The organism is Amycolatopsis sp. NPDC051106 (genome assembly GCF_040682775.1).
Lineage (GTDB): Bacteria > Actinomycetota > Actinomycetes > Mycobacteriales > Pseudonocardiaceae > Amycolatopsis.
The window spans coordinates 168719-213630 of the sequence record NZ_JBFBBQ010000007.1 but is presented as its reverse complement, the minus strand read 5'-3'; the positions used below and the strand labels follow the sequence as shown (position 1 = coordinate 213630).

52 protein-coding genes (1 of these 52 cut by a window edge) are annotated in these 44912 nt (G+C 70.2%); 8 read left to right on the top strand and 44 right to left on the bottom strand.

Annotated elements, in window-relative coordinates:
• Positions 1 to 491 precede the first annotated feature (491 nt).
• A complete protein-coding gene (locus AB0M83_RS08880) occupies positions 492 to 1316 on the top strand; it encodes an alpha/beta hydrolase (RefSeq protein ID WP_364514561.1) in 825 nt (274 codons plus the stop codon).
• 42 nt (positions 1317 to 1358) lie between these two features.
• Here the strand turns inward: AB0M83_RS08880 and AB0M83_RS08875 are convergent, their stop codons facing one another.
• From AB0M83_RS08875 to AB0M83_RS08855, 5 genes are all read right to left on the bottom strand, one after another.
• Entirely contained in the window at positions 1359 to 1823 is a 465-nt protein-coding gene (locus AB0M83_RS08875) for a hypothetical protein (protein WP_364514558.1), read from the bottom strand.
• Between the two features lie 19 nt (positions 1824 to 1842).
• Complete coding sequence (locus tag AB0M83_RS08870) at positions 1843 to 4377, bottom strand: WXG100 family type VII secretion target (protein ID WP_364514555.1); 2535 nt, start codon at positions 4375 to 4377, stop codon at positions 1843 to 1845.
• Positions 4377 to 4655, bottom strand: a complete 279-nt coding sequence (locus tag AB0M83_RS08865) for a hypothetical protein (RefSeq protein ID WP_364514552.1) — start codon at positions 4653 to 4655, stop codon at positions 4377 to 4379. Before AB0M83_RS08865 ends, AB0M83_RS08870 begins: the two co-directional genes overlap by 1 nt.
• 177 nt (positions 4656 to 4832) lie before the next feature.
• On the bottom strand, positions 4833 to 5096 hold the full coding sequence (locus AB0M83_RS08860) for an acyl carrier protein (RefSeq protein ID WP_364514549.1): 264 nt from the start codon (positions 5094 to 5096) through the stop codon (positions 4833 to 4835).
• On the bottom strand, positions 5089 to 6636 hold the full coding sequence (locus tag AB0M83_RS08855) for a fatty acyl-AMP ligase (RefSeq protein WP_364514546.1): 1548 nt from the start codon (positions 6634 to 6636) through the stop codon (positions 5089 to 5091). Before AB0M83_RS08855 ends, AB0M83_RS08860 begins: the two co-directional genes overlap by 8 nt.
• A gap of 30 nt (positions 6637 to 6666) precedes the next feature.
• On the opposite strand from AB0M83_RS08855, the gene AB0M83_RS08850 reads away from it, so the two are divergent.
• Positions 6667 to 7554 carry a cytochrome P450 gene (locus tag AB0M83_RS08850; RefSeq protein WP_364514543.1) on the top strand — a complete coding sequence of 296 codons (888 nt, stop codon included), beginning with the start codon at positions 6667 to 6669 and terminating at the stop codon, positions 7552 to 7554.
• On the opposite strand, the gene glmM is transcribed toward AB0M83_RS08850, so the two are convergent.
• The 3 genes from glmM to rplM form a co-directional block, all read right to left on the bottom strand.
• Positions 7540 to 8874: a phosphoglucosamine mutase gene (gene glmM, locus AB0M83_RS08845; protein WP_364514540.1), complete on the bottom strand. Its 1335-nt coding sequence runs from the start codon at positions 8872 to 8874 to the stop codon at positions 7540 to 7542. The two genes, AB0M83_RS08850 and glmM, sit on opposite strands and share 15 nt — an antisense overlap.
• A gap of 177 nt (positions 8875 to 9051) precedes the next feature.
• Complete coding sequence (rpsI, locus tag AB0M83_RS08840; RefSeq protein WP_364514586.1) at positions 9052 to 9486, bottom strand: 30S ribosomal protein S9; 435 nt, start codon at positions 9484 to 9486, stop codon at positions 9052 to 9054.
• Between the two features lie 146 nt (positions 9487 to 9632).
• Positions 9633 to 10085, bottom strand: coding sequence for a 50S ribosomal protein L13 (gene rplM, locus AB0M83_RS08835; protein ID WP_284745421.1), 453 nt, complete (start codon positions 10083 to 10085; stop codon positions 9633 to 9635).
• 263 nt (positions 10086 to 10348) lie between these two features.
• Here rplM and AB0M83_RS08830 point away from each other — a divergent pair, with 263 nt between their 5' ends.
• Positions 10349 to 11242, top strand: a complete 894-nt coding sequence (locus AB0M83_RS08830; RefSeq protein ID WP_364514537.1) for a hypothetical protein — start codon at positions 10349 to 10351, stop codon at positions 11240 to 11242.
• 29 nt (positions 11243 to 11271) lie between these two features.
• A complete protein-coding gene (locus AB0M83_RS08825; RefSeq protein WP_364514534.1) occupies positions 11272 to 12021 on the top strand; it encodes a DUF4333 domain-containing protein in 750 nt (249 codons plus the stop codon).
• Between the two features lie 85 nt (positions 12022 to 12106).
• On the opposite strand, the gene AB0M83_RS08820 is transcribed toward AB0M83_RS08825, so the two are convergent.
• From AB0M83_RS08820 to eccCa, 5 genes are all read right to left on the bottom strand, one after another.
• Positions 12107 to 12400 carry a WXG100 family type VII secretion target gene (locus tag AB0M83_RS08820; protein WP_364514531.1) on the bottom strand — a complete coding sequence of 98 codons (294 nt, stop codon included), beginning with the start codon at positions 12398 to 12400 and terminating at the stop codon, positions 12107 to 12109.
• Positions 12401 to 12462: 62 nt separating this feature from the next.
• Positions 12463 to 12780 carry a WXG100 family type VII secretion target gene (locus AB0M83_RS08815; protein ID WP_364514528.1) on the bottom strand — a complete coding sequence of 106 codons (318 nt, stop codon included), beginning with the start codon at positions 12778 to 12780 and terminating at the stop codon, positions 12463 to 12465.
• A gap of 251 nt (positions 12781 to 13031) precedes the next feature.
• Positions 13032 to 13388 (bottom strand): hypothetical protein, encoded by a 357-nt coding sequence (locus AB0M83_RS08810; RefSeq protein ID WP_364514526.1) that lies wholly within the window; start codon positions 13386 to 13388, stop codon positions 13032 to 13034.
• Between the two features lie 16 nt (positions 13389 to 13404).
• The gene (locus AB0M83_RS08805; RefSeq protein WP_364514523.1) at positions 13405 to 15468 is read right to left on the bottom strand and encodes a type VII secretion-associated protein; all 2064 of its coding nucleotides are present in this window, start codon (positions 15466 to 15468) and stop codon (positions 13405 to 13407) included.
• Positions 15469 to 15571: 103 nt separating this feature from the next.
• Positions 15572 to 19588: a type VII secretion protein EccCa gene (gene eccCa / locus AB0M83_RS08800; RefSeq protein ID WP_364514520.1), complete on the bottom strand. Its 4017-nt coding sequence runs from the start codon at positions 19586 to 19588 to the stop codon at positions 15572 to 15574.
• Between the two features lie 304 nt (positions 19589 to 19892).
• Between eccCa and eccD the strand changes: the two genes are divergently transcribed.
• Complete coding sequence (gene eccD, locus AB0M83_RS08795; RefSeq protein WP_364514517.1) at positions 19893 to 21257, top strand: type VII secretion integral membrane protein EccD; 1365 nt, start codon at positions 19893 to 19895, stop codon at positions 21255 to 21257.
• Positions 21258 to 21277: 20 nt separating this feature from the next.
• Entirely contained in the window at positions 21278 to 22903 is a 1626-nt protein-coding gene (locus tag AB0M83_RS08790) for a S8 family serine peptidase (protein WP_364514514.1), read from the top strand.
• A 272-nt stretch (positions 22904 to 23175) separates the two neighbouring features.
• On the opposite strand, the gene AB0M83_RS08785 is transcribed toward AB0M83_RS08790, so the two are convergent.
• The 3 genes from AB0M83_RS08785 to eccB form a co-directional block, all read right to left on the bottom strand.
• Positions 23176 to 24309, bottom strand: coding sequence for a WXG100 family type VII secretion target (locus AB0M83_RS08785; RefSeq protein WP_364514583.1), 1134 nt, complete (start codon positions 24307 to 24309; stop codon positions 23176 to 23178).
• On the bottom strand, positions 24309 to 24626 hold the full coding sequence (locus AB0M83_RS08780) for a hypothetical protein (RefSeq protein ID WP_364514511.1): 318 nt from the start codon (positions 24624 to 24626) through the stop codon (positions 24309 to 24311). The genes AB0M83_RS08785 and AB0M83_RS08780 overlap by 1 nt, the downstream gene beginning before the upstream one ends.
• 67 nt (positions 24627 to 24693) lie before the next feature.
• Positions 24694 to 26334 carry a type VII secretion protein EccB gene (eccB, locus tag AB0M83_RS08775; protein ID WP_364514508.1) on the bottom strand — a complete coding sequence of 547 codons (1641 nt, stop codon included), beginning with the start codon at positions 26332 to 26334 and terminating at the stop codon, positions 24694 to 24696.
• 612 nt (positions 26335 to 26946) lie between these two features.
• Between eccB and eccE the strand changes: the two genes are divergently transcribed.
• The gene (eccE, locus tag AB0M83_RS08770) at positions 26947 to 28182 is read left to right on the top strand and encodes a type VII secretion protein EccE (RefSeq protein WP_364514505.1); all 1236 of its coding nucleotides are present in this window, start codon (positions 26947 to 26949) and stop codon (positions 28180 to 28182) included.
• Entirely contained in the window at positions 28179 to 28898 is a 720-nt protein-coding gene (locus AB0M83_RS08765; protein ID WP_284745407.1) for a hypothetical protein, read from the top strand. Before eccE ends, AB0M83_RS08765 begins: the two co-directional genes overlap by 4 nt.
• A gap of 86 nt (positions 28899 to 28984) precedes the next feature.
• Here the strand turns inward: AB0M83_RS08765 and truA are convergent, their stop codons facing one another.
• From truA to rplP, 28 genes are all read right to left on the bottom strand, one after another.
• Positions 28985 to 29812, bottom strand: coding sequence for a tRNA pseudouridine(38-40) synthase TruA (truA, locus tag AB0M83_RS08760; protein ID WP_364514580.1), 828 nt, complete (start codon positions 29810 to 29812; stop codon positions 28985 to 28987).
• Positions 29813 to 29885: 73 nt separating this feature from the next.
• Positions 29886 to 30446: a 50S ribosomal protein L17 gene (gene rplQ, locus AB0M83_RS08755; protein ID WP_364514502.1), complete on the bottom strand. Its 561-nt coding sequence runs from the start codon at positions 30444 to 30446 to the stop codon at positions 29886 to 29888.
• A 44-nt stretch (positions 30447 to 30490) separates the two neighbouring features.
• On the bottom strand, positions 30491 to 31561 hold the full coding sequence (locus AB0M83_RS08750; RefSeq protein ID WP_004558887.1) for a DNA-directed RNA polymerase subunit alpha: 1071 nt from the start codon (positions 31559 to 31561) through the stop codon (positions 30491 to 30493).
• A gap of 102 nt (positions 31562 to 31663) precedes the next feature.
• Positions 31664 to 32269: a 30S ribosomal protein S4 gene (rpsD, locus tag AB0M83_RS08745; RefSeq protein WP_364514499.1), complete on the bottom strand. Its 606-nt coding sequence runs from the start codon at positions 32267 to 32269 to the stop codon at positions 31664 to 31666.
• A 23-nt stretch (positions 32270 to 32292) separates the two neighbouring features.
• Positions 32293 to 32700: a 30S ribosomal protein S11 gene (gene rpsK, locus AB0M83_RS08740; protein ID WP_004558885.1), complete on the bottom strand. Its 408-nt coding sequence runs from the start codon at positions 32698 to 32700 to the stop codon at positions 32293 to 32295.
• Positions 32701 to 32718: 18 nt separating this feature from the next.
• On the bottom strand, positions 32719 to 32904 hold the full coding sequence (locus AB0M83_RS08735; protein WP_364514497.1) for a hypothetical protein: 186 nt from the start codon (positions 32902 to 32904) through the stop codon (positions 32719 to 32721).
• Positions 32901 to 33281, bottom strand: coding sequence for a 30S ribosomal protein S13 (gene rpsM / locus AB0M83_RS08730; RefSeq protein WP_034285908.1), 381 nt, complete (start codon positions 33279 to 33281; stop codon positions 32901 to 32903). The genes AB0M83_RS08735 and rpsM overlap by 4 nt, the downstream gene beginning before the upstream one ends.
• A 205-nt stretch (positions 33282 to 33486) precedes the next feature.
• On the bottom strand, positions 33487 to 33600 hold the full coding sequence (gene rpmJ, locus AB0M83_RS08725) for a 50S ribosomal protein L36 (protein WP_004558882.1): 114 nt from the start codon (positions 33598 to 33600) through the stop codon (positions 33487 to 33489).
• A 33-nt stretch (positions 33601 to 33633) separates the two neighbouring features.
• Complete coding sequence (gene infA / locus AB0M83_RS08720) at positions 33634 to 33855, bottom strand: translation initiation factor IF-1 (RefSeq protein ID WP_004558881.1); 222 nt, start codon at positions 33853 to 33855, stop codon at positions 33634 to 33636.
• 266 nt (positions 33856 to 34121) lie between these two features.
• Positions 34122 to 34898 carry a type I methionyl aminopeptidase gene (gene map, locus AB0M83_RS08715; protein ID WP_364514494.1) on the bottom strand — a complete coding sequence of 259 codons (777 nt, stop codon included), beginning with the start codon at positions 34896 to 34898 and terminating at the stop codon, positions 34122 to 34124.
• Between the two features lie 44 nt (positions 34899 to 34942).
• Entirely contained in the window at positions 34943 to 35497 is a 555-nt protein-coding gene (locus tag AB0M83_RS08710; protein WP_364514492.1) for an adenylate kinase, read from the bottom strand.
• A complete protein-coding gene (gene secY, locus AB0M83_RS08705; protein ID WP_285482337.1) occupies positions 35494 to 36801 on the bottom strand; it encodes a preprotein translocase subunit SecY in 1308 nt (435 codons plus the stop codon). The genes AB0M83_RS08710 and secY overlap by 4 nt, the downstream gene beginning before the upstream one ends.
• 265 nt (positions 36802 to 37066) lie before the next feature.
• Positions 37067 to 37699: a LysE family translocator gene (locus AB0M83_RS08700; protein WP_364514489.1), complete on the bottom strand. Its 633-nt coding sequence runs from the start codon at positions 37697 to 37699 to the stop codon at positions 37067 to 37069.
• A 31-nt stretch (positions 37700 to 37730) separates the two neighbouring features.
• Complete coding sequence (locus AB0M83_RS08695; RefSeq protein WP_364514486.1) at positions 37731 to 38612, bottom strand: hypothetical protein; 882 nt, start codon at positions 38610 to 38612, stop codon at positions 37731 to 37733.
• Between the two features lie 414 nt (positions 38613 to 39026).
• Positions 39027 to 39635 carry a hypothetical protein gene (locus AB0M83_RS08690; protein ID WP_364514483.1) on the bottom strand — a complete coding sequence of 203 codons (609 nt, stop codon included), beginning with the start codon at positions 39633 to 39635 and terminating at the stop codon, positions 39027 to 39029.
• A gap of 119 nt (positions 39636 to 39754) precedes the next feature.
• The gene (gene rplO / locus AB0M83_RS08685; RefSeq protein ID WP_364514480.1) at positions 39755 to 40201 is read right to left on the bottom strand and encodes a 50S ribosomal protein L15; all 447 of its coding nucleotides are present in this window, start codon (positions 40199 to 40201) and stop codon (positions 39755 to 39757) included.
• Positions 40198 to 40383, bottom strand: a complete 186-nt coding sequence (rpmD, locus tag AB0M83_RS08680; protein ID WP_364514477.1) for a 50S ribosomal protein L30 — start codon at positions 40381 to 40383, stop codon at positions 40198 to 40200. The genes rplO and rpmD overlap by 4 nt, the downstream gene beginning before the upstream one ends.
• A gap of 1 nt (position 40384) precedes the next feature.
• Positions 40385 to 41032, bottom strand: coding sequence for a 30S ribosomal protein S5 (gene rpsE / locus AB0M83_RS08675; RefSeq protein WP_103342416.1), 648 nt, complete (start codon positions 41030 to 41032; stop codon positions 40385 to 40387).
• A gap of 34 nt (positions 41033 to 41066) precedes the next feature.
• Complete coding sequence (gene rplR / locus AB0M83_RS08670) at positions 41067 to 41465, bottom strand: 50S ribosomal protein L18 (RefSeq protein ID WP_364514474.1); 399 nt, start codon at positions 41463 to 41465, stop codon at positions 41067 to 41069.
• 2 nt (positions 41466 to 41467) lie between these two features.
• Positions 41468 to 42007 (bottom strand): 50S ribosomal protein L6, encoded by a 540-nt coding sequence (gene rplF / locus AB0M83_RS08665; RefSeq protein ID WP_364514472.1) that lies wholly within the window; start codon positions 42005 to 42007, stop codon positions 41468 to 41470.
• Between the two features lie 16 nt (positions 42008 to 42023).
• On the bottom strand, positions 42024 to 42422 hold the full coding sequence (gene rpsH, locus AB0M83_RS08660) for a 30S ribosomal protein S8 (RefSeq protein ID WP_004558871.1): 399 nt from the start codon (positions 42420 to 42422) through the stop codon (positions 42024 to 42026).
• 85 nt (positions 42423 to 42507) lie between these two features.
• Positions 42508 to 42693 carry a type Z 30S ribosomal protein S14 gene (locus AB0M83_RS08655; RefSeq protein WP_284745392.1) on the bottom strand — a complete coding sequence of 62 codons (186 nt, stop codon included), beginning with the start codon at positions 42691 to 42693 and terminating at the stop codon, positions 42508 to 42510.
• Between the two features lie 4 nt (positions 42694 to 42697).
• Positions 42698 to 43261 (bottom strand): 50S ribosomal protein L5, encoded by a 564-nt coding sequence (gene rplE, locus AB0M83_RS08650; protein WP_247015084.1) that lies wholly within the window; start codon positions 43259 to 43261, stop codon positions 42698 to 42700.
• Positions 43261 to 43575 carry a 50S ribosomal protein L24 gene (gene rplX / locus AB0M83_RS08645; RefSeq protein WP_364514468.1) on the bottom strand — a complete coding sequence of 105 codons (315 nt, stop codon included), beginning with the start codon at positions 43573 to 43575 and terminating at the stop codon, positions 43261 to 43263. Before rplX ends, rplE begins: the two co-directional genes overlap by 1 nt.
• The gene (gene rplN, locus AB0M83_RS08640; RefSeq protein WP_004558867.1) at positions 43575 to 43943 is read right to left on the bottom strand and encodes a 50S ribosomal protein L14; all 369 of its coding nucleotides are present in this window, start codon (positions 43941 to 43943) and stop codon (positions 43575 to 43577) included. The genes rplX and rplN overlap by 1 nt, the downstream gene beginning before the upstream one ends.
• A gap of 90 nt (positions 43944 to 44033) precedes the next feature.
• A complete protein-coding gene (gene rpsQ, locus AB0M83_RS08635; protein WP_013222609.1) occupies positions 44034 to 44312 on the bottom strand; it encodes a 30S ribosomal protein S17 in 279 nt (92 codons plus the stop codon).
• Positions 44309 to 44554, bottom strand: a complete 246-nt coding sequence (gene rpmC, locus AB0M83_RS08630) for a 50S ribosomal protein L29 (RefSeq protein WP_086675500.1) — start codon at positions 44552 to 44554, stop codon at positions 44309 to 44311. Before rpmC ends, rpsQ begins: the two co-directional genes overlap by 4 nt.
• Positions 44554 to 44912 carry the 3' portion of a 50S ribosomal protein L16 gene (gene rplP / locus AB0M83_RS08625; protein ID WP_004558864.1) on the bottom strand. The gene runs 61 nt beyond the window's last position, so only the last 359 of its 420 coding nucleotides appear in the window; its start codon lies beyond the right edge, outside the window — the gene reads right to left on this strand; the stop codon is at positions 44554 to 44556. The genes rpmC and rplP overlap by 1 nt, the downstream gene beginning before the upstream one ends.

The window sequence follows — 44912 nt, the reverse complement described above, 5'->3', positions numbered from 1 at the left end:
GCACCCAAGGCGGCCTTCGGTGCGTCAGACGCACCGAAGGCCACATTGGGGCGCTCTGGCCGGCCCGGAAGACCGGCGGCCGAACACGAACCGACTGTCCAGGTACGCGAACCGACCGTCCGGGTACGCAAGCCGACCCTCCAGGCACGCGAACCGACTGTCTGGGTACGCGAACCGACTGTCCGGGTACGCAAGCCGACCCTCCAGGTACGCAAGCCGACTGGTCGGGTACGCAAGCCGACCGTCCAGGTACGCGAACCGACTGTCCAGGTACGCGAGTCGACCCTCCGGGCACGCGCCCAACGATCGTGCGCCGGTCGCCGGATGGCGTGAAAGCGTCGTTCACCTCGCCTGGCGTGGTGAACGACCCGTTCATGACCTCGGCGGTGACCTCGTCAGCAGGCCGAGCCGAAGCGGCCGGGGAGCGAAGCGGACGGCGCGCCGGAGCGGCGGGCGAGCCGGGGCGGGGCGCGCACAGTAGGGTTCCCGCCATGGCCAGCAAGCCCAAGCAGCTGCTCGCGGAGTTGACGCACCCGGGTCCGCACGAGGTCCTTCGCGGCAACCTCGCCCTGGTCGGGCTGCCCGGCGTGGTGTTCACGCCGCGCGCCGGGCTGGGGCTCCCCGCCGTGGCCTTCGGGCACGGGTGGCTGCAGCCGCCCGATCGGTACCGGCAGCTGCTGCACCACCTCGCCAGCTGGGGCATCGTCGCCGCCGCGCCCGCGACCCAGCGGGGTCCGCTGCCGTCGCACCGGCTGCTCGCCGCCGACCTGCTGACCACCCTCGACGTCGTCACGACCGTGCGGCTCGGGCCGGACGGCATCAGCGTCGACCCGGCCAAGCTCGGCCTCGCCGGGCATTCGACCGGCGGTGGCTCCGCCGTCCTCGCCGCGGCCCAGGACGCCCGGGCTGAGCACCCGCGGATCAAGGCCGTCGCGACCATCGCCGCCGCCCAGACGCTGCCGCCCGCCACCGAGTCGGCGAAGGTCATCACCGTCCCCGGCCTGCACCTCGCCGCCGAGGAGGACCTCGTCGCCCCGAAGGTCGGGCACGCCGAGGCCATCACGGACGCCTGGGGCGGCGAAGACGTCCAGCTGCGCACCCTCGGCAAGTCGACCCACCTGGGCGTCACCGAAGGCCGGCACTGGTCGCAGCTGATCATGCACGGCAAGCCGCACCGCAAGACGCAGCAGCTCACGCGCGCGCTGTTCACCGCCTTCTTCCTGACGCACCTGACCGGCACGGACAAGTACCGGCCCCTGCTGGAAGCCGACGTCAAGCGCGCCCCGATCGAGCGCGAAGAAGAACCCGCGCACTGACGCGAAAAGGGCCCGGCCGGAGCCGGGCCCTTCCGAAGGAACTCAGACCAGCCAGCTGGTGCTGGAGAAGTCGTCCTCGTCTTCCACCGGACGCGCGTGCCGGCCCCGCTTCGGCGACTCCGGCGCCGGCGGCGCGGGCGGTTCCGGCACCGGTTGGGGCGCCACGGCCGCGGGCATCGGGATCCCGTAGCTCGGCGTCGGGTACGGCGTGCGGCCGGTGTCCGCTTCCTCGTCCTCGACGCCGAACTCCATCAGCGACTCGCGGCCCTTGTCGGCCAGCGTCTTCTCCGTCGCCCAGCCGCCCGCGCTCTGCTTGCGCTTGTTGAGCTCGTCCATGTGCTCGGCGTACTTCTGCGCGGCGGCGAGCTCGTTCTTCAGCCCCTCACGGGCCTGCGTCTCGGCCTCCGCGACCCGGCGCTCGCGCAGGCCCCGCTGCTCGTCCTGCTCGCGAGCCGCGGCGTCCATCGTCGAGATCGCCGCGCGGTACCGGTCTTCGGCGCTGCTCATCGGCCCTCCTCAGCCCTCGTCACCGGTCGTACCGGATCGAACGGTCACCCTCGTCGTCCAGCGAACCGCTGATCCGGCCCTTGGCGCCGCTCGTTTCGAAGACGCCGCCCTCGATGCGGTACTGGCTGGGCCCGCGCTGCTGGTCGCCGCCACCACCGCCGCCCGGCGCGCCACCCATGCCCCCCATCATGCCCATGCCGCCCATGCCGCTCATCCCGCCGGACGAGCTCGCGGCGGCCTGGTGCATACCCGGGTCGACCGGGGTCGCGCCGAGCCCGCCGCCGTCGGACATCGGCATCGACGCGTCGCTGCCCGTCTGCGCGCCGGGGTCCAGCGACACGGCGCCGGCGAAGTCCGCCGACCCGCCGCCCGTGACGGCGGACCCGAAGTCGCTCGCCCCGGCCGTCGTCGTCGAGTCACCGCCGCCACCGCCGGCCACGCCGGAGTCACCGCCGCCGACTCCCGCGTCGGCCGTCGCCATCGCGGGTTCCGCGCCGACGCTGCCGCCGAAGTCACCGGAGAAGTCCTGGCCTCCGGGAGTGGTGAAGCCGCCCCCGGCCGAAGCCGCCGCGCCCTGCGTGAAGGCCGGGTCCGGGTTGGCCGGCGCCGGGTCCTTCGTCAGCGGCGATTCCGCGTCCGCGTCGTGCCGGATCGCGGAGCTGCTGCCGTCGGTCGACGCGGGATCGGTCTTGAGGTCGCTCGCCTTGGGGTCGTCCTTCTCGTCGAGCGTGTACGTCGTCGGCTCGCCCTTGCCGTCGTCGACGGTCACGATCGTCGGGCCGTCGGGCCCCTCCGGCCGCTCGGCCGTGATCTCGAGGTTGCCGTCCTTGATGTGGATCTTGCCGTCGGGACCCGGCTTGTAGCTGCCGTCGGCGGAGGGCTGCCCGTCCTTGACCGCCCCCTGCTGCGCGCCCTGCGGGCCGAAGCCGCTGCCGTCAGCCTTGGCGCCGTCCTTGCCGTCCTTGCCGGCTTCGGCCTTGTCGTCGTCACCCCAGTCGAGGTGGTAGTCCTTCTTGGTGCCGTGGCCGTCGTCCACGGAGATGTCCTGCTTGCCCTCCTTGTCGGGCTCGGACATCTCGATCGTGTTGTCGCCCTTCTTGACCGACACCGTGTCGGTGTCGTCGGTGTCCTTGATGGCTTCACCGGTCGTCGGGTCGATCGGGTACGGCTTGCCGGTGTCCGGGTCGACTTCGAGGGGCTTGCCGGTGATCGGGTTCTTGCCGTCCTCGGGCTTCGCCGGGTCCTCGGCCGTGGGCGGCTCGACCGCCGACGGTGTCGTGGTGCCCCCGCCGCCGGTACCCCCGCCCGTGCCGCCGCCGGTCCCGCCCCCGGTGCCGCCGCCCGTACCGCCGCCGTTGTCGTTCTTGCCGGGGCCGCCGGAGTTCTCCTTGCCACCGCCGTCGTCGGTGCCCTTGCCGTCGCTCTTGGCCTCGGTGAGCTGGTTGCGGTAGCCGTCCATGAACCGCGCGAGCGCGCCGAACTGCTGGTCGATCGTGTCCTTGGCGGACTTGCAGGAGCCGTTGAAGGCGTTGATCAGGCCCTGGTACTCGGTCGAGAACGCGCCGTCGCGCCAGTAGCGGCAGACGTTGCGGCCGTACTCCTTGTTCTCGTCGTTGAAGCCGCAGTCGTCGTTCTGCAGCCGCTCGGCGAGGTTCGTCTGGTTGCCGTTCTTCGCGTTGACGGCGTCGACCCAGCCGGCGACCTTCATGAAGTCGTCGAACTCCTCGGTCTCGCCGTTCGCGATCTTGAGGACGTCCCGGGCCATGGTGATGTCGGCCTGGGCGATCGTCGTGCGGTGCAGCTGCAGGACCTCGTCGACCTTCTTCTTGACGGCGTCGTAGACGTGCGTCACGGTCTGCGGGATCAGCTTCGCGGCGCCGTCGATCTGCTGCGAGAGCTCCTTGGCGTGCGGCTTGATCGTCTCGTCGTACTTGATCTCCGCCGCGTTCGCGCCCTTGCCCTTCCACTCCCCGAAGAGGGTCTGGAGCTCGGTGTCGCTCTTGCTCAGCGAGTCTTCGACGACCTTGTGCGCCTTGGCGAGGTCGTCGGCCTCGGTGAGGAACTTCTGGAACTGGATGCCGCGGTTCTCGTGGAACTTGTCCTTGAGGTCCTTCTGCGAATCGATGTGGCCGGACCCGCCCTTGATCTTGTTCCAGATCTCGTCGGTCCACTGCACCAGGAAGTCGACCGTGACGTTGCCCTGGTCGAGCATTTCGTCGGAAGTCTTCGCGCCGGCCCCCAGCGTGGGCGTCGCGATTCCGTCGAGGTTCTTCTTCGCCGTGTTCTTGCGGTCGGTCTGTGCCTGCTGTTCCTTGCCCTTGGCCTGCGACTCCTGCTTCGCCCGTGCGACGATCTCGTCGGTGTCGTTGGAATCGAAGACGTCGTAGCCACCGCCGCCGTCGGAGTAGCTTTCGATGTACTCCTTGGCGTACTTCTCTTCTTCTTCGTTGAAGTTGAAGGTGTTGCGGTCGTACTCCTCCATGAGTTCCGTCTTCGTCTCCATGGAGACGTTCGGGTCATCGAGGATCTTCTTGATTTCGGCCCAGTCCGCCATTACTTGCTCCCCGCCGCATTGGCCTGCGCACCGGCGTGCGACTCCTGCGCGGAGTACTTGGAGCCGGCCGTGCCGATCCCGCTGCCGAGGTTCATCAGCGCGTTCGACAGCCCGGTCATGCCCGCGCCGATCTCGTCGATCCCGGATTTGTACTTGCCGTAACCCTCACCGTGGACGCGGCCGAAGTCCACCTGGGCGATTTCGGTGGGCGCGACCTTCTTGGCCTCGGCGGCCGGGTCGTCCGCGACGTCGTTGAGGCGGATCTGCGCCCGCGTCATCGCCTCAGAACTCGCTTCGTAACCGTTTGGCATGGTCGGCTTGCCCCCTTCGCTCCACAGCCCCTTGTTCCGGGTGTCAAGACTGTGACGCACCCGGACGTCGTTCGGTGCCGTCGCAGATGCACACAGAGTCTAGCGTTCGGCCGACCGGCCGACCTGGGCTTTGCCCAAGTGCACTCACCCGGTGGGGTGCTGCGCGGCGAGCGCCTCGGAAATGACTTCGGCGACGCCGCGGACGTCGACGAGCCGGTCGAGCTCGTCCAGGTCGACGGAGACGCCGTAGCGCACCTCGACCCGCGCGAGCAGCTGGACGCGCTGGCGGGACGTCATGCCGATGTCGTCGAACGGCGTCGTGTCGGTCAGCCGCTCGGGCGGGAGCTGCAGCGCCGTGCAGACGATCTTCCGGATCTCGTCGGTGTGGGCGGCGGCCGGGTCAGTCATGGCGCCCATTCTCGCCCCACCAGCGGTCGCGGGCGGCGGCGCGGGACACCTTGCCGCTCGAAGTCCGCGGCACCGCGCCCGGCGGGACCAGCCAGAGGGCGCGCAGCGGCAGGTCGTGGCCCGCGGACACGGCCCGCCGGACGGCCGTCTCGACGCCGTCGTGGCCGGTGCAGCCGACGACCACGGCCACGCCTTCCCCGAGGCTGTCCCGCACCGCGAACGCGGCGACGCGCCCGGCCCGGACGTGCGGGTGCGCGGCTTCGACCGTGGCCTCGATGTCCTGCGGGTGGTGGTTGCGGCCGTCGACGATGATCAGGTCCTTGAGCCGCCCGGTGACGTACAGCAAGCCGTCGTGGACGAAGCCGAGGTCGCCGGTGCGGAGCCAGCCGTCTTCGGCGAAGGTGCCTTTCTGTCCCCAGTAGCCGTCCGCGACGTTGGGGCCGGACACCCAGATCTCTTTGTCGACAATTCGGACCCGCTGGCCGTACGGGCGGCCCACCGAGACCAGCTCCCGCCCGTCGAACGTCGTCACCGTCGGGCCTTCGTCGCCCGCACTCGCGACGAACACCGTCGCCTCGGCCAGGCCGTAGCACGGCTTGAGCGCGGTGTACGGCAGCCCGAACGGCGCGAAGGCGCGAGCGAAGGTGCCGAGGGTGGCCGCGCGGATCGGCTCGCTGCCGTTGAGCATGGAGTTGACGTGCGAGAGGTCGGCGTCAGCCAGCTCCCCCGCCGCCTCCGCGGCCAGGTCGAAGGCGAAGTTCGGCGCGGCGGTGATCGCCCCGGGGTGCTCGGCAAGCAGCCGGATCCAGCGCAGCGGGTCGCGCACGAACTCCATCGGCGTGAAGAACACCGAGTGCGCGCCGAGGAACACGGGCGTGCCGACGAGCAGCACGAGCCCCATGTCGTGGAAGAACGGCACCCAGCCGGCGAGGTGGGTCGACGCGTCGGCGTGGTAGCACTCGGTGGTCTGCCAGCAGGCGGCCACCAGCGCGCGGTGCGAGATCACCGCGCCGGCCGGGCGGCGCGTCGAGCCCGACGTGTACTGCAGGTACGCCGGATCGGTCATCGCCACCTCGGCGGGCGGCTCGGCGTCGTCGGGCTCGATGTCCTCGATGGCCAGCACGACGTCCGGGCACGACGCCAGCGAGGCCGTGCTCTCCAGCAGGTTCTTGGAGGTCAGGCACACCGTCGGCACCGCGTCCGCGAAGGCCGACTCGAGCCGGGCGCGGTGCGTGCGGCCGGTCGGGACGGACAGCGGCATCGCGACGAGCCCCGCGTAGAGCGTGCCGAGGAAGGCGACGACGTACCCGAGGTCCTGGCGGGCGACGATCGCCACGCGGTCACCCGGCCGGGTGAAGCGGCGCAGCTCGCGCGCGACGCCGCGGACGCGGTCGAGCACCTGGGGCCAGCTCAGGGTGTGGTCGACGGGACCCGGGAAGGTGCGGCACGTGAACGCGGGGCGGTCTTCGGCGGCGTTGCGGAGCAGGTGGTCCGTGAACGGGGTGGCCAGGACCTCTTCCGGGACGTCTGCGGGCGGCACGCGCTCATCCTGCCCTACCGTGGGCAGGCGATGGACGAGTTCGAGCGGCACGGGATCGGCCTGGTCTCCGGCCGCGACGCGTGCGTGCACGCCCTGCGGTCCCCCGATCTGACGTCCGATCCCGGTGGCGGCTCGCCGAGCGTGCTGCTGCGCGACGGCGCGGGTCACACCCGGGTGCGCGGGGTGCTGCGGGAGATCATCGCCGGACTGGAACCGCTGCCCGGCTCGGTGCTCGCGGCGATCGAAGCCGTGGTTGCCGAGCTGGGATCGTCGTTCGACCTCGTGCGCGACTTCGCGCGGCCGGTGGCGGGCGCGGTGACGTCGGCGGTGCTGGGGGTGCCGCTCGACGACGTCTTCCTGGACCACCTGGAGAAGACGACGGCGAACCTCGACGTCTTCGGCGGCGCCGACCGGGCGGGGCAGGCGTCGGCGTTCCGGCTCGCGGTGCAGCTGAGCCGGGCACCGGCCGGGCCGGGCGGCCTGACGGCGCTGCGGGAGGCCCACGCGGCCGGCCGGCTCGAGGAGGACGAGCTGATGCTCAACCCGGTGGTGCTGGCGCACGCCGCCTACGAGAACTCGCTGAACTTCCTGGCCTGCGCCGGGCTGGAGCTGGCTTCCTCGGCGTCTCCGGTGCGGGTCCGCGAGCTGGTGACGTCGATCTGCCCGGCCCGGTACGTCCTGCGCTTCGGAGCGGACGGCCCGGTGGCGGTGTCGCTGGCCGACGGGCTCCCGTTCGGCCTGGGCCGGCACGCCTGCCCGGGTTCGGGGGTCGCGCTGGCCGAGGGCGAAATCGCCCTCGGCGCGTTGGCGAAGCTCCTCGACGGCGGCTGCCGGGTGGGCGAAGTGACGTGGAAGACCCACCCGGTGTTCCACGGCCTGGCGAAGGCCGTGGTCACCCTCGAATCAGGAAACCGCTGAGACGACGCCCGCCAGGCGGTCGGCCGCGGCCTGCGCCGTGGCCTGCGCCGTGGCCTCCACCATCACGCGGACCAGCTGCTCGGTGCCGGACGGGCGCAGCAGCACCCGGCCCTCCTCGCCCAGCTCGGCCTCGACCTCGACGACGGCGTCGCGGACCTCGGACGAGACGGCCACCGCCGCCTTGTCCGCGACCGGGACGTTCACCAGGACCTGCGGCAGCCGGTTCATCACGGCCGCCAGGTCTTCGAGGGACTTGCCCGTCTCGGCCATGCGGCTCATCAGGCGCAGCGCCGTGAGCAGGCCGTCGCCGGTGGTGGCGTGCGCCGGCAGCACGACGTGGCCGGACTGCTCGCCGCCCAGGGCGAAGCCGCTCGCGCGCAGCTCCTCGAGGACGTACCGGTCGCCGACCGCCGTCGTGACGACCGCGATGCCGTGGGCCTTCATCGCCAGGTGCAGGCCGAGGTTGCTCATCACGGTCGCGACCAGCGTGTCCTTGACCAGCTCGCCGGACTCGGCGAACGCGAGCGCGAGCACCGCCATGATCTGGTCGCCGTCCACCAGCTCGCCGGCGGAGTCGACGGCCACGCAGCGGTCGGCGTCGCCGTCGTGGGCGATGCCGAGGTCGGCGCCGTGCTTGACGACCGCCTCGCGCAGCTTGTCGGGGTGGTTCGAGCCGCAGTGCTCGTTGATGTTGACGCCGTCCGGCTCCGCGTACAGCGCGACGACCTCGGCGCCGGCGCGGCGGTAGACCTCGGGCGCGGCGGCCGACGACGCGCCGTTCGCGCAGTCGACGACGACCTTCAGCCCGGCGAGCGAGTGCGGCGTGGCGCCGAGCAGGTGGGTGGCGTAGCGGTCGAGGGCGTCGTCGACGTCGTGGACGCGGCCCACGCCGGCGCCGGTCGGGCGGACCTTGCCGGCGGCGAGGCCGGCTTCGATCTCGTCCTCGATGCCGTCGGGGAGCTTGTGCCCGCCCGCGGCGAAGAGCTTGATGCCGTTGTCGGGCATCGGGTTGTGCGACGCGGAGATCATCACGCCGAGGTCGGCTTCGAGCGAGCCGACCAGGTAGGCGACGGCCGGCGTCGGCAGCACGCCGACGCGGAGCACGTCGGCCCCCGCGGAGGTGAGGCCCGCCACGACGGCGGCCTCGAGCATCTCGCCGCTGGCGCGCGGATCGCGGCCGACGACCGCGACCGGCCGGTGCGAGCGGTCGTGCGCGGCGAGCACGCGGGCGGCGCTGGCCGCCAGCGCCAGCGCCAGCTCGGGCGTCAGCTCGGCGTTCGCCAGGCCACGGACCCCGTCGGTACCGAACAGGCGTGCCATCGATCGACCTCCTCAGTGCGGCTGCGGCAGCGCAACCGACCACGACAACGTAGCGACCCTCCCGGGCCGCGCTACCCCTGGATGTGCTTTCGGCCGGACTGGTAACCCCGGGAAAAACGCCGGAGCGCCCATCCGATGGACGGATGGGCGCTCCGGTGGGTTGCGCCAGAGGCGCGATCAGCGCTTGCTGTACTGCGGGGCCTTGCGGGCCTTCTTGAGGCCGTACTTCTTCCGCTCCGTGGCGCGCGCGTCACGGGTCAGGAAGCCGGCCTTCTTGAGGGCCGGGCGGTCATCGGCGTCGACCTCGATGAGCGCACGGGCGATCGCGAGACGCAGCGCGCCCGCCTGGCCCGAAACGCCGCCACCGTGCAGGTTGGCGAAGATGTCGAACGAGTCCGGCTTCTCGACCAGGACCAGCGGGTCCTTGATGAGCTGCTGGTGCACCTTGTTCGGGAAGTACTCCTCGAGGGTGCGGCCGTTGAGCTTGAACTGCCCGGTGCCGGGAACGACACGCACGCGGACGACGGCTTCCTTGCGGCGGCCGACCGTCTGCGCGTTGCCGCCGGCGGCACGCGACGGACGCGGGGCGGCGGCGGACTCGCTGGTCGCCACCGGGGTCTCGCTCGTCGCGACCGGCGTCTCGCTGGTGGCGGCGGGGGTCTCGGGGGTCTCGCTGGTCTCGACGGCGCCGGTCTCGGTCGCCTCGGTCGTGACCTCGGCGGTCTCGGGCTCGGTGCTGGTCACAGACTGTTCCTCACTCACTGCGCGACCTGCGCGATCTTGGTGATCTCGCGCACCTGCGGCTGCTGCGCGGTGTGCGGGTGCTGCGGGCCGGCGTAGACCTTCAGCTTCTTCGCCTGGGCACGGCCGAGCTTGTTCTTCGGCAGCATGCCCTTGACGACCTTCTCGAGCAGGTGCTCGGGCTTGGTGTCGAGCAGCTCGCCGAACGAGCGCTTCCGCAGACCGCCCGGGTAACCGCTGTGCCGGTACGCGAACTTCTGTTCGCGCTTGTTTCCGGTGAGCGCGACCTTCTCGGCGTTGACGATGATGACGAAGTCACCGGTGTCCACGTGCGGGGCGTAGGTCGGCTTGTGCTTGCCGCGCAGCAGCGTGGCGACCTCGGTCGCGAGCCGGCCGAGCACGACATCCTCGGCGTCGATCACGTGCCAGGCACGAGTGACGTCGCCGGGCTTGGGGCTGTACGTGGGCAAGGGTCTACCTCGTCGTCAACATTGCGTGTGGGTTCTGTGCGGGCCTAGCGCGCTGATGCGCCGCAACGCACAACGACATATGAAGATACCCCCACGTCCACCGCGGCCACGCATCGGGGGTGGGTCCAGGGGCCGGAACAGTTCCGGCCCGGCGCGACTCTACCCGGTTTTCCCGCCGAAGTGCCTGCACGCGCCGCCCCGACACGCGAGGATGAGACGATCCGGGGCGCGGGAACACGGGCCCAGTCGAGCAGGGGACGGCGATGAGGAAACGACCGACGGCGATCTTCGTCCTGGCTGCCGTCCTGGCCCTGGTCAGCGCCTGCGGCACGGCCAAGGCCGGTACCGCCCTGCCGAAGGGCGACGACGCGGCGGACTACGTCGGCGGCAAGTTCGAGCAGGTCATCGGCAAGCTCGGGGACGCCATCACCGACACGCGCGACGTCACCAACTCGCTGGACGCCTACTTCAAGTTCGACGACAAGTGGATCCACAGCACCGTGACGTCGGCCCGCACCGGCAGCCCGGAGAGCCGCGCGGTGCGGCACCGGTCGCAGAAGAACCCCGACGAGATCATCGACACGTACACGCCGGCCGACGGCGCGGTCGAGTACACCTACCTCGGCCCGATGTACGTCCAGAAGGGCGTCTCGCCGACGGCGTGGGTGTCGATGCCGAAGCCCGAGGCCGGCCTGATCCTGCCGTGCGCCTGGGGCGGGGTGCTGACCCCGTGCCGGATGGCGGACTCGACCGTGGACGCCTACAAGGCCGACAAGCGCGCGGTCCGCGGCGCCAAGAGCCTCGGCGACGGGAAGACCGCGCTGACGGTCAACGTGCCGTTCGAGATCTTCGTCAAGAACAAGGTCGAGATCCTGCCGCAGAGCATCGTGAGCCAGGTCGGGTCGGAGCTGAAGAAGGCCATGGTGCCGACCACGATCACGCTGAACCCGGACGGCAGCCTGGTCTCGTTCGTGATGGACGCCAAGTTCTCCGGCGACGGCCACCAGCTGGAGCTCAAGTACGACTTCCGGTTCACCGGCAAGGCCAGCCTGCAGGACATGCCGAAGCTGCCGGACGCGGCGCAGATCACGGTGCTGCCCGACCGGGCCGCCATGGACGACTTCTACCGCCGGCTCGGCGAAGCGCAGGGCAGCTGAACCGTGGCCACGACGCGAGGTGACCTCCGATGACCCAGCCGCCCCAGCCGCCCCAGCCCCCCGGCCCGCAGCAGCCGCAGTGGTGGCAGCCGCCGGCGAACCCGCCTCGGCAGCCGGGCGCCTGGCAACCCGAACAGCAGGCGACCGGCCCGCACGCCGGGCAGTGGCAGCAGAACGCGGACCCGGGCGCGGCTTCGGGTTCCTACACCGGCCAGTGGAACCCGGCGCAGCAGCAGCCCGGCACGAGCGGGTCGTTTTCGGGGCCGTGGCAGCCGGGTCAGCCCGCCGGTGGGCCGTGGCAGCCGCCGTCCCAGCCGACGCCGTCGCAGCCGGGCACGCCCGGTGGCGGGTGGCCGGCACCCCAGCCTTCCGGACAGTCGTCCGGGCAACAGCCGTACGGCGGCGGGTTCCAGCCCACGCAGTACGGCGGTCTCGGTGCGTTCGCCGCGGAGCCGCCGAAGAAGCCGAAGTCGAAGAAGCCGCTGCTGATCGCCGGAGCCGTCGTGCTGGTGCTCGTCGTCGGTGGCGGGGCCGCGTGGCTGCTGGGCGCGTTCCGCGGGAACGTGCTCGAGCAACAGTCCCTTGAGGACGGTGTGGTCAAGGTCCTCAACGAGAACTACGGCGAGCCGGACGTGAAGGACGCGCAGTGCCCGGCGAACGAAGCCGCCGAAAACGGCACGACGTTCGACTGCACGGTGAAGATCGGCGGGCAGGACAAGAAGGTGACCGTGCGGGTCCTCAACGACCGGCCCGAGTACGAGGTCGGCGCACCGCACTGAGGTTTTCGTTTGACTGTAGGAGAAACCGAAAACGGCGGGCCCCGCACCGGAGTGCGGGCCCGCCGTGGTTTCCGGGACTACCGGCTCAGAACAGGCCTTCGACGGCGCTGTCGGTCTGCTGGTAACCGTCGGCGATCTGCGGCAGGGCGGCGGCGATCTGCGCCAGAACCTGCTTCAGGTCCTCGAACTTCTGGTCCCAGGTGCGCTGGGCCTGGTCGTACTGCTCCTTCGCGGAACCGGACCAGGTGGTGATCAGCGGCTTGAGGTCGTCCTTGAGGCGGTCGAACGCCTGCTGCAGCTCGCCACCCGTCTGCTGGCAGTCGTCCGCGGCGGCGCGGATGGTGGCGTAATTGACGACAATGCCGGCGTCACTGGGCATAGTGCGCTCCTTCTGTGCTGAGAAAGTTCAGGTGGATGAAAGGGAAAGTTCCGGTGCGACGCTCAGCCGAGCGCGTCGAAGCCGCGGTTGACGGCACCCAGGATCTCCTGCTGCTGCTGCTCGGAGCGCTCGTACTTCGAGCCCGCCTCGCGGAGCAGTTCCGCGATCTTCTGGAGGGCCTGGTTCATCTGACGAGCGTCGTCGTCGAAGCGCATCATCACGTGGTCGAACGCCTTCTGGGCCTCGCCCTTCCAGCCGGCGCGGGTGGCCTCGATGCGGTCGCGCAGCGTGGACAGGTTGGCGTCCATGCCCGCGCGAACCTCGGTCACACGACCCTCGGCCTCGGTGAACTGCTGAACTGTCCCGGTGAATCCAGCCATGCTGGAACCCCCTTCTGAAGAGTGGTTGTCCGTACCAAGCTCGTTCGTTTGTACGGCCCTACGACGCAGACATTGCCATGCCCGGTTCCCCCGTGTCGTGCTTTGCCCGCAAGTAGTTGCTTGCGGGAACGCTCGCGCCGGGAACCGATCGCCGCGCGTATTCCGCAACTGCCACGAACCAGCGAAGCGTCACCCGGAAAAGTGTTCTCCACCAGCGTGGTTAGCACACGCACAGCGATCGCCGGGCGTCTTCACCGATCGCGGCCCATGATTCGCATCTGGGAAAAGTCTTCGTCCTCATCACCCGTTCGAGGGGCACGAGCGGAGGATTGCGAACGCGAAGGAACCGAATCGGCGGGATCCGGGACCGCCGGGACCGCCAGCCCGCGGGCGCGGCGGAACCGTTCGGCGGCGGCGCGCAGCGTGCCGGGAGTCGGGTCGCCGGACTTCGTGCCGCGGCCGCTGCGCTTCAGCAGTTCGACGTTCTCGCTGTGGTGGCGCCGGCTGCGCGCCTTCGCGTTCCCGGTCACGCGCCGGGCGTGCGTCACCGCGTCTTCGCCGGCCCGCCGGAAGGCCGACGCGGCGCTTTCGAACTCTTCGGACGGCACGGCGTGCCCTCGTCTCTCAGTTGAGGATCTCGACCGTGCGCACGGCCTGCGTGCAAGCGGCGGAGACCCGGTCGCGCAGCTGCGCGGTGGCGTACTGGCAGCCGACGTGGACCCGGATCCGGCCCTTGGCCACGACGTACCAGTCGACCTGGAGGTCGGGCCGGTCCTTCTTGATCTCGTGGTAGCCGATCACGGTCTTGCCCGCGTACGACAGGGCCGGGTTGAACCCGCCGTAGTGGTCGGGATCGCGGTCCGCTTCCCCCTTGAGCTCGTCCACCAGCTTCTGCGGGTCCGCGGTCGCGTCGTAGTCCATCACGAATTCCTGGGCGACGAGGAGGTCGTTGCCCTCCCGGGACTCCTGCGGGTGGATGACGACCTGGCGCTGGGCGACCCGGTCGTCGGTCTGCACCCAGTCCTCGGGCGAGACGAACTTGAAGTCGTACTGCGAGAGCGTCCGGCCGGTCTCGGCCTGGCCGGCGGGGTCGCCGAACACGAAGATCCCGGTGACGACGAGCGCGGCCACGACGACCACGGCGCCGGCGACGATCCCCCAGAGCTTCCCGCGGCCGGGCTTCTTCTCCGGCGGCGCGCCGGGACGGTTGCCGGGCGGGCCTCCCGGGCCGCCTTGGCCACCCGGGCCGCCCGGGCCGCCCGGCGCGTTCTGGCCGGCGGGCGGGGTCCACGGCGGCCGGGCCACCGGCTGTCCGTGGGGTGGTGACGGCGGCGGGGCCGCGCGGTTCGGGAACCCGTTGGCGGGCGTGCCCGGCACGGGCGCCGGGGTGCGCGGCGGTGCCGGGCGCTGGCCCGCGTCACCGGGGCGCGGGGCGACGTCACCGGGCCGGACGACCTCGGTGCGCTGCGCCGCTGGGTTGAGGGCGCCGCCGGGCACCGCGCCCATCCGCGCCATCGCCTCGCCGGGCAGCGCGCCCGTGCGGTCCGGGTCCACCAGCACCGCCCGCAGCGCGCCGCGCGCGACCACGGTCTCGGGCTGGTCGAGGCTCGTCGGCACGACGCCGGTGCGTTCGTGCACCAGCCGCGAGATCATCGGGATCCGGCTCGACCCGCCGACCAGGAAGATCGCCGTGAGCTGCTTCGGCCGCAGGCCGGCGTCGCCGATGGCCGCGACCGTCAGCTCGACCGCGCGTCCCAGCGGCGCCGTGATGAGCCGCTCCAAGTCCTCACGCGTCACGTGCGCGTCCGCGAACGGCGGCGGCATCGGCACGTCGGTGTAGGCGTGCCGCGACAGCGTTTCCTTGGCTCCCCGCACGTCTTGACGCAACACGCGGCGGCGGCGCCGGTCGACCATCTCGCGGCCTTCGACGAGCTGGCGCCACGCGTCCTGGTCCGCGCCGGCCACGAGCGCGCCGACGTGCTCCAGCAGCGCCTGGTCGATGTCCGCGCCGCCGAAGGCGGGATCGCCCCGGGTGGCCAGCACCTGGAAGCCGCCGCGCTGCGGACGGCCGGCCCGGTCGCGCGCGGTGTCCGGCGGCAGCCGCCGCACCACGCTGACGTCGACCGTGCCGCCGCCGAGGTCCAGCACCGCCAGCGCGTCGCCGGGACGGCCGCTGAACTCGACGGTGCGGTCGTTCGTCACGTCCTGCGGCGCGAACGTCGCCGCGTGGTAGACCGCCGCCGCGACCGGCTCGGGCACCAGCGCGACCTCGCGCGCCAGCCCGCCGGCCGCCTGCCGCAGCAGCCGGGTGCGGATGGCGCCCCAGTCCGCGGGGTGGGTCAGGACCAGCAGGTCGATCTCGGCCTCGCCGGCGAGGCGGCGCGCCTCGGCGACCGCGCGGCCCAGCACCGCGTGCACGACGTCGGTGACGCGCAGGACGCTGTCGCCGAGCAGCAGCTCGCCTTCGTCGATCCGGCGCTTCGGGTTCGGCTCGTACCGCGACGGGTCGACGGCCGCCTGCCGCTCGGCCTCCTGGCCGACGAACAGCGTGCCGTCCGCGGCCGCGAACACCGCCGAGGACATCAGCGGCTGGCCGTCGATCACCACGACCTGCGGATCGCGCCCGTTCACCGAGGCGACGACACAGGTGCTCGACGTCCCGAAGTCCACCGCAACCCGGACCGTCACCAGCAGCTCCCGCAGTACTTGTCGCGTTCCCCCACGCCCGGCCGACGGGGCGCACCCTCGGGGAGGAACCTACCCTCCACCGCGATGCGCCCCGTCGCCGTGCTCAGTCCGGCTGGATCCACGACACCTGGATCAGCTGCTTACCGTTCTTACGAGTCAGCAGATTCCCTCGGCCCGGCGGCATCGCGCTGGCCTTGATGTTCCCGACCAGCGCACCCTCATCCCGCGACCCGTTCATCACCATGCCCGGCGCCGCGATCTCCTTCAACTTCCCGATGATCGGGTCATACATCGCCTTCGACGCACCACCCGTGCGCCGCACCACCACCAGATGCAAACCCACATCCTTGGCCTGCGGCAGGAAGTCCGAGATCTTCCGCAACGGGTTGTTCGACGAGGTGGCGACCAAGTCGTAGTCATCGACCAGGATGAACAACTCCGGGCCCTTCCACCACGACCGCGTCTTCAACTGCTCCTGCGTCACATCCGGACCCGGCAACCGCCGCGTCATCGAATTGAACACATCACCGACCATGCTCTCCAACTGCGCCGCCGACACCGCATACCCCAGCAACGAGTCGCCTTGCACGAAGCCGAGCATCGTGCGCCGGTAGTCCACCAGCAGGATCAACGCTTCCTTCGCGGTGAATCGCTCCGAAATCCCCCGCGCGATCTGCCGCAGCAGGTTCGTCTTCCCCGACTCACCGTCAGCGAAGGCGTAGAAGTGCGGCTCGGCGTTGAAGTCCAGATAAATCGGCTGCAGATCCTCCTCGTTGACCCCGATCGGGATCAGCTTGGAGTCGCGCTGCTGGTCGAGCTGCAGGACGTCCTCGTAGGTGATCATGTCCGGCAGCAGGCGGACCTGCGGCGCGGCCCGGCCCCGCCACGCACCCTTGATCTTGCCCACCGCATCCGCCACCCCGGCCGCGATCGTCTCCGGGTCACTGGAGCCGTCGATCCGCGGCAGGCCGCCGAGCATGTGCAGTTTTTCGCGGGTCAGGCCGCGCCCGGGGCGGCCGGACGGGATGTTCACCGCCACCCGGCGGTCGATGTCGGACTCGGTCGGGTCACCCAGGCGCAGCTCGAACCTCGTGCCGATCATGTCCTTGATCGCCGGGCGGATGTCCGCCCACCGGTTCGCCGCGATCACCACGTGCACCCCGTAGGACAGACCCTGGGTCGCCAGCCGGGTGATCGTGCCTTCCAGCTCCTCGAAGTCATCCCGCAACGCCCGCCAGTTGTCCACGATCAGGAACGCATCCCCGAACGGGTCCTGATCCGCCCGGATCTCACCGCGGCGTTTGCGGTTGCGGAACTCGGTCATCGAGTCGATCCCCATCGCCCCGAACCGGCCCTCCCGCTCCGTGAGCAGGGTGGTCAACTCGGCCACGATCCGCCGGGCCTTGTCCGGCTCCCGCCGCGCCACCGCCACCCCACCCACATGGGGCAGGTCGGCGAGGCCGGCCAGGGTGCCGCCACCGAGGTCCAGGCAGTAGAACTGCGCCTCCTCGGGGGTGTGGGTCAACGCCATCGACATGATCAGCGTCCGCAGCATCGTCGACTTCCCCGACTGCGGACCACCCACGATCACCCCGTGCCCGGCCGCACCGGAAAAATCCGCCCACAGCGGGTCACGGCGCTGCTCATACGGCCGGTCGATGATCCCGAGGGGCACCTGCAACCGCCCGTTGCCGAAAAACCCGACCGGGGACAGGCCCCGGTCGTCGGTCGGGTTCAGGTTCGGCAGCAACGTGTCCAGGGAGTTCGGGTCTTTCAGCGGGGGCAGCCACACCTCGTGCGCGGGCGGGCCCTGCCCGATCAACCGCGACACGATCACATCCAGCTCGGACGGTTCGACCGCCTCCTCCGGCTGCTGCGGCGCCGCCACCACCGGCGCTGCCTCGCTCGGCTCCGGCTCCGGCTCCTTCGGCAACTCCACGAAGTCCGGGACGAACAACTGCGGGCGTTTGTCCGCCCGCACCACCGTCGCGGCCGGGCCCGCGGCCTGGATCCCGGCGGGGCGGTAGGGGCCGGAGACGTAGGAGGCCTTGAACCGCACCAACGTCGAGGTGTCGTACTTCAAATACCCGCCACCGGGGACCGAGGGCAGCTCGAACGCGTCCGGCACTCCGATCGCCGCGCGGGACTCCGCCGCGGAGAAGGTTTTGAGGCCGATGCGGTAGGACAGGTGCGAGTCCAGGCCGCGTAGCTTGCCCTCCTCCAGGCGCTGGGAGGCCAGCAGCATGTGCATCTGCAGCGACCGGCCCAGCCGGCCGATCGCGACGAACAAATCGATGAAGTCCGGCTTCGCTGCCAGCAACTCCGAAAACTCGTCACACACGATGAACAACGCCGGCAGCGGGTCGAGGTCGGCGCCGTTCTCCCGGGCCTTCTCGTACTCCCAGACGTTTTTGAAGTTGCCGCCGTTTTTGAGCGCTTCCTGCCGGCGGTTCATCTCCCCCGCCAGCGCGTCCTTCATCCGGTCGACCAGCGTGACCTCATCGGCGAGGTTGGTGATCACCGCCGACACGTGCGGGGCCTTGTCCAGCCCCAGGAACGTCGCACCACCCTTGAAGTCCACCAACACGAAATTCAACGTGGACGAGGAGTGGGTGGCAAGCATGCCCAGCACCAGAGTGCGGAGAAACTCGGATTTGCCGGAACCGGTCGCGCCGATGCACAACCCGTGCGGGCCCATCCCTTCGGCGGCGGCTTCCTTGATGTCCAGTTCGACGGGCTGGCCGTATTCGCCCACACCGAACGGCACCCGGTAACGGTCCCGGATCGGACGCGGGCGCCATGCCTGCTGCACATCGAACGTCATCGGATCGCCCGGGATACCGAGCAGCTCCAGCAATGACGGGTTGGACAGCAGCGGCTCTTCGTCGCTGACGTCCTGCCCGGCCGCGCCGCCGACGCGGTACGGCGAGATCAGGCGGGCCAGCGACTCGGTCTCGACCAGGCTGAGGGTGTCGGGGCGGCCGAACCACTCGACGCCGCCGGCGCTGCGCGCGCCGAGGCGGTCGGCTTCCACGACCAGCCGCAGGCCACGGCGGGCGGCGAGGTTGCCGATCGAATCCGACAGGTCGACCAGCGTGACCCCGACCAGGCCTTCTTCGAGGATGATCTGCTCTTCGCGGGTGACTTCGGCGTCGTCGATGATGATCACGACGTGCGGCTGGTCCGGCGCCGGGGTGGCGTTGCGGGAGAACCGCTGCCGGTCACGCAGCTCTTCGTCGAGCCAGTTTTCGATCTGGGCCAGCGAACCGGCCATCATGCGCAGCTGGCCGATACCGTCGGCCAGGGTCGGGTGCTGGGCGTGGGGAAGCCACTTCGCCCACTCCCACTCCTCCTTCGCCCGGCCCGCGGTCGCGACCGCGACCAGCACGTCGTCGGGACTGTGGAAGGTCACCATCTGCGCGAGCATCGCGCGGGTCAGGCCGCGGGTCAGCGCGCGGTCGCCCTGCATGCTCACCGCGGCGAACCCGCGCAGGGTGATCTGCGTGGGCAGGTCCGGCACGATCGAGTGCGCGCGCACGAACCGGCGCAGCGCGAGGGTGGCGATCGGCTCCAGCTCGTCGACCGGGCCGGTCTGCGGCGGGACCAGCCGCGTCGCGAGACGGTGCGAGCTGCGCCCGACGCGCAGGTGCAGGAAGTCCTGGTCGTTCTGGCGGCGTTCCCACATCCGGCGGCTGGCGGCCAGCGACCACAGCGACTGCGGGTCGGGGTGCACCCACTCGAGCGCGGCACGCTGGTCGACCATCGCCTCGCGGGCCCGGTCGCGCATCTGGCCCAGGTAGCGGAGGTAGTCCTTGCGATCTTCGTCCATCTCGGCGCGCTTGGCGCCGCCGCCCTTGCCGCCACCGCCGGCCATCATCCCGAGCGTGCCGACGACCATCATGCCGCCCATGGCCATCATCATCGGGTTCCGGTTGCTGGCCTGGAACATGAAGACCATCATCCCGAGCGACGCGACGATCATGACGACCGGAAGCGCCTTCATGACGATGTTGCCGGGGATGACCCGGGGCACCTCGGGCGGCGGCTCGAGGTGCACCTCACCGCCCGGCGGGCGCGGTGCCGCCAGCCGCGGCGACTTCTTGAACTGCAGCGTGCTCATCGAAGGACCCCTCATTCAAACTCGACGATGGCGGCCACCGCTTGGTGCGCGAACAACCTATCGAACGCCGCGGGGGAATTCCGCCGGATGCCGGAACCCCCGTGAACGCTGCCCCATCCTCGCTCGGCGAGTGTACGGCCTGCCACCGACAGTAATGCCGCGTTCCGGGAGCTGACCTGCGGATGACGGTGAATTTCGGACGTTCGATGATGTCGGCACCGGGGTTCGGTATAAGTTCCCCCGGGAGCAGTCTCGACCGAGCGGGGGCAGTGCAGTGGCTACGGGCACGACAGTTTTCAGCAGGGTGACGGTCGTCGCACCCTCGACGCGGATCGACGTGGCGCTGCCCGCCGATGTCGCGGTGGCCGATCTGCTGCCGATGCTGCTGGACATGGCCAAGGAGTCGTCGCCCGACGGCGGGGCCCGCCACGGCGGCTGGGCGCTCGCCAAGCTCGGGGACGCCCCGCTCGATCCGAGCCGGACCCTGGCCTCGCTCGGCGTGGTCGACGGCGAGCTGCTCCAGCTGCGCAAGCGCAACGAGAACCCGCCGCCGCCGCTGTACGACGACGTCGTCGACGCCATCGCGGAGTCCTCCCCCGACAGCTTCCGCCCCTGGACCAAGGAGACGGCGAACCGCTTCGGGCACGTCGCGGGCGGGCTGGCGCTGGTCGCCGCCGCGTTCGCGCTGTTCATGAGCGGCTCGCTCTACGGCGGCAACGCGCTCGGCGCCGCCATCGCCGGCGGCATCGGCGCGATCGCGTGCGTCGCGGTCGGCGCGACGCTCGCCAAGGCCTACAGCGCGGAAGCGACCGGGGTGCTGATCGCCGCGGCCGGCGGCCTGCCCCTGGCGTTCGTCAGCGGCTTCTACATCGTGCCCGGGCTGTCGATCCGGGCGAACCTGCTGCTCGGCGCGGTCCTCGTGATCATCGTCGCGTCGGTCTGCATCATGGTCATCGGCGCGGGCATCACGACCTTCATCGCCGCGGCCACCGCGGGCACGTTCGGCGGCCTGGCCTTCCTGTTCGGCACGCTCGTCGCGCACCCGGCGGCCGGCATCGCGGCCGGCACGGTCGCCGTCGCCCTCGCCTGCATCTCGATCCTGCCGCGCGCCACGATCTGGCTCGCGAAGCTGCCGCTGCCGCACGTCCCGGGCAGCGCGGAGGAGCTCAAGGAAGACTCGGGCTTCCCGGACTACCGGGCGATCGAGCGCCGCACGGCGATCGCGCACAACTACATGACCGGCCTGATGGTCGGCTGCGGCGTCACGGTCGCGGTGTCGGCGATCATCGCCGCGAGCGCGCCCGGCGCGTTCGGCATCATCCTGGGTGTCGTCGCGACGCTCGTGCTGCTCCTGCGCGCCCGCGCCTACGCGAACGGCAGCCAGGCGGTCGCCCTGCTCACCACGGGGCTCGTCTCGGCGACCGGGATCGCGGTCGGCTGGCTGTTCGCGGCGAGCGCGCAGAACCGCCTGCTCTACGTCTTCGGCATCCTGATCCTGCTGGCCGCGGGCGCGCTCGTGGTCGGCGTGATCTTCCCGAACCAGCGCTTCTCGCCGCCGCTGCGGCGCACGGTGGAGATCATCGAGGCGCTCTGCATCGCGTCGGTGCTCCCGCTCGCCCTGGGTGTGATGGACCTGTACACGACCCTGCGGCACCTGAACTTCAAGTGACCGGATCGGGTGAATCTCGGATGGCAGTAGGACGGCGTTTCGGCGCCACCCGGCGGACCACGACCGCGTTGCTGACCGGCACGATCGGCTTCCTGTCCTCGGTGGCCGTCGCGGTGCCGGTGTGGGCGCAGCAGGCGCCCGCCGACGGCTACTTCGCGACGCCGCCCCCGGTGGACATGAGCAAGCTGCTCCCGGATTCGCGCCAGCCGGACAAGAAGTACAAGCAGTCGAAGGGCTGCGTCCAGCGCAGCACCCTCGGCCAGAACATCGTGCTCAAGTACCGGCCCTGGGGTCAGGACTACCTGCAGATCGCGAAGGCGCAGGAGATCGTCCGGGCCGCCACGAACGGCGGCGTCGGCCGGGGCGTCAAGGTCGCCGTCGTCGACACGGGCGTGACGAAGCACCCCTGGCTGCAGAACCTCCAGTCCGGCGGGGAGTACGTCCTGACGCCGAAGAACGCGCAGCCGGGACTCGAGGACTGCGACGGCCACGGCACCGAGGTCGCCGGCATCATCGCGGCCAAGCCGGACAACCCGGAGGTCGGGTTCGTCGGCGTCGCCCCGGACGCGACGATCGTGTCCTACCGCCAGCTGAGCGAGAACTACGAGCCCGACACCTCGACGTCGACCCCGCCGCCACCGAGCAGCAGTGGCACCCCGTCGTCGAGCACCAACCCGCCGACGGGATCGGAGTCTTCGCTGCCGCCGAGCGGCGAGGGCGGTGGCGGCAGCGGGTCCGGTGACGGCGACCGGACGTCTCCCGGGCAGTCGAACGGCGGACGTCAGCTGGAGAAGGCCGGCACCGCGGGGACGCTGAAGACGCTGGCCGAGATCATCCGCGGCATCGCCGACCGCAAGGACGCCGACATCATCAACATGTCGGTCGACAACTGCCGCACGGCGACGGGGTCGATCACCGAAGGCGAGCAGCAGGTCCAGGCGGCGGTGCGCTACGCGGCGCAGGCCGGCATCGTGATCATCGCCGCCGCGGGCAACGCGACGGACACCTGCCCGCAGAACGACCAGCCGGACGCGAAGAAGCCCCAGACGATCGTGACGCCGCCGTGGTTCGCCGACGACGTGCTGTCGGTCGGGGCGATCGACGAATCCGGCGGCGTGGCCCCGTTCAGCGTCCACGGCCCGTGGGTCGGCGTCGCCGCGCCGGGCACGAAGATCGTCTCGCTCGACCCCGCCGAAGGCTCCAACGGCCTGGCGAACCTCACGTTCGAAAGCGGCGACAAGGCCAGCGAAATCCAGGGAACGAGCTTCGCCGCGCCGTACGTCGCGGGCCTGGCGGCGCTGGTCAAGGCCAAGTACCCGAACCTCGACGGCAAGGGCATCATCAACCGGATCAAGGAGACGGCCCAGCACCCCGCCGCTCCGGGCGGTCGCGACAACTTCGTCGGCTACGGGGTCATCGACCCGGTGGCGGCGCTGACGCAGAGCCTGCCGTCCGAGGTCGGGAACCAGGCGCCGATCCCGCCCCCGCAGCTGGCCCAGCTGCCGCCCGCGAACGACCGCAACTCGACCCCGATGATCGTGGCGCTGGCCGGCACCGGCGGCGGTGTCGTGGCGCTGCTGATCACGCTGTTCGTGATGCGCACGATCCGCCGCAACCGGCCCGCGGAGACCGCTTCCCGCCGCTGACGTTTCCCCCGGCCCGCGGGCCGGGGGAAACAGGTCACTTCCGCGGCGGCGGAGTTCTTCGACTCGCGCCGCTCTCGGCCGCCGAGATCACCCAGCTGAAACCGGCACCGCACACTGCTGCCGTTCCCCGGCCGATGAGCGGGGGAACGGGTCACTCTTCGCCGGCCTCACCGGGCTCTTCGACGGGCGCCGCTCTCGGCCGCCGCAAACTGCCCGGTCGAACCCGGCACCGCACGCAGCCGGCCGAACCCGGTCCGCGAGCCGGGCCCGCGTCACTTCTGCGGCGGCGCCGGCGGGTTCTTCTTCTGCTGCGCCGGATTCTCGTCCTCGCCGATGACCGGCGGCGCCACCATGCCCGGCTCGCCCAGCAGCTCCGACGGCGTCGTCGTCGGGCGGGTCTTCGACTGGCGCCGGCCTTGGCCGCCGCCTCCGCCGAACGCTCCGAAGCCCATCATCGGCATCATCGGGACTCCGCCCGACGTGCTGTGGTCGTCCTGCGCCTGCGGTACCTGCTGCGGGGCCGCGTCGGCGGGTTGGGCGGCCTCCGGCGTGCCCGCCGCGGTGTGCTTCGGCTCCGCCGGGTCTCCGCTCGCCGACGACGGCGTCATGACGTCGTCGGAACCGGCGTCCGTCGAAGCCGCAGCCGCAGCCGTCGGTTCCCCGGCGGCGGAGGCACTGCTCACGACGTCGTCCCGCAGCCGGAACCGCTCCTCCGGGTACCGGTGCGCGATCTCGATGCTCCGGGCGGCCGCGTCGGGATCGTCGACGCCGTCGCAAAGCCGGTCGAACGCCTCGAGGACGTCCCGCGCGGTCTCGTACAGCGCCTTCGCCGACTCCTGCGTCTCCCGCAGCTGGACCCGCGCTCGCTTGGCGCCCCCGCTCGGCAGGGTCATCGTCTCGGAAATCAGGTCCGCGGAGTCGACCAGCACCTCGACGAGGTCCACGACGACGTGGCGGAGCGTCGTCACCAGCTCGTCGAGCGCGCCGGCGAGGACGGTCAGCGCCTCCTGGACGTCGCCGCCCGCGGCGCCGATCTCGCGCATGTACGCGACGAACGCGTCGGCGTCCCGGCCCTCCCAGCCGCCGTCGAGCCGGCCGAGGCCCTCGTCGAGCCGGGTGGACACCTCGGCCGCGGCCCCGGCGGCCTGGCGCAGCCGCCCGGCTTCGGCGGCGAGGTCGCCCCAGCGGCCGATCAGCGGGCGGAAGTACGTCTCGACGGGATCGATCAGCCCGAGCTGGTGCGACACGTCGGTGAGGTACGCCAGGTACGGCTCGGCCGTGGCGGCGATCTCGTCGCCTTCCGCTTCCGGGGAGAAGGCCACCACGGGCGCGGCGGGCGCCGGGACGGCCGGCTTGGCCAGCGGGTGCGGGATGGACTCCGTGGAGCCTTCCGGTTCGGCGAACATCATCCGATCTCACCAGCGCGCTTGATCAGCTCCGCGGCCTCCGCGTCCTGCCCGCTGTGGCGGACCGTGACGTGCCGCAGCGCCTCCGCGGCCGACTTCAGCGCCTCGGCCCCATCGGTCAGCTGGCGCCGCAGCGCGCCGGCCGCGCGGCCGTACGACTCACCGAGCCCGATCTGGGCCCCCAGCGGGCCGTAGGACTCGCCGGAAACGCCTTCGCCCCCAACATCGGCCGCCGCCGCGTTCAGGGCGTCAGCGGCCTCCTCGGCCGTCCGGGCGTAGTCGGCGACGACCACGCCGTCCATCCTCAAGCCGGCCATGGCACCTCTCCGCTCACCAGAAGATCCATCGGGCGTGTGACGTTCGCGGCCGCCCGATGGTTCCGCCTCAGCCGCCCGCCTGCGCGGCCGGGGCCGGGAACGAACCGGCGTTCGGGTCGATCGGCACCGAGTCGAACTGCTTGAGCACGTCCTGGGTGTTCAGCGAAGCCCCGGTCGGCAGCAGCCCGATGATCGCTTCGGGCGCGGGCTGCCGGTTGTTCAGGCCGATCGCGTCCGCGGTCGCGGCGTCCGGGACGCTGTAGCGGATGCCGCGGTCGGAGATCAGCTGGATCGCGCCCTTGCCGAAGCTGGCCTTGCCGGTCGCGGACTGGACCACCGCGCCGAAGCCGGGCTGGAGGTAGAAACCGTTGATCGGCACGCGGTTCGGGCCCGGCGTGGTGACCTTGGTCGTCGCGAACTTCGGGCCGTGGCTGTTCTGGCCCGGCAGCTGGGTGTCGATGTAGACCGAGGTGTGGCCGTCGCGGTTGTCGCCGTCGCCGACGACGGACCAGCCGAGGCAGGCGACCGCCGAGTTCTTCGTCGCGTCGAGGATCGTCGGGACCGAACGCGGGAAATCGTCGACCGGGATGTAGTCGGGGTCGCCGAGCCGCAGCACGCGGATGCCGGACAGCTTGTCGAGCCCGAGGGTCCGCAGCTCGCTCGCGCTGCCGTGCTTCGCGACGCGCATGACGTCGGCGACCGCCTGGGACACCTGCTGGATGCCGGTCGTGGTGATGGCCCAGTACTGCGGCTGCTCACCGGTGGGCTGGGTGGAGAAGACGTCGCCGGACTGCAGCCCGTCGAGGTCGACCGGGGGCGCGCCGGCCGGGATCTGCGGCGGAGTCAGGCGCGGGACCTCGGGGATCGCGTTCAGCAGGCCCTGCGTGATCTTCCGCGGCTTCTGGTTCAGCAGCTGCAGGGCGGTCGGGACCGCGTTGTTCGAGTCGCTGGTGTCGATCTCGGCGCGGACGGTGTTGGCGTTCGGCCGGTTCTGCGTGCTCGGCAGGCGGTAGATCAGGTAGGTCTTGTCGTTGTCCGCCTTCGCCAGGAGCGCTTCTTTTTCCCCGAGCTCGGTGCCGAGACCGCTCGGGGCGACGCCGCCGAAGACGGACGTCTCGGTCTTGCCGATGTCCGGGTTCGGCTGCGTCGGGTCGAGCAGAACCTGGTCGCACACCGCCCAATTGGGGGTGATCCGCTGGGAATCCGTCGGGATCAGCTGCGGTCCGTCCGGAATTCCGGTCAGTTTTCCGCGCGGAATGTCCTTCAGCTGATCGTCGGAAACGACAGTGGGATTCTTCACAGCCGCGGGAGCCGCCGCCGCCGGGGCGGCCGCCGGCGCGGCGCCGGGGTTGTCACCCGAGCTCGGCTTCTTCTGCTGGGCCAGCAGAAGAAGCCGCGCCGAAGCGAGGTTGAACGTCGGGACGAGCATCTTCGGGTTGCCCATCACCACGTAGACCGTGCCGGACTGCTCGCCGATCACGATGTTGCCGGCTTCCGGGACCGACGGGGCCGGGCTGAGCAGGCCCCAGACGACGAACACGATCATGCCGAGGGCGCCGAGCACCACTCCCACGATCGTGGCCCTCGTGTGGGTGCGCATCGGGTCGTGCAGCATCACGGCGTCGCGCCGGACCAGCGCCGACTGCATCCGGCGCAGGACGAACTTGTACGCCTGAACCTGAGACTTAGTCGTGGGTGTTGATGGCATTCTCGACCTACAGCTCTCCCCGTCGCGGTACGGTTCCGCAGGATAGCCGTACGGGGACCGTCTGGTGTGGGGTTTCTACCAACTCCGGCTAGGGTCGGATTCCCCGGGACCCGGCTTCCGGGTACGCAGCAAGCACGAGGGGAAGAGAAAGCGCGGATGTCCGTCACCACTCCTCCACGTCCGCCTGGCCCACCCGGGCCCCCGCCTTCGGGCCGCCCGCCCGGCCCGCCGCCGCGGCCCGGGAGACCCGGTGGCCCCGGCGGTCCGGGAGGTGTGCCGGGCGGCCCCGGTGGACCCGGAGGACCCGGTGGCGTTCCCGGCGGGCCCGGTGGGGGCCCCGGCGGGCCCGGTGGGGGCCCCGGCGGGCCCGGTGGTGGCCCCGGCGGACCCGGCATGCCCCCGCGCGGTCCCGGCGGCCCCGGCCCGGGTGGACCCGGTGGACGTCCCGGTGGCCCGGGTGGACCCGGTCCCGGCGGTCCTGGTGGGCCAGGAGGCCCCGGGGGACCTGGCGGTCCCGGTGGACCTGGCGGCCCGGGTGGCCCCGGCGGTCCCGGTGGCCCCCAGGGACCCGACGACAGCGCCCCCGCCACTCCCCCGCCGAGCCCGGTGCGGATGGTGCCCCCCGCGCGGCGCCGCTCGTCGGGCGTGAACCTCGGCCCGCTCCCCGTGGCGAACCTCGTCGTGCTCGAGGTCGGTCTCGCGGTCGGGCTCGTGCTGCTCGCCATCGACATGTCGATGAAGTACGTCGCGATCGGCGTCGTCGGCTTCGCCCTGATCGTCGCGCTGCTGCGCTGGCGCGGCCGCTGGTTCACCCAGTGGGTCGGGCTGACGATGCGCTACTCCTTCCGCTCCCACGACCGCGTCGCGGAGCCGCTGCCGCCGAGCACCGTCGAGGAGCTGGCCGCCGAAGAGACCACCGTGACCGGCCCGGACGACGCCCGCGTCAACCTGCTCCGGATCGCCGTGCCGGACCTCGTCGTCGCGCACGGCGTCGACCACGAGCGCCAGCAGGTCGGGCTCGCCTGGAACGACGGCACCTGGACGGCGGTGCTGCTCGTCGAGCCGACGCCGGCGCTGATCACCCAGGCTGGCGGCGCGCCGAGCCTGCCGCTGTCGGCGCTCGCGCCGTGCCTCGAAGACCGCGGAGTGGTCCTCGACTCGATCCAGATGATCTGGCACTGCTACCCGGGCAGCGCCGCACTGCCGGCGGATTCGCCCGCGTTGAGCTCCTACATGGAGGTGCTCGGGCCGCTGCCCGCGGCGGCGCGGCGGACGACGTGGGTCGCGATCCGGCTCGACCCGAAGCGCTGCCCGGCGGCGATCCGGGAGCGCGGCGGCGGCGTCGTCGGCGCACACCGCGCGCTGATCGGCGCGCTTTCGCGGGTGCGCAACGCGCTGGAGTCGCAGGGCGTGCCGACCCGGCCGCTCGACCCGGACGAGCTGCTGCGCGCGAGCATTTCGGCCGCGGAGCTGACGGCGGTCGCCGGTTCACCCAGCAAGGTGACGCTGCAGGAACGCTGGTCCGGCGTGACCGCGGCCGGCATCGGCCACGCGAGCTACGCGATCACCGGCTGGCCGAAGGGCAAGATCGCGGGCAGCCTGAACGCGCTGACGAGCGTCCGCGCACTGTCGTCGACGCTGGCGATGTCGATTTCCCCGGCGTCCGACGAAGGCAAGATCGGGCTGCGCGGCGTGGTCCGGCTGAGCGCGCGCAACCCGCGTGAGCTCGACGCCGCCGACCAGCGGCTGCAGGGGCTGTCCGAGCGGCTGGACGTGAACTTGACGCCGCTGCGCGGGCTGCAGGTCTCCGCCTTCGCCGCGACGCTGCCGATCGGAGGAACAGCATGAGCTCCCGCGTTCGTGACGCCGGGCAGAACACCGGTGTGGCGCCGGAGTTCACCGTCGACCCCGCGATGCTCGACGCGGTCAGCCCCTCCGGCGACCGCGGCGGCATCGTGCTCGGCTCGGGCCTGAAGGGCGAGCCGCTGACGATCTCGGCGCTGCGCTCGACGCCGACCCGCATCGTGCTGGTGGGCGGGCTGTACCTGGCCCGCCAGGTCGCGATGCGGGCGATGGCGGTCGGCGCGTGGGTCGTCGTCGCGACCGGGCGCCCGACCGAGTGGCAGGTGCTGTCCCGGGCGGCCGGCAGCCGCGACGGCCGTCCGTCGCCGCTGGTGCAGATCAGGCGGCTGTCGCCGGTCGAGCTGCCGAGGCCGTCGGAGGACGCGCCGCTGCTCGTGGTCACCGACGGCGGGCCGACCCCGCAGGACCTGTTCCCGCCGCGGTCGCCGTGGCAGACGACGGTGTACGTGCTGCCGTACCTGCACCCCCAGGCGGGCGTGACGGCCAACGCGGCGGACCTGGTGCTGATGCAGCGCCTCCCGGCCGGCCAGGCCGAGCTGGCGGGCCGCATCTGGAACCTGCCGCCGCAGATGATGCGCCAGCTGACGATGCTGAAGGACGACCAGGTGGTGGCCCTGGGCCGCAACCTGTGGCGGCCGCTGCGCCTGGTGACGACGGGCAAGGAGCAGCAGCTCCTGGGCCCCGTCCGCCGCGGCGACTGAGGTCCTCCCGCTCCTGCCAATGCCTCTGAAGGCCACCATGAGGGCACCAGATGCCCTCATGGTGGCCTTCAGAGCGTTCGGGAGGCTCAGAACGTGGTGCGGACGTTGCGCGTCTGCTCGGCGCGGGCCGCCAGTTCGGCGTCCGGTGGGTAGTCCACCGCCGTCAGCGTGAGGCCGTGCGCGGGAGCCACCGCGCTGTCACGAACGCCGCTGGCCAGCACTTCCGCCGGCCAGTCACGTCCTCGCCGGCCGTCGCCCACCAGGAGCAGCGCGCCGACCAGGCTGCGGACCATCGAATGGCAGAACGCGTCCGCCGAAACCGCGACCTCCAGCAGGTGCTCGTCCACCCGCCGCCACTCCAGGCGCTGCAGCTCGCGGATCGTCGTGCCCGTGTCGCGCTGCTTGCAGTACGCCGCGAAGTCCTGCAGGCCCAGCAGGGACGACGCCGCCGCGTTCATCGCGTCCGTCGACAGTGGACGGTTCCACGCCAGGGTGTCGTTGCGGCGCAACGGGTCCACGCCCCACGGAGCGTCGGACACCCGGTAGCGGTAGTGCCGCCGCACCGCGGAGAACCGCGCGTCGAACCCCGGTGGGGCGACGCGGGCACCCAGCACCCGGACGTCGCCCGGCAGGAGGCGGTTCCAGCGCCCGGCCATGCGGGCGAGGTCGGGGATGCCCTCCGGGGACACGGGAATCCGCCCGGAAGGAGCCGAAAGCGGCACGACGTCGACGTGCACCACCTGGCCCGTCGCGTGCACCCCGGCGTCCGTGCGGCCCGCGACCACCACGGACTTGGGCACCGACGCCCCCGGTGGCTGCCGGTGCAACGCCTCTTCCAGGACGCCCTGCACCGTGCGGCGCGCCGGCTGACGGGCCCACCCCGAGAAGTCCGTGCCGTCGTAGGAGACGTCCAGGCGCAGACGAACGAGCCCGCCCTCCCCAGCGGGAGTGGCGGGCTCGTCCGGTGTCGAATCGGCCGTCAGGACGTCAGTCCTTCTTGGCGTCCGCGTCCGCGTCGTCCGAAGCCGGGGCCTCGGTCTCGGCGGCGGTGTCCTCGGCCTTGGCCTCCTCGGCAGCCGGAGCCTCCTCGGCGGCAGGCGCCTCAGTGGTCTCCTCGGCGACCGGAGCGGCGGCCTTCTCGTCCTTGGCGAACTTGGTCTTGCGCGCGCGCTCGGCCTCGCTCGTCACGGTCTTCTCGGGCACCAGTTCGATGACCGCCATCTTGGCGTTGTCGCCCTTGCGCGGCATCGTCTTGGTGATCCGGGTGTAGCCACCGTCGCGCTCCGCGAAGTGCGGACCGATCTCGGCGAACAGCTTGTGGACGACGTCCTTGTCACGGACGACGCGCTGCACCTGACGACGGTTGTGCAGGTCGCCCCGCTTCGCCTTGGTGATCAGCTTCTCGGCCAGCGGACGGACCCGCTTCGCCTTCGCCTCGGTCGTCGTGATCTTGCCGTGCTCGAACAGCTGCGTGGCCAAGTTGGCCAGGATCAGCCGCTCGTGCGCGGACGACCCGCCGAGCCGGGCTCCCTTGGTAGGGGTGGGCATTGGTTCTCCTACTAGTTCAGCTCGCAGCGTCCAGGCACAGAGCCCTAGAGCTGCTCGGTCTCTGCGTAGTCCTGGCCATCGTCGTGGCCGTCCGAAATCCCGTCGGCGATGCCACCGACACCCTCCGACCAGCCTTCACCGTCGTAGCTGGCGGCAGCCGCGGTCGGGTCGAACCCGGGCGGGCTGTCCTTCAGCGCGAGGCCGAGGCCGACGAGCTTGAGCTTGACCTCGTCGATCGACTTGGCGCCGAAGTTGCGGATGTCGAGCAGGTCCGCCTCGCTGCGCGAGACCAGCTCGCCCACCGTGTGGATGCCCTCGCGCTTGAGGCAGTTGTACGACCGGACGGTGAGGTCCAGGTCCTCGATCGGCATCGCGTAGGCAGCGATGGTGTCCGCTTCCTGCGGCGACGGGCCGATCTCGATGCCCTCGGCGTCGACGTTCAGCTCGCGGGCGAGACCGAACAGCTCCACCAGCGTCTTGCCGGCCGACGCGACCGCGTCACGCGGCGTGATCGACGGCTTGGTCTCGACGTCCAGGATCAGCTTGTCGAAGTCGGTGCGCTGCTCGACACGGGTGGCCTCGACCTTGTACGTCACCTTGAGCACCGGCGAGTAGATCGAGTCGACCGGGATCCGGCCGATCTCCGCGCCCGCCTGCTTGTTCTGCAGGGCCGGAACGTAACCGCGGCCGCGCTCGACGACGAGCTCGATCTCGAGCTTGCCCTTGCCGTTCAGCGACGCGATGTGCAGATCCGGGTTGTGCACGGTGACACCCGCCGGCGGCACGATGTCGGCCGCCGTGACCTCACCGGGGCCCTGCTTGCGCAGGTACATGGTGACCGGCTCGTCCTCTTCCGAGGACACCACGAGCTCCTTGAGGTTCAGGATGATGTCGGTGACGTCTTCCTTCACCCCGGGAACGGTGGTGAACTCGTGCAGCACGCCGTCGATGCGGATGCTCGTCACGGCCGCGCCCGGGATGGACGACAGCAGCGTGCGCCGCAGCGAGTTGCCGAGCGTGTAGCCGAAGCCGGGCTCCAGCGGTTCGATGGTGAACCGGGAGCGGGTCTCGTTGACCGTCTCTTCGCCGAGAGCCGGCCGCTGGGAAATCAGCATTTCTTCCTAATTCCTTTCCAGACGACGCCCGCCATATGACGTCGAAGGGATGGCGCGGCGGCGGCGCACCTGTCGCGCCGCCGCCTGTCCGACGGTGCCGGACTACTTCGAGTAAAGCTCGACGATCAGCTGTTCCTGAACCGGAACATCGATCTGCGCACGCTCCGGCAGCTGGTGGACCAGCACGCGGAGGTTGGACTGGACGACCTGCAGCCACGCCGGGATCGGGCGGTCGCCGTAGGACTCCTTCGCCACGACGAAGGGCAGCATCGAGAACGACTTCGGCCGCACGTCGATGATGTCCCACTTCGAGACCTGGAAGGACGGGACGTTGACCTTCGTGCCGTTGACCAGGAAGTGGCCGTGGCTCACCAGCTGACGCGCCTGACGGCGGGTGCGGGCGATGCCGGCGCGGTAGATCACGTTGTCCAGGCGGGACTCGAGGATCTGCAGCAGGTTCTCACCGGTCTTACCGGGACGCCGGACGGCTTCCTTGTAGTACCGGACGAACTGGCGCTCGAGAACGCCGTAGGTGTAGCGAGCCTTCTGCTTCTCCTGCGACTGCAGGAGGTACTCGGACTCCTTGATGCGCCCGCGGCCGTGCTGGCCCGGCGGGTAGGGGCGACGCTCGAAAGCCTGGTCGCCGCCGATGAGGTCAACCTTGAGGCGACGCGAGATACGCGTCGCGGGGCCGGTGTAACGAGCCATTTCTTCTTACTCCTCCCCGTTCCTCAGACCCGGCGCCGCTTGGGCGGGCGGCAGCCGTTGTGAGGCTGCGGGGTCACGTCCTGGATGGTGCCGACCTCGAGGCCGGCCGCCTGCAGCGAGCGGATCGCCGTCTCGCGGCCCGAACCCGGGCCCTTCACGAAGACGTCGACCTTCTTCATGCCGTGCTCGGCGGCCTTGCGGGCGGCGTTCTCGGCGGCCATCTGCGCGGCGAACGGGGTGGACTTACGGGAGCCCTTGAAGCCCACGTGACCACTCGACGCCCACGCGATCACGGCACCGGTCGGGTCCGTGATCGAGACGATGGTGTTGTTGAAGGTGCTCTTGATGTGCGCGTGACCGTGCGCGACATTCTTCTTTTCCTTGCGGCGGACCTTCTTGGCCCCGGCCGCAGTACGAGACTTCGGTGGCATGTTGTGAGGGATCTCCTGTTAGCGCGCGTTCTCTTGGTGAGCGGCGACCGCTTCGGCCTGTCCGCGCCGGATGATCGAACCGGCGTCGGTGTACAGGTTGCGGAGCGCCATCGGGCGGGCGTAGAGCGCCTTGGGCGAGACACAAGCCGAGCCGCGGCGCCGAGCGCCACCCATCTGCACGACCTTCTTGCCCTGGACGCTCACTTCTTGCCAGCCTTCTTCTTGCCGGCGACCGTCTTCTTCGGACCCTTGCGGGTACGGGCGTTGGTCTTCGTGCGCTGACCACGGACGGGAAGTCCGCGGCGCCAGCGAAGGCCCTCGTAGCACCCGATCTCGATCTTCCGACGGATGTCGGCGTTCACCTCACGGCGAAGGTCACCCTCGACCTTGAAGTTCTCTTCGATGTAGACACGCAGCTTCGCGAGGTCGTCATCGCTGAGGTCTTTGACGCGGGTGTCCGCGTTGAGCTCGGCAGCCTTGATGAGCTGCTTCGAGCGGGTACGGCCGATGCCGTAGATGTAGGTAAGCGCGATCTCCAACCGCTTTTCGCGGGGGAGGTCTACGCCAGCGAGTCGTGCCATTGGCGTTGATGCTCCTTCTTCGGTTTCATCTTCAGGTCTGCTCCCCGTCCGGTTCCGGGACCGACTCGCCTGTCGTGCCCTCGGCTTGCGCTTCGGGTGTCCCGGCCCCGGCCTGAAGCCCGGGGGTGAACCGGTTCACTCGCGTGAACCGGCAGGTGCGGGGAGGTTGTGTAGCCGTCAATCCACTCTGGTCGAGTGCGGGCGATCAGCCCTGCCGCTGCTTGTGCCGCAGGTTCTCGCAGATCACCATGATCCGGCCGTGGCGGCGGATCACCTTGCACTTGTCGCAGATCTTCTTGACGCTCGGCTGGACCTTCACGTCTTCTGCTCTCCTGTTAGCTGCTCTTCGTGATCACTTGTAGCGGTAGACGATGCGACCACGAGAGAGGTCGTAGGGCGAGAGCTCCACGACAACCCTGTCCTCGGGCAGGATGCGGATGTAGTGCTGCCGCATCTTGCCGCTGATGTGTGCCAGGACCTTGTGACCGTTCTCCAACTCGACGCGGAACATCGCGTTGGGGAGCGGCTCGACTACGCGGCCTTCGACCTCGATGGCCCCGTCTTTCTTCGCCATGTCCTCCGCATTTCCTGTCGCATACAACTGTCGCCACACTGTGTGATCAACTTGAGCACTAGTGCTGGTTGGGTGGTGCGTCGGCACACTGGTGCCCGGAGTCCCAAGACCGTGAATTCACGAACGCGCAGGATCCGGGCGCGATAAGTGCGCCGACTTGACAGTGTACGCAACCCGTGTCGCGACCCCCAAACCGGGGGTAATCATGCTAGGAGAACGCGCAGGTGCACGTGACCTCGATCACCACAGACGGGTGAACGCGCAGGTCAGGAGCCTTCCGGAGCCGTCAGGACCCAGGGACCGTCGTCGGTGATCGCGACGGTGTGCTCCCAGTGGGCCGCGCGGGAGCCGTCGGCCGTGACGACCGTCCAGCCGTCGTCCAGCTCGCGGGTCTCGCCGCCACCACCGGTCAGCATCGGCTCGATCGCCAGGGCCATGCCCGCCTTCAGCCGCGGGCCCTTGCCCGGCTTGCCGATGTTCGGGAGGAACGGGTCCATGTGCATCTGACGCCCGATGCCGTGGCCGCCGTACTCGACGATCATCCCGTACTCGATGCCGTCGTCGCGGCCCGCGCGTTCGGCAGCCGACTGGACGGCGTAGGAGATGTCGGTCAACCGGCCGCCGGCGCTGACCGCCTCGATGCCGGCCCACATCGCCGCCTCGGTCGCCGCGGACAGCGCCAGGTCGGCGCCGGAGACGTCACCGATGGCGAGCGTGACGGCGGAGTCGCCGTGCCAGCCGTCGAGGATCGCCCCGCAGTCGACGGAGATGATGTCGCCGTCGGCCAGCACCTGGGTCTTCGCCGGGATGCCGTGGACGATCTGCTCGTTCACCGACGCGCAGATCGACGCCGGGAAGCCGTGGTAGCCCTTGAAGGACGGCACCGCGCCGGCGTCCCGGATCGTCTGCTCGGCCAGCTCGTCGAGCTCGGCCGTGCTGACCCCCGGCTTCGCGGTGGCGCGGACGGCCGCGAGCGTGCGGGCGACGACGAGCCCCGCGGCCCGCATCGCCTGCAGCTCGTCCGGGGTCTTGACCTCGATCATGCGCCCACGGCGGAGCACTTGCAGAACACGCAACCCTCCGAGATTCACGTGCGGTCGCGCAGCGCTTTCAGCACCCGGCCGGAGATCTCCTCCACGCTGCCGACGCCGTCGACGGTCACCAGGATGCCGGCGTAGTACTCCAGCAGCGGCGCGGTGTCCGACACGTAGATCTGCTGGCGCCGGCGGATGACCTCTTCGGTGTCGTCCGCGCGGCCGCGGGACATGAGGCGCCCCACGACGACGTCCTCCGGCACCTGCAGCTGGATCACGGCGTCGAGCGAGACGTCGGCGTCGCCGAGGATCTCGCCGAGGACCTCGGCCTGCTTGGTGTTGCGGGGGAAGCCGTCGAGCAGGAAGCCGGCCTTCGCGTCCGGCTCCGCCAGCCGCTCGCGGACCATTTCGTTCGTCACCGAGTCGGGCACGAGCTCGCCCGAGTCCAGGTAGCGCTTGGCTTCCTGGCCCAGCGGGGTCTCCTGGCCGACGTGCGCGCGGAACAGCTCACCCGTGGAGATGTGCGGGACGCGCAACTGCTCCGACAGCGCCACCGCCTGCGTACCTTTGCCCGCGCCGGGCGGACCCACGAGAACCAGCCGCGTCACTTCAAGAACCCTTCGTAGTTGCGCTGCATCAGCTGGCTTTCGATCTGCTTCACGGTGTCGAGCCCGACACCGACCATGATCAGCACAGCCGTGCCACCGAACGGGAAGTTCTGGTTGTTCCCGCTACCGGTCACCGACAGGAAGAAGTTCGGAAGGATCGCGATGATGCCCAGGTACAGCGAACCCGGAAGGGTGATCCGGCCGAGCACGAAGCTCAGGTACTCCGCGGTCGGGCGGCCCGGGCGGATGCCCGGGATGAACCCGCCGAACTTCTTCATCTCTTCCGCACGCTCGTCCACGTTGAACGTGATCGTGATGTAGAAGTACGTGAAGAAGATGATCAGCGCGAAGTACAGCGCGATGTGCACCCAGCTGGACTGGTTCACGATGTAGTTCTTGATGAAGACCTGCCAGCCGGAGTTGGCGTTCTGGTCGCCGACGAGGCGACTGATCAGGTCCGGCAGGTACAGCAGGGACGACGCGAAGATGACCGGGATGACGCCGGCCTGGTTCACCTTGATCGGCAGGTAGGTCGACGTGCCGCCGTACATCCGGCGGCCGATCATGCGCTTGGCGTACTGCACCGGGATCCGGCGCTGCCCCTGCTCGACGAAGATGACGCTCGCGATGATCACCAGGCCGAAGACGCAGATCATCGTCAGCGCGACGCCACCGCCGTTGCTGAGGATGTTGCCGCCCTCGACCGGGATGCGCGCGGCGATGTTCAGGAAGATCAGGACGGACATGCCGTTGCCGACACCGCGCTCGGTGATCAGCTCACCCAGCCACATCATGACGGCGGTGCCCGCGGTCATGGTGATCACGATGATGGCGAGCGAGTAGACGCTGTTGTCCGGGATGATCGGCTGGTCGCAGTCCGGGAAGAGCTGCTTGCGGTCCGCGAGCGCGACCACGCCGGTGGCCTGCAGGATCGCCAGCGCGACCGTCAGGTACCGGGTGTACTGGGTCAGCTTGCCCTGGCCGGACTGGCCTTCCTTCTTCAGCTCCTCGAACCGCGGGATGACCACGGTCAGCAGCTGGATGATGATGCTCGCCGTGATGTACGGCATGATGCCGGTCGAGAAGAGCGACAGCTGCAGCAGCGCACCGCCGCTGAACAGGTTCAGCAGCTGGTAGACGCCTTCCTGCTGCGCCTGGGAACTACAGGCCTGGACCGCCCCGTAGGAGATCCCGGGTGCCGGAATGGTCGCACCGATTCGGTAGACCGCGACGATGGCTAGCGTGAACAGGATCTTCTTGCGTAGATCCGGCGTCGCGAGAGCCGAGCGGAAGGCGCTGAACACGCGGGGGACCTCCTCGGCGTCGTCGGCCGTCCTCAACCGACGATCGGCTTGGCCGGCACGGTGGCCGGCGGGAACACACAGCACTACTGGCACGCAAGCCAGGAACGCTTCGGGGCACACTCGTCCCGAAGCGTGTCGCCGACTCTAACAGCTTCACAGGGCGTGTCCGCAGTCCGTGTGCGTTTTCCGTACCAAGGTTGCTCCGGCGGGTTGATCCACATCGCCGACTCGGCCGTATTCCTTGACACACGAGGGCAAGATCGGGTCAGGCACTCGACGTCGCGAGGACGCCGGCCAGCCCGGCGAGCACCACGCCGGTGCCGCGGTCGACGTTGCGCCGGGCCCGCCGAGTGAGCTCGATCGACTTGACTGCGGCGCCGACGCCGACGTACACCGAGCCGGCCAGGAACTCGGCCAGCAGGTAAACCGCGCCCAGCAGCGCGATCTGGGCTGGAAAAGGCCCGTGAGCTGCGTCGATGAACTGCGGGACGAACGCGGTGAAGATGAGGATCGCCTTCGGGTTGGTGATCGCGACGCCGAACTCCTTGCGCGCGACGCGCCACGCCGACGCCGGTTCGGTGCTCGTCCGGGCGGCTTCGGCCGCGTCGCCGTTGCGCCGGATGGTGGACCACAGGATCCGCACGCCGAGGTAGAGCAGGTAGGCGACGCCGGCCCACTTGATGATCGCGAGGGCGGTCTCGGACGCGGCCAGCAACTGCCCGAGCCCGGCCGCCACGGCCGTGATCAACAGGGTGAACGCGGCCAGCCGGCCGGCCAGCCCGGCGAGGCCGCGGCGAACACCGTGCGTCATCCCGTGGTGGAGCCCCAGCAGGTTGTTCGCCCCTGGCGTAAGCGCGATGAGCACGGACGCCCCGAAGAAGACCAGCAGCCACGACATGGTTCCCACGGTAGCCGCCGTGGCGAGCGGGTTATCCGGGTTCTTCCGGGGGCAGCACCGTGATGGCGATGCCGCTGGGCGGGGTCGGGGTGTCGGCGTAGGCGAGGGCGGGGTCGGCCCAGTCTTCGGTGCGCCGCCAGGCGGGCAGGTAGGCCAGCACGGCTGCAACGGCGGCCAGGGCGGTGGCTCCGATCAGCAGCCACATGCCGGACGCGGTGGCGACTTCGAGGTCCACGCCTTCCGCCATGGCGGACCACCCGGGCCCGGTCATGCCGACGGTGGTGACCACCCCGGCGGTGAAGAACGCACCCGCGCCGATCAGCCACCGGCCGGCCCCGTGGCCCGGCCGGGAGAAGGCGGTGAAAGTGGCGACGGCCAGCACGAGGACGGCGAGGATCAGGGGGATCCCGAACGGCGAGCCGCCCTGTTCGGCGGCGTCCTGCCCGGGGATCTCGAGGCGGTTGCCCCAGGCGGTTTCGGTGACGGTGAGCTGGGCTTCGAAAAACCGCTGCCGGACGCTGACGTGCTGCTGCAGCCGGAAGAGAGGGAGGAAGCAGCCGGCGGCGGTCATGAGCGCGGCGACGGCGGCGAGGACGGGCGGGAGGAAGCGCAGGATGCCGGAGGAGGTGGCTTCGGCGGGGATCGAGGTCGGCCGAGCTGCGGAATCCGGTGCCGGCTGCGGTGGTGGGCTGGCGGTGACCGAGCCGGGCAGTTCGGCGACCGGGAAGGGCAGCTGCTCAGCCGGCGGGGCGGCGTGGGTGGCCTGGGCGGGGAAAGCGAACGGCTCGGCGGACGCGCCCGGGATGGGCGGCGGACCGGCAGGTGGTGCGGCCTCCGCCGGGAAGGCGAGCGGAGTGGCGGGCTGCGATGCCGCGTCCTCCGCAACGACCGAGTGGGCAGGCGCGGCTTCCACCGGGAAAGCCAGCGGATTCGCGGGCTGCGACACCGCATCCCCCGCAACGACCGAACCGGCCGCCTCCGCCGGGAACGCCAGCGGACTTGCGGGCGGCGACACCGCTTCCCCGGCAACGAACGAGCCGGCAGGCGGTGCGGCCTCCGCCGGGAACGCCAGCGGATTCGCGGGCGGCGAAGCCGCATCCCCCGCACCGACCGCTGGGATCGCCGGCGGCGGCGATCCCGGCGAAAACTCGAGAGGCTCTCCCGCGGCGGGCTCGGGGTCCGTGGGCGTCGGGGTCTCGACCGGGAAGCTCAGCGGTGACTCCCCCGCCTCGGACGGGGGGCCGGGGCGATCGGGCGGCTTCTGCGACGGTCTGTCCACCCTGTGATCCTCCGTCCGGATCCGCGCCGCGGCAAGGAGTCTGTCCGGTCAGTCGTCTTCCGGGGGCAGCACCGTAATCACGACGCCCGATGGCGGCGTCGTCGTGTCCGCGAACGCGGCCTCCGGGTCCGCCCACTCCGGGCGCCCCGCCGCGGACCGGCGGTGGCTCAGCACTGCCGCCGCCGCTGCGGCCAAGACCGCTGCCGCGAGGACCCATATACCCGCCAGCGCCGTGGTCTCCACCTCCGGCGAGCGGTCGTTGAAGAGGCTGCGCGCTCCGTGCATGCCGATCGTGCACACCACTCCCGCCAGGAACGCCGCTGCCGCCAGCGTCGTCCGGCGCACGGCTGCGGACGGCCGGCCCGTCACCAACTGGCGGATGCCGAGGACCCCCGCCGCCAGGAGGAGCGCGCTCGCCAGCAGGAGCGGGAGCCCGAAGGGGACCGACGGGGAGCTGAGCTCCCCCTGGCCCGGGAACGTGTAGTCGATCCGCCAGGCCCGCAACGTCGTCCGCGCGATCCCGGACGGTTCCAGCCCCACCGCCTGCTCGGTGAGGAAGAACGGCAGGAACGTCCCCAGGACCGTCAACGAGAAGGCGAGGGCCGTGAACACCGGCGCGAACAGGCCGAGGTGGACCGGCCGGGAAGTGGGAGCCACTCCGCCGATCCTTCCGCCGGACCGGCACCATCACAAGCCACCACGAGCCGCCAAGAGCGAACCCGGGAACGCCGAAAGCCCGCCTGGCGGACCAGGCGGGCCTTCGAACGAGGTACAGCTCAGTTGGTGGTGGCGGAGCCACCGGCCGCTTCGAGCTTCTCCTTGGCGGAGCCGGAGAAGCCGTCGGCGGTCACGTCGAGCTTGACGCCGTTGACGTCACCGTTGCCGAGCACCTTGACGAGCTTGCCCTTGCGGACGAGCCCCGCCGCGGCGAGCTCTTCGTTGCCGACCTTGCCACCGTCCGGGAAGACGCGGGCGATGTCGCCCACGTTCACCGGCTGGTACTCGGTGCGGAAGCGGTTCTTGAAGCCACGCAGCTTCGGGAGCCGCATGTGGATGGGCATCTGCCCACCCTCGAACCCGGCGGGCACGTTCTTCCGGGCCTTGGTGCCCTTCGTACCGCGACCGGCCGTCTTGCCCTTCGAACCCTCACCACGGCCCACGCGAACCTTGTCGCGCTTGGCGCCCGCAGCCGGACGCAGGTGGTGGATCTTGATGGCCGTCATGCCTTGACCTCCTCGACCTCCACCAGGTGGCGGACGGTGTGGATCAGGCCGCGCACCTGGGGGGTGTCTTCCCGCACGACGCTCTGGCGGATCTTGTGCAGCCCGAGGGTGCGCAGCGATTCGCGGTGAGCGTGCTTCGTGCCGATCTTGCTCTTGACCTGGGTGACCTTGAGCTCAGCCATGTCAGACCCCCTGGCCCGCGCGCTGGCGCAGCATCCGGGCCGGCGCGACGTCCTCGAGCGGGAGACCGCGGCGGGCCGCGACCTCTTCGGGACGCTGCAGACCCTTGAGGGCCGCCACGGTCGCGTGCACGATGTTGATCGCGTTGTCGGAGCCGAGCGACTTCGACAGCACGTCGTGGACGCCCGCGCACTCCAGCACCGCGCGCACCGGGCCACCGGCGATGACGCCTGTACCGGCGGACGCCGGGCGGAGCAGGACCACACCGGCGGCCTCCTCACCCGTGATCGGGTGCGGGATGGTGCCGCCGACGCGGGGAACGCGGAAGAAGTTCTTCTTCGCTTCCTCGACGCCCTTGGCGATCGCCGCGGGAACTTCCTTGGCCTTGCCGTAGCCGACGCCGACCTGACCGTCACCGTCACCGACGACGACGAGGGCGGTGAAGCTGAAGCGACGACCACCCTTGACGACCTTGGCGACGCGGTTGATCGTCACGACCTTCTCGAGGTGCGGGGTCTTGTCCTGGCCGGCCCCGCCACGGCCGCTGTCGCGCCGGTCCCGGCCGCCACCGCGACGGTCATTGCGGTCGTTGCCGCCCTGCCCGCCGGGTCCGCCCTGTCCGCCGCCGAATTGCCGTGTACGTCCCGGCATCAGGCATTCCTTCCGTTAACAAGCTTCTGCATCGTCAGAACTCCAACCCCGCCTCACGGGCGGCGTCGGCGAGCGCGGCGATGCGGCCGTGGTAGGCGTTGCCCCCACGGTCGAACACCACAGCCGTGATCCCGGCGTTCTTCGCACGCTCGGCGACGAGTTCCCCGACCTTGGCGGCCTTGGCCTTCTTGTCACCGTCGAACGACCGGAGATCCGCCTCGAGCGTGGACGCCGAGGCCAGCGTGTGGCCGGCGAGGTCGTCGATGACCTGCACGGCGATGTGCCGCGAGGACCGCTTGACGACCAGGCGCGGACGCTGGTCCGTGCCCGAGACCTTCTTGCGGAGGCGGAAGTGCCGACGGGCCTTCGCGACGCGGCGGCGGGTCGAGATGTCCTTGCCCACCGGCTTGCGCTTCGTAGTCGTGTCGCTCATGATCACTTACCCGTCTTTCCGACCTTGCGGCGGATCTTCTCACCCTCGTAGCGCAGGCCCTTGCCCTTGTACGGGTCCGGGCGGCGCAGCTTGCGGATGACCGCCGAGATCTGGCCGACCTTCTGCTTGTCGATGCCGGAGACCGAGAACCGGGTGGGGCTCTCCACCTTGAAGGTGATGCCCTCCGGAGCCTCGATCTTCACCGGGTGGCTGTAGCCGAGGGCGAACTCGAGGTCCGAGCCCTTGGCCTGCACGCGGTAACCGACACCGTGGATCTCGAGCTTCTTCTCGTAACCCGCGGTCACACCCACGACCAGGTTGTTCACCAGGGTACGGGTGAGGCCGTGCAGAGCCTTGCTGGTGCGCTCGTCGTCCGGGCGCTTGACCAGCAGGGTGCCGTCGTCGTCGCGCTCGACCGTGATCGGCTCGGCGATGGTGTGCTCCAGGGTCCCCTTGGGGCCCTTGACGCTGATGTGCTGACCGTCGATGGTCACCTCGACCCCGGAGGGGACGGCGACCGGCAGCTTTCCGATGCGTGACATGTCTGTGCCCCCTTCCTTACCAGACGTAGGCGAGGACTTCGCCGCCCACGCTGTTGCGCTTGGCCTGCCGGTCGGTCTGCAGGCCGCCGGACGTCGAGATGATCGCGATGCCCAGCCCGCCGAGAACGGACGGCAGTTCGGTCGATTTTGCGTAGACCCGCAGACCGGGCTTGGAGACGCGCCGCAGGCCGGCGATGCTCCGCTCACGGTTCGGGCCGTACTTGAGTTCGACGACGAGGTTCTTGTGCTTTTCGCCCGGCTCGTCGTGGTAGCCCGCGATGTAGCCCTCGCGCTTGAGGATCTCGGCGATGTTCGCCTTGAGCTTCGAGTGCGGGAGCTTGACCTCGTCGTGGTACGCCGAGTTCGCGTTACGCAGACGCGTCAAGAAGTCTGCGATGGGGTCGGTCATCGTCATGGTGACCTGTCAACCTTTCTCGCCTGGTTCCCCGCTCCCAGAAGGAGCGGGGCCTGTGGCGAAGTGGGAGTTTAGAAAAAAGCTCTTACCAGCTGGACTTGCGGACGCCGGGCAGCTCGCCCGCGTGCGCCATCTCGCGAAGGCAGATCCGGCAGAGCCCGAACTTGCGGAACACGGCGTGCGGGCGGCCACACCGCTGGCAGCGGGTGTAGCCGCGAACCGCGAACTTCGGCTTCTTGGCGGCCTTGTGGACCAGTGCTTTCTTGGCCATCGGCTCAGTTCTCCTTGAACGGGAAGCCGAGCTTGCGCAGCAGCGCCCGGCCCTCGTCGTCGTTCGTGGCGGTCGTGACGACGGTGACGTCCATGCCGCGCGGGCGGTCGATGGAGTCAGGGTCGATCTCGTGGAACATCGACTGCTCGTTGAGACCGAAGGTGTAGTTGCCGTGGCCGTCGAACTGCTTCGGCGAAAGCCCGCGGAAGTCGCGGATACGCGGCAGCGCGATGGTCAGCAGCCGGTCGAGGAACTCCCACATCCGGTCGCCGCGCAGCGTGACGCGCGCACCGATCGGCTGACCCTCGCGCAGCTTGAACTGCGCGATGGACTTGCGGGCCTTCCGGACCTCGGGCTTCTGGCCGGTGATCAGGGCGAGGTCCTTGACCGCGCCCTCGATCAGCTTGCTGTCGCGGGCGGCGTCACCGACGCCCATGTTCACGACGACCTTCACCACGCCCGGGATCTGGTGGACGTTGGCGAAGGAGAACTCCGCCTGAAGCTGGCCCTTGATCTCTTCGCGGTAGCGCACCTTGAGGCGCGGCGCGACCTTCTCTGCGGTGGTCATCAGATGTCCTTACCGTTCCGGCGCGAAACCCGGACCTTCTTGCCGTCCTCGCCGAAGCGGTAACCCACCCGCGACGGCTTGCCGTCCGAGTCGACGACCATCACGTTCGAGACGTGGATGGGTGCCTCCTGCGTGACGATGCCGCCGGACTGCGCACCGCGCTGGGTCTGGGTGATCCGCGTGTGCTTCTTGATCCGGTTCACGCCCTCGACCAGCACGCGGTCGCGCTCCGGGTAAGCCTGGATGACCTTGCCCTTGGCGCCCTTGTCCTTGCCGGCGATGACGACGACCGTGTCGCCCTTCTTCACCTTCATCACAGCACCTCCGGCGCGAGCGAAATGATCTTCATGAACTTTCGGTCGCGCAGCTCGCGGCCCACCGGGCCGAAGATGCGGGTGCCCCGGGGCTCGTTGTCGTTCTTGATGAGCACGGCGGCGTTCTCGTCGAACCGGATGTAGGAACCGTCCGGACGACGACGCTCCTTGACCGTGCGGACGATGACGGCCTTGACGACATCGCCCTTCTTCACCCCGGCAGCCGGGATGGCGTCCTTCACGGTGGCGACGATGATGTCACCGATGCCGGCGTAGCGCCGCCCGGAACCACCGAGAACGCGGATGCAGAGGATTTCCTTCGCACCCGTGTTGTCGGCTACCCGAAGCCGCGACTCCTGCTGGATCACGTCAACTCCTGTATGTCGCGCCGGTTCTCGCCCGCTTGTGAGGTCCACATTGGCGAGCCTTGCGGAACTAAAGACTCCGAAGAGCCCTGCTTACTTGGCCTTCTCCACGATCTGCACCAGGCGCCACCGCTTCGTCGCCGACAGCGGGCGGGTCTCCATCAGGGTGACCCGGTCGCCCACGCCCGCCTCGTTGTTCTCGTCGTGCACCTTCACCTTGGTGGTGGAGCGGACGACCTTCGAGTAACGGGGGTGCTTCTTGCGGTCCTCGAGCTCGACCACGATCGTCTTGTTCATCTTGTCCGAGACGACGTAGCCCTCGCGGACCTTGCGGTCGTTCCGGGCCGGCGTCTCGGTGGTGGGCTCGCTCATGCGGCACCTTCACTCTCGGCGTCGGGGGCAACGGACAGGCCGAGTTCGCGCTCGCGCATGACCGTGTAGATCCGCGCGATGTCCGTGCGGACGGTGCGCAGACGGCGGTTGTTGTCGAGCTGCCCGGTCGCCATCTGGAAGCGGAGGTTGAAGAGCTCCTCCTTGTATTCCTTCAGACGCAGGACGAGCTCTTCCGCGGTGAGCTCACGCAGCTCCGATGCCAGAGCACCAGCGTTCGCCATCAGAACTCACCACCTTCACGGGTCACGATGCGGCACTTCATGGGCAGCTTGTGGATCGCGCGGCGGAGCGCCTCACGGGCGGTCTCCTCGTTCGGGAACGAGATCTCGAACATCACGCGGCCCGGCTTCACGTTGGCGATCCACCACTCGGGCGAACCCTTACCGGAACCCATGCGGGTTTCCGCCGGCTTCTTGGTCAGCGGACGGTCCGGGTAGATGGTCGTCCACACCTTGCCGCCACGCTTGATGTGACGGGTCATGGCGATACGAGCGGACTCGATCTGCCGGTTCGTCACGTAGCTGTGCTCAAGCGCCTGGATGCCGTACTCGCCGAAGCTGACCTTCGTGCCACCCTTGG

Bases quoted from the DNA above. Each gene is read 5' to 3' on its own strand.
- AB0M83_RS08880 (WP_364514561.1), top strand. From the start codon at position 492: ATGGCCAGCAAGCCCAAGCAGCTGCTCGCGGAGTTGACGCACCCGGGT.
- AB0M83_RS08875 (WP_364514558.1), bottom strand. From the start codon at position 1,823: ATGAGCAGCGCCGAAGACCGGTACCGCGCGGCGATCTCGACGATGGAC.
- AB0M83_RS08870 (WP_364514555.1), bottom strand. From the start codon at position 4,377: ATGGCGGACTGGGCCGAAATCAAGAAGATCCTCGATGACCCGAACGTC.
- AB0M83_RS08865 (WP_364514552.1), bottom strand. From the start codon at position 4,655: ATGACGCGGGCGCAGATCCGCCTCAACGACGTCGCGGACGACCCGGCC.
- AB0M83_RS08860 (WP_364514549.1), bottom strand. From the start codon at position 5,096: ATGACTGACCCGGCCGCCGCCCACACCGACGAGATCCGGAAGATCGTC.
- AB0M83_RS08850 (WP_364514543.1), top strand. From the start codon at position 6,667: ATGGACGAGTTCGAGCGGCACGGGATCGGCCTGGTCTCCGGCCGCGAC.
- glmM (WP_364514540.1), bottom strand. From the start codon at position 8,874: ATGGCACGCCTGTTCGGTACCGACGGGGTCCGTGGCCTGGCGAACGCC.
- AB0M83_RS08830 (WP_364514537.1), top strand. From the start codon at position 10,349: ATGAGGAAACGACCGACGGCGATCTTCGTCCTGGCTGCCGTCCTGGCC.
- AB0M83_RS08825 (WP_364514534.1), top strand. From the start codon at position 11,272: ATGACCCAGCCGCCCCAGCCGCCCCAGCCCCCCGGCCCGCAGCAGCCG.
- AB0M83_RS08820 (WP_364514531.1), bottom strand. From the start codon at position 12,400: ATGCCCAGTGACGCCGGCATTGTCGTCAATTACGCCACCATCCGCGCC.
- AB0M83_RS08815 (WP_364514528.1), bottom strand. From the start codon at position 12,780: ATGGCTGGATTCACCGGGACAGTTCAGCAGTTCACCGAGGCCGAGGGT.
- eccCa (WP_364514520.1), bottom strand. From the start codon at position 19,588: ATGAGCACGCTGCAGTTCAAGAAGTCGCCGCGGCTGGCGGCACCGCGC.
- AB0M83_RS08790 (WP_364514514.1), top strand. From the start codon at position 21,278: ATGGCAGTAGGACGGCGTTTCGGCGCCACCCGGCGGACCACGACCGCG.
- AB0M83_RS08785 (WP_364514583.1), bottom strand. From the start codon at position 24,309: ATGTTCGCCGAACCGGAAGGCTCCACGGAGTCCATCCCGCACCCGCTG.
- AB0M83_RS08780 (WP_364514511.1), bottom strand. From the start codon at position 24,626: ATGGCCGGCTTGAGGATGGACGGCGTGGTCGTCGCCGACTACGCCCGG.
- eccB (WP_364514508.1), bottom strand. From the start codon at position 26,334: ATGCCATCAACACCCACGACTAAGTCTCAGGTTCAGGCGTACAAGTTC.
- eccE (WP_364514505.1), top strand. From the start codon at position 26,947: ATGGTGCCCCCCGCGCGGCGCCGCTCGTCGGGCGTGAACCTCGGCCCG.
- AB0M83_RS08765 (WP_284745407.1), top strand. From the start codon at position 28,179: ATGAGCTCCCGCGTTCGTGACGCCGGGCAGAACACCGGTGTGGCGCCG.
- rplQ (WP_364514502.1), bottom strand. From the start codon at position 30,446: ATGCCCACCCCTACCAAGGGAGCCCGGCTCGGCGGGTCGTCCGCGCAC.
- AB0M83_RS08750 (WP_004558887.1), bottom strand. From the start codon at position 31,561: ATGCTGATTTCCCAGCGGCCGGCTCTCGGCGAAGAGACGGTCAACGAG.
- rpsD (WP_364514499.1), bottom strand. From the start codon at position 32,269: ATGGCTCGTTACACCGGCCCCGCGACGCGTATCTCGCGTCGCCTCAAG.
- rpsK (WP_004558885.1), bottom strand. From the start codon at position 32,700: ATGCCACCGAAGTCTCGTACTGCGGCCGGGGCCAAGAAGGTCCGCCGC.
- rpsM (WP_034285908.1), bottom strand. From the start codon at position 33,281: ATGGCACGACTCGCTGGCGTAGACCTCCCCCGCGAAAAGCGGTTGGAG.
- infA (WP_004558881.1), bottom strand. From the start codon at position 33,855: ATGGCGAAGAAAGACGGGGCCATCGAGGTCGAAGGCCGCGTAGTCGAG.
- map (WP_364514494.1), bottom strand. From the start codon at position 34,898: ATGATCGAGGTCAAGACCCCGGACGAGCTGCAGGCGATGCGGGCCGCG.
- AB0M83_RS08700 (WP_364514489.1), bottom strand. From the start codon at position 37,699: ATGTCGTGGCTGCTGGTCTTCTTCGGGGCGTCCGTGCTCATCGCGCTT.
- rplO (WP_364514480.1), bottom strand. From the start codon at position 40,201: ATGACGGCCATCAAGATCCACCACCTGCGTCCGGCTGCGGGCGCCAAG.
- rpmD (WP_364514477.1), bottom strand. From the start codon at position 40,383: ATGGCTGAGCTCAAGGTCACCCAGGTCAAGAGCAAGATCGGCACGAAG.
- rpsE (WP_103342416.1), bottom strand. From the start codon at position 41,032: ATGCCGGGACGTACACGGCAATTCGGCGGCGGACAGGGCGGACCCGGC.
- rplR (WP_364514474.1), bottom strand. From the start codon at position 41,465: ATGAGCGACACGACTACGAAGCGCAAGCCGGTGGGCAAGGACATCTCG.
- rplF (WP_364514472.1), bottom strand. From the start codon at position 42,007: ATGTCACGCATCGGAAAGCTGCCGGTCGCCGTCCCCTCCGGGGTCGAG.
- rpsH (WP_004558871.1), bottom strand. From the start codon at position 42,422: ATGACGATGACCGACCCCATCGCAGACTTCTTGACGCGTCTGCGTAAC.
- AB0M83_RS08655 (WP_284745392.1), bottom strand. From the start codon at position 42,693: ATGGCCAAGAAAGCACTGGTCCACAAGGCCGCCAAGAAGCCGAAGTTC.
- rplE (WP_247015084.1), bottom strand. From the start codon at position 43,261: ATGACCACCGCAGAGAAGGTCGCGCCGCGCCTCAAGGTGCGCTACCGC.
- rplX (WP_364514468.1), bottom strand. From the start codon at position 43,575: ATGAAGGTGAAGAAGGGCGACACGGTCGTCGTCATCGCCGGCAAGGAC.
- rpsQ (WP_013222609.1), bottom strand. From the start codon at position 44,312: ATGAGCGAGCCCACCACCGAGACGCCGGCCCGGAACGACCGCAAGGTC.
- rpmC (WP_086675500.1), bottom strand. From the start codon at position 44,554: ATGGCGAACGCTGGTGCTCTGGCATCGGAGCTGCGTGAGCTCACCGCG.